Source organism: Pseudomonas sp. IT-P4 (genome assembly GCF_949767755.1).
GTDB classification, from domain to species: domain Bacteria; phylum Pseudomonadota; class Gammaproteobacteria; order Pseudomonadales; family Pseudomonadaceae; genus Aquipseudomonas; species Aquipseudomonas monachiensis.
In genome coordinates, this window is sequence record NZ_CATKPX010000045.1 from 110,512 (window position 1) to 168,182 (window position 57,671).

Annotated in this window: 53 protein-coding genes and 1 tRNA gene (2 of these 54 only partly in view); 43 read left to right on the plus strand and 11 right to left on the minus strand. The window is 59.9% G+C overall.

The features are described 5' to 3' along the window. Positions 1-1,157, minus strand: the 5' portion of a protein-coding gene (locus ACM6IT_RS18500) for an alkaline phosphatase D family protein (protein ID WP_414918479.1). 763 nt of this gene lie to the left of the window's left edge; the window shows 1,157 of its 1,920 coding nt (coding positions 1-1,157); its start codon is at positions 1,155-1,157; its stop codon lies beyond the left edge, outside the window. A 204-nt stretch (positions 1,158-1,361) separates the two neighbouring features. Here ACM6IT_RS18500 and ACM6IT_RS18505 point away from each other — a divergent pair, with 204 nt between their 5' ends. The 7 genes from ACM6IT_RS18505 to ACM6IT_RS18535 all read left to right on the plus strand — a co-directional run bounded on the left by ACM6IT_RS18505 (position 1,362) and on the right by ACM6IT_RS18535 (position 7,753). Further along, entirely contained in the window at positions 1,362-2,342 is a 981-nt protein-coding gene (locus ACM6IT_RS18505; RefSeq protein WP_414918480.1) for a quinone oxidoreductase family protein, read from the plus strand. 13 nt (positions 2,343-2,355) lie between these two features. Next, on the plus strand, positions 2,356-3,204 hold the full coding sequence (locus ACM6IT_RS18510) for a TauD/TfdA dioxygenase family protein (RefSeq protein WP_414918481.1): 849 nt from the start codon (positions 2,356-2,358) through the stop codon (positions 3,202-3,204). Between the two features lie 86 nt (positions 3,205-3,290). Then, positions 3,291-4,343: a 3-keto-5-aminohexanoate cleavage protein gene (locus ACM6IT_RS18515; protein WP_414918482.1), complete on the plus strand. Its 1,053-nt coding sequence runs from the start codon at positions 3,291-3,293 to the stop codon at positions 4,341-4,343. A 92-nt stretch (positions 4,344-4,435) separates the two neighbouring features. Continuing rightward, positions 4,436-5,764 carry an MFS transporter gene (locus ACM6IT_RS18520; protein ID WP_056728549.1) on the plus strand — a complete coding sequence of 443 codons (1,329 nt, stop codon included), beginning with the start codon at positions 4,436-4,438 and terminating at the stop codon, positions 5,762-5,764. After that, entirely contained in the window at positions 5,761-6,423 is a 663-nt protein-coding gene (locus ACM6IT_RS18525; protein ID WP_414913971.1) for a DsbA family oxidoreductase, read from the plus strand. Before ACM6IT_RS18520 ends, ACM6IT_RS18525 begins: the two co-directional genes overlap by 4 nt. Further along, positions 6,420-6,746, plus strand: a complete 327-nt coding sequence (locus ACM6IT_RS18530; RefSeq protein WP_056728553.1) for a Rieske (2Fe-2S) protein — start codon at positions 6,420-6,422, stop codon at positions 6,744-6,746. The genes ACM6IT_RS18525 and ACM6IT_RS18530 overlap by 4 nt, the downstream gene beginning before the upstream one ends. After that, a complete protein-coding gene (locus ACM6IT_RS18535; RefSeq protein ID WP_056728555.1) occupies positions 6,743-7,753 on the plus strand; it encodes a YeiH family protein in 1,011 nt (336 codons plus the stop codon). The genes ACM6IT_RS18530 and ACM6IT_RS18535 overlap by 4 nt, the downstream gene beginning before the upstream one ends. A 181-nt stretch (positions 7,754-7,934) precedes the next feature. Here the strand turns inward: ACM6IT_RS18535 and ACM6IT_RS18540 are convergent, their stop codons facing one another. After that, a complete protein-coding gene (locus tag ACM6IT_RS18540) occupies positions 7,935-8,951 on the minus strand; it encodes an AraC family transcriptional regulator (protein WP_056728557.1) in 1,017 nt (338 codons plus the stop codon). Between the two features lie 355 nt (positions 8,952-9,306). On the opposite strand from ACM6IT_RS18540, the gene ACM6IT_RS18545 reads away from it, so the two are divergent. The 8 genes from ACM6IT_RS18545 to ACM6IT_RS18580 all read left to right on the plus strand — a co-directional run bounded on the left by ACM6IT_RS18545 (position 9,307) and on the right by ACM6IT_RS18580 (position 21,195). Further along, entirely contained in the window at positions 9,307-9,873 is a 567-nt protein-coding gene (locus ACM6IT_RS18545; RefSeq protein ID WP_414918483.1) for an RBBP9/YdeN family alpha/beta hydrolase, read from the plus strand. A gap of 124 nt (positions 9,874-9,997) precedes the next feature. Further along, positions 9,998-12,001 carry a DUF1302 domain-containing protein gene (locus tag ACM6IT_RS18550; RefSeq protein ID WP_056728559.1) on the plus strand — a complete coding sequence of 668 codons (2,004 nt, stop codon included), beginning with the start codon at positions 9,998-10,000 and terminating at the stop codon, positions 11,999-12,001. 41 nt (positions 12,002-12,042) lie between these two features. Then, on the plus strand, positions 12,043-13,401 hold the full coding sequence (locus tag ACM6IT_RS18555) for a DUF1329 domain-containing protein (RefSeq protein WP_414918484.1): 1,359 nt from the start codon (positions 12,043-12,045) through the stop codon (positions 13,399-13,401). 155 nt (positions 13,402-13,556) lie between these two features. Continuing rightward, entirely contained in the window at positions 13,557-14,648 is a 1,092-nt protein-coding gene (locus tag ACM6IT_RS18560; RefSeq protein ID WP_414918485.1) for a WD40/YVTN/BNR-like repeat-containing protein, read from the plus strand. 16 nt (positions 14,649-14,664) lie between these two features. Continuing rightward, positions 14,665-17,184, plus strand: coding sequence for an efflux RND transporter permease subunit (locus ACM6IT_RS18565; RefSeq protein WP_056728565.1), 2,520 nt, complete (start codon positions 14,665-14,667; stop codon positions 17,182-17,184). 6 nt (positions 17,185-17,190) lie between these two features. Then, positions 17,191-18,969 (plus strand): acyl-CoA dehydrogenase C-terminal domain-containing protein, encoded by a 1,779-nt coding sequence (locus ACM6IT_RS18570; protein WP_414918486.1) that lies wholly within the window; start codon positions 17,191-17,193, stop codon positions 18,967-18,969. Positions 18,970-18,993: 24 nt separating this feature from the next. Then, positions 18,994-20,637, plus strand: coding sequence for a fatty acid--CoA ligase (locus ACM6IT_RS18575; RefSeq protein ID WP_414918487.1), 1,644 nt, complete (start codon positions 18,994-18,996; stop codon positions 20,635-20,637). 210 nt (positions 20,638-20,847) lie between these two features. Continuing rightward, positions 20,848-21,195, plus strand: coding sequence for a potassium channel family protein (locus ACM6IT_RS18580; protein WP_046040256.1), 348 nt, complete (start codon positions 20,848-20,850; stop codon positions 21,193-21,195). A gap of 45 nt (positions 21,196-21,240) precedes the next feature. On the opposite strand, the gene ACM6IT_RS18585 is transcribed toward ACM6IT_RS18580, so the two are convergent. The 6 genes from ACM6IT_RS18585 to ACM6IT_RS18610 all read right to left on the minus strand — a co-directional run bounded on the left by ACM6IT_RS18585 (position 21,241) and on the right by ACM6IT_RS18610 (position 28,668). Continuing rightward, positions 21,241-22,281: an EamA family transporter gene (locus tag ACM6IT_RS18585; RefSeq protein WP_414918488.1), complete on the minus strand. Its 1,041-nt coding sequence runs from the start codon at positions 22,279-22,281 to the stop codon at positions 21,241-21,243. A gap of 239 nt (positions 22,282-22,520) precedes the next feature. Beyond that, a complete protein-coding gene (locus tag ACM6IT_RS18590; protein WP_414918489.1) occupies positions 22,521-22,742 on the minus strand; it encodes a formate dehydrogenase subunit delta in 222 nt (73 codons plus the stop codon). Next, positions 22,739-25,621, minus strand: coding sequence for a formate dehydrogenase subunit alpha (fdhF, locus tag ACM6IT_RS18595; protein ID WP_414913961.1), 2,883 nt, complete (start codon positions 25,619-25,621; stop codon positions 22,739-22,741). The genes ACM6IT_RS18590 and fdhF overlap by 4 nt, the downstream gene beginning before the upstream one ends. After that, positions 25,618-27,177 (minus strand): formate dehydrogenase beta subunit, encoded by a 1,560-nt coding sequence (locus tag ACM6IT_RS18600; RefSeq protein WP_414918490.1) that lies wholly within the window; start codon positions 27,175-27,177, stop codon positions 25,618-25,620. The genes fdhF and ACM6IT_RS18600 overlap by 4 nt, the downstream gene beginning before the upstream one ends. After that, complete coding sequence (locus ACM6IT_RS18605; RefSeq protein WP_046040265.1) at positions 27,177-27,653, minus strand: formate dehydrogenase subunit gamma; 477 nt, start codon at positions 27,651-27,653, stop codon at positions 27,177-27,179. Before ACM6IT_RS18605 ends, ACM6IT_RS18600 begins: the two co-directional genes overlap by 1 nt. A 703-nt stretch (positions 27,654-28,356) precedes the next feature. Further along, a complete protein-coding gene (locus ACM6IT_RS18610; protein ID WP_414918491.1) occupies positions 28,357-28,668 on the minus strand; it encodes a DUF3077 domain-containing protein in 312 nt (103 codons plus the stop codon). 1,003 nt (positions 28,669-29,671) lie between these two features. Here ACM6IT_RS18610 and ACM6IT_RS18615 point away from each other — a divergent pair. After that, positions 29,672-30,934, plus strand: a complete 1,263-nt coding sequence (locus ACM6IT_RS18615) for an AAA family ATPase (RefSeq protein WP_414918492.1) — start codon at positions 29,672-29,674, stop codon at positions 30,932-30,934. Next, positions 30,931-31,812: a DUF4435 domain-containing protein gene (locus ACM6IT_RS18620; RefSeq protein WP_414918493.1), complete on the plus strand. Its 882-nt coding sequence runs from the start codon at positions 30,931-30,933 to the stop codon at positions 31,810-31,812. Before ACM6IT_RS18615 ends, ACM6IT_RS18620 begins: the two co-directional genes overlap by 4 nt. 319 nt (positions 31,813-32,131) lie before the next feature. On the opposite strand, the gene ACM6IT_RS18625 is transcribed toward ACM6IT_RS18620, so the two are convergent. Both ACM6IT_RS18625 and ACM6IT_RS18630 read right to left on the minus strand, forming a co-directional pair. Continuing rightward, a complete protein-coding gene (locus ACM6IT_RS18625; protein WP_414918494.1) occupies positions 32,132-32,461 on the minus strand; it encodes a hypothetical protein in 330 nt (109 codons plus the stop codon). A gap of 193 nt (positions 32,462-32,654) precedes the next feature. Then, positions 32,655-32,739, minus strand: a tRNA-Leu gene (locus tag ACM6IT_RS18630). 108 nt (positions 32,740-32,847) lie between these two features. Here ACM6IT_RS18630 and queA point away from each other — a divergent pair. The 6 genes from queA (at position 32,848) to ACM6IT_RS18660 (ending at position 38,954) form a co-directional block, all read left to right on the plus strand. Next, entirely contained in the window at positions 32,848-33,912 is a 1,065-nt protein-coding gene (gene queA / locus ACM6IT_RS18635; RefSeq protein WP_414918495.1) for a tRNA preQ1(34) S-adenosylmethionine ribosyltransferase-isomerase QueA, read from the plus strand. 14 nt (positions 33,913-33,926) lie between these two features. Continuing rightward, complete coding sequence (tgt, locus tag ACM6IT_RS18640) at positions 33,927-35,042, plus strand: tRNA guanosine(34) transglycosylase Tgt (RefSeq protein ID WP_162130301.1); 1,116 nt, start codon at positions 33,927-33,929, stop codon at positions 35,040-35,042. Between the two features lie 43 nt (positions 35,043-35,085). Next, positions 35,086-35,424 carry a preprotein translocase subunit YajC gene (yajC, locus tag ACM6IT_RS18645; protein WP_007916913.1) on the plus strand — a complete coding sequence of 113 codons (339 nt, stop codon included), beginning with the start codon at positions 35,086-35,088 and terminating at the stop codon, positions 35,422-35,424. 64 nt (positions 35,425-35,488) lie between these two features. Further along, entirely contained in the window at positions 35,489-37,357 is a 1,869-nt protein-coding gene (gene secD, locus ACM6IT_RS18650; RefSeq protein ID WP_056721279.1) for a protein translocase subunit SecD, read from the plus strand. A 9-nt stretch (positions 37,358-37,366) separates the two neighbouring features. Continuing rightward, a complete protein-coding gene (secF, locus tag ACM6IT_RS18655) occupies positions 37,367-38,281 on the plus strand; it encodes a protein translocase subunit SecF (protein ID WP_056721278.1) in 915 nt (304 codons plus the stop codon). A 121-nt stretch (positions 38,282-38,402) separates the two neighbouring features. Further along, the gene (locus tag ACM6IT_RS18660) at positions 38,403-38,954 is read left to right on the plus strand and encodes a glycine zipper 2TM domain-containing protein (protein WP_056721275.1); all 552 of its coding nucleotides are present in this window, start codon (positions 38,403-38,405) and stop codon (positions 38,952-38,954) included. 266 nt (positions 38,955-39,220) lie between these two features. Here ACM6IT_RS18660 and suhB read toward each other — a convergent pair whose 3' ends face one another. Then, positions 39,221-40,039 (minus strand): inositol-phosphate phosphatase, encoded by an 819-nt coding sequence (gene suhB, locus ACM6IT_RS18665; protein ID WP_008057724.1) that lies wholly within the window; start codon positions 40,037-40,039, stop codon positions 39,221-39,223. Positions 40,040-40,185: 146 nt separating this feature from the next. On the opposite strand from suhB, the gene trmJ reads away from it, so the two are divergent. The 20 genes from trmJ to ACM6IT_RS18765 all read left to right on the plus strand — a co-directional run. After that, entirely contained in the window at positions 40,186-40,956 is a 771-nt protein-coding gene (gene trmJ, locus ACM6IT_RS18670; RefSeq protein ID WP_414913940.1) for a tRNA (cytosine(32)/uridine(32)-2'-O)-methyltransferase TrmJ, read from the plus strand. Between the two features lie 2 nt (positions 40,957-40,958). Then, entirely contained in the window at positions 40,959-41,732 is a 774-nt protein-coding gene (cysE, locus tag ACM6IT_RS18675; RefSeq protein WP_056721270.1) for a serine O-acetyltransferase, read from the plus strand. A gap of 263 nt (positions 41,733-41,995) precedes the next feature. Continuing rightward, a complete protein-coding gene (gene iscR, locus ACM6IT_RS18680) occupies positions 41,996-42,487 on the plus strand; it encodes a Fe-S cluster assembly transcriptional regulator IscR (RefSeq protein WP_003227911.1) in 492 nt (163 codons plus the stop codon). Between the two features lie 50 nt (positions 42,488-42,537). Continuing rightward, the gene (locus tag ACM6IT_RS18685; protein ID WP_056721268.1) at positions 42,538-43,752 is read left to right on the plus strand and encodes an IscS subfamily cysteine desulfurase; all 1,215 of its coding nucleotides are present in this window, start codon (positions 42,538-42,540) and stop codon (positions 43,750-43,752) included. A gap of 82 nt (positions 43,753-43,834) precedes the next feature. Continuing rightward, positions 43,835-44,221, plus strand: coding sequence for a Fe-S cluster assembly scaffold IscU (gene iscU, locus ACM6IT_RS18690; protein ID WP_056721266.1), 387 nt, complete (start codon positions 43,835-43,837; stop codon positions 44,219-44,221). A gap of 34 nt (positions 44,222-44,255) precedes the next feature. Further along, the gene (gene iscA, locus ACM6IT_RS18695) at positions 44,256-44,579 is read left to right on the plus strand and encodes an iron-sulfur cluster assembly protein IscA (protein WP_003227904.1); all 324 of its coding nucleotides are present in this window, start codon (positions 44,256-44,258) and stop codon (positions 44,577-44,579) included. Positions 44,580-44,587: 8 nt separating this feature from the next. Then, positions 44,588-45,109, plus strand: a complete 522-nt coding sequence (gene hscB, locus ACM6IT_RS18700; RefSeq protein ID WP_046040913.1) for a co-chaperone HscB — start codon at positions 44,588-44,590, stop codon at positions 45,107-45,109. Positions 45,110-45,160: 51 nt separating this feature from the next. Further along, positions 45,161-47,023, plus strand: a complete 1,863-nt coding sequence (gene hscA / locus ACM6IT_RS18705; protein ID WP_056721263.1) for a Fe-S protein assembly chaperone HscA — start codon at positions 45,161-45,163, stop codon at positions 47,021-47,023. Between the two features lie 2 nt (positions 47,024-47,025). Then, the gene (gene fdx / locus ACM6IT_RS18710) at positions 47,026-47,367 is read left to right on the plus strand and encodes an ISC system 2Fe-2S type ferredoxin (protein WP_007998670.1); all 342 of its coding nucleotides are present in this window, start codon (positions 47,026-47,028) and stop codon (positions 47,365-47,367) included. Between the two features lie 14 nt (positions 47,368-47,381). Next, positions 47,382-47,582: a Fe-S cluster assembly protein IscX gene (gene iscX / locus ACM6IT_RS18715; RefSeq protein WP_056721260.1), complete on the plus strand. Its 201-nt coding sequence runs from the start codon at positions 47,382-47,384 to the stop codon at positions 47,580-47,582. 201 nt (positions 47,583-47,783) lie between these two features. Next, on the plus strand, positions 47,784-48,209 hold the full coding sequence (gene ndk / locus ACM6IT_RS18720) for a nucleoside-diphosphate kinase (protein ID WP_007903599.1): 426 nt from the start codon (positions 47,784-47,786) through the stop codon (positions 48,207-48,209). Between the two features lie 28 nt (positions 48,210-48,237). Next, complete coding sequence (gene rlmN / locus ACM6IT_RS18725) at positions 48,238-49,380, plus strand: 23S rRNA (adenine(2503)-C(2))-methyltransferase RlmN (protein ID WP_056721259.1); 1,143 nt, start codon at positions 48,238-48,240, stop codon at positions 49,378-49,380. A gap of 16 nt (positions 49,381-49,396) precedes the next feature. Next, positions 49,397-50,155, plus strand: a complete 759-nt coding sequence (pilW, locus tag ACM6IT_RS18730) for a type IV pilus biogenesis/stability protein PilW (RefSeq protein WP_056721257.1) — start codon at positions 49,397-49,399, stop codon at positions 50,153-50,155. Then, entirely contained in the window at positions 50,155-51,177 is a 1,023-nt protein-coding gene (locus ACM6IT_RS18735; protein WP_414913937.1) for a RodZ domain-containing protein, read from the plus strand. The genes pilW and ACM6IT_RS18735 overlap by 1 nt, the downstream gene beginning before the upstream one ends. Before the next feature lie 3 nt (positions 51,178-51,180). Beyond that, positions 51,181-52,290 (plus strand): flavodoxin-dependent (E)-4-hydroxy-3-methylbut-2-enyl-diphosphate synthase, encoded by a 1,110-nt coding sequence (gene ispG / locus ACM6IT_RS18740; RefSeq protein ID WP_003185136.1) that lies wholly within the window; start codon positions 51,181-51,183, stop codon positions 52,288-52,290. Between the two features lie 37 nt (positions 52,291-52,327). Continuing rightward, positions 52,328-53,617, plus strand: coding sequence for a histidine--tRNA ligase (gene hisS / locus ACM6IT_RS18745; RefSeq protein WP_008053247.1), 1,290 nt, complete (start codon positions 52,328-52,330; stop codon positions 53,615-53,617). A gap of 41 nt (positions 53,618-53,658) precedes the next feature. Next, on the plus strand, positions 53,659-54,300 hold the full coding sequence (locus ACM6IT_RS18750; RefSeq protein ID WP_008053246.1) for a tetratricopeptide repeat protein: 642 nt from the start codon (positions 53,659-53,661) through the stop codon (positions 54,298-54,300). Then, on the plus strand, positions 54,293-55,444 hold the full coding sequence (gene bamB / locus ACM6IT_RS18755; RefSeq protein WP_056721253.1) for an outer membrane protein assembly factor BamB: 1,152 nt from the start codon (positions 54,293-54,295) through the stop codon (positions 55,442-55,444). The genes ACM6IT_RS18750 and bamB overlap by 8 nt, the downstream gene beginning before the upstream one ends. A 136-nt stretch (positions 55,445-55,580) precedes the next feature. Then, a complete protein-coding gene (gene der / locus ACM6IT_RS18760) occupies positions 55,581-57,050 on the plus strand; it encodes a ribosome biogenesis GTPase Der (RefSeq protein ID WP_046040936.1) in 1,470 nt (489 codons plus the stop codon). A gap of 122 nt (positions 57,051-57,172) precedes the next feature. Continuing rightward, positions 57,173-57,671, plus strand: partial view of a pyridoxal phosphate-dependent aminotransferase gene (locus ACM6IT_RS18765; RefSeq protein ID WP_414918496.1) — the beginning only. 650 nt of this gene lie beyond the right edge of the window; 499 of the gene's 1,149 nt are visible here — the first part of the coding sequence; its start codon is at positions 57,173-57,175; the stop codon falls past the right edge of the window.

Consider the following 57,671-nt stretch of genomic DNA (forward strand, 5'->3'; position numbering starts at 1 on the left):
TGACGGTCGTGTGTGCTGGTGCTCAACGCTCCGGCCTTTTCCAGCACCGCAGTGAACGCATCCGGATTGTTGCCCCAGCCCTGGCACAACATATACGCCAGCAGCGCGTTGCCGATGATGCGCCGGGAGAACGGATGGCCGTAGGCCGTTTCCTCCCATTGCGCGCTAAGGTTCCAGTCATCAGTGATGTCGTGGTCGTCGAAAATCATCAGCGTCGGCAGATGCGCCAGCGCCCGCGCGACGTTGCCAAGGCCTGCCTTGAAGGCATCGATGTGAGTCTGTTCAAGGGCGTAGCGCTTGAGCCGTTCCGGCGTCAGCGTCGGTGCCTGGGGCGCGATCAGGGTCCAGGGCACTGGCGACCAGACCAGCACATACATGGCCATGACTTCGGCGAAGGTCACCAGGTGATTGTCGGCACTGCTGCTGGTGAAAATCGGCTTGCGCGCGCCACCGAAAAATCGCTCGCGCAGGGTTTCATTGCTTTGCAGTGCCGGCAGCAGATCAGCACGGTGGTAGTAACTGGCCGGATGCTCGTAGAGCCTGGCGCTGTCGCTGACCACGGCGCCTTCGAGATGTTCGCCGAACAGGCCCAAACGGTCGATCAAAGCATGAATCGCCCGCAACATCGGCCCCGCGACATCGTCGGCGTAGACCTGATCGCCCGTCATCATCAGCAGTGCCGGGCGCTCCCCGGCTGCGTGTTCCTGCGCCAGTAACTGGTCGACGCACAGCAAGCCGTCTGTCGCCGGGTGATGAGGCTTGCGGCAAGAGCCGTGCAGCAACTGGTCGACCCGAGCGCGCAGGACGAAGTTCGGGCAACGGGCATCGCCATACAGCAGGTGCGGCGCCCAGTCGGCGATGCCTTGTTCTGTGCCATCGATCAGCAGGTCATAGTCGATCGACTCGTCCCGGGGCAGGGCGCCATCGAGTTGTACATCGATCAAGTGCACAAAGGCATGGGCACCCACTGCAATCACCGTGCATTGACCGGCATCCAGGCGGATATCGCCGACGCCCTGCAAGCGCAAGGTCAGCGCCAGCGCCCGGGAACCCACCAGCCACAGCACCAGCCGCGTGGGCTCCAGGCGCCGCAACAGCGGGCCGGCCAGGACTGGGGGCAAGGCATGATCATCAGGCAGTGGCAGCGTTTCGGACATCCGGCTTCAAGACTCTTGGGGCGTGGAAGCGGGCGATGATAGCGCAGGTGGTGGCGGGACTGGCCAGACGATCCCGTTTCTGTCTGTCACCAAATGAAAAGCCATTGTCGTCTGATGAGAAGCGTCCCGACAGGCCTCGTCCTACAGTCCAATCAGCGCAATTCGATGCAACACGCCCATATTGCAGATTGGAGAATAAGAAAAATGGCCAAAGCCGTACGCTTCTACGAAACCGGTGGTCCCGAAGTTCTACGTTATGAGGACGTCGAAGTCGGCGAACCCGGTCCGGGTCAGGTTCGCCTTCGCCATGTGGCGGTTGGCCTGAACTATGCCGACACCTACTTCCGCAACGGCACCTACCCGATTCCGATGCCCAACGGCATGGGCGTCGAGGCCTCTGGCGTAGTCCAGGCCGTTGGTGAAGGGGTTACCAACGTCGAAGTCGGTGATCGCGTCACCTACACCGGTTTCCTCAACACCCTCGGCGCCTACAGCACCGAGCGCCTGATCGCGGCCGCGCCGCTGATCAAGCTGCCGGAAACCATCAGCTTCGAGACCGCTGCCGCGATGACCATGCGTGGCCTGACGTCCTCGTACCTGATGCGCCGCATCTATGACTTCAAGCCGGGCGACAGCATCCTGTTGCACGCCGCCGCTGGCGGTGTCGGCCTGATCGTTTCGCAGTGGGCCAAGTTGCTGGGCCTGAACGTGATCGGCACGGTGTCGACCGAGCAAAAGGCGGAAATCGCCCGGGCTCACGGTTGCGACCATGCGATCAATTACAGCCATGAAGACGTCGCCGCTCGCGTTCGCGAACTGACCGATGGCGTGGGCGTCAATGTGGTGTTCGACAGCGTCGGCAAGAACACCTTCATAGGTTCGCTGGATTCGTTGAAACCCCGTGGCCTGATGGTCTGCGTGGGTACTGCTTCCGGACCGATCCCGGCGTTCGACCCGGTGATGCTGGCGATGAAAGGTTCGCTGTACCTGACCCGTCCGGCCCTGGCCAACTACATCAGCGACCCGGCCGAAAAAGCCGCGCTGGCCGGTGAGTTGTTTGACCACGTCGGCAGCGGCCGGATCAAGATCGAGATCAACCAGCACTACGCCTTGCAGGACGCCGTGCAGGCCCATCGCGACCTTGAATTGCGCAAGACTACCGGCTCATCGATTTTCGTCGTTTAAGGAGCGGCCAGCCATGAAAGTCGAACAATTGACCTGCAGCATTGGCGCCGAACTGATCGGCGTGAACCTGGCTGACGCCGTGCACGACGACGGCCTGTTTGCCGAGATCCGCGCCCAGTTGCTCAAGCACCGCGTGGTGTTCCTGCGCGATCAGGACATCACCCGCGCCGAGCACGTAGCTTTTGCCCGGCGCTTCGGCGAGCTTGAAGATCACCCCGTCGCGGGCAGCGATCCGGAGCATCCGGGTCTGGTGCAAATCTACAAGCGTCCGGACCAGCCGGCAGACCGCTACGAAAACTCCTGGCACAGCGACGCCACCTGGCGTGATGCCCCGCCGATGGGCTGCGTATTGCGTTGCCTGGAGTGCCCGCCGGTGGGCGGTGACACCATGTGGGCCAACATGGTCGAGGCCTACGCACGTTTGCCCGAAGACGTGAAGGTCAAGATCGCCGACCTGCGTGCGCGCCACAGCATCGAAGCGAGCTTCGGCGCCGCCATGCCGATTGAAAAACGCCTGGCACTCAGGGAGCGGTTCCCGGATGCCGAGCACCCGGTGGTGCGCACTCACCCGGAAACCGGCGAGAAAGTGCTGTTCGTCAACGCCTTCGCCACTCACCTGAGCAACTACCACACCCCTGAGCGGGTGCGCTTCGGTCAGGACGCCAACCCGGGCGCAAGCGATTTGCTGCGCTACCTGATCAGCCAGGCGTACATCCCCGAGTATCAAGTGCGCTGGCGCTGGAAGCCCAACAGCATCGCCATCTGGGACAACCGCAGCACCCAGCATTACGCCGTCATGGATTACCCGCCTTGCCATCGCAAGATGGATCGCGCCGGGATCATCGGCGACAAGACTTACTGATCCACGCCTCTGCATTCGCTCTCGTAAACACGCCTGCCCGGCGCGACTCCGGGTGGGCGGGACAATCATAAGAACTGGAGTAACCCATGCAATTCTTCGACGATTCCCTGCACCCCGAAAACATGGAAAAGGTAGTCATCACCGTGGCCCCGTACGGCCCGGAATGGATGCCTGAAGATTTCCCGGAAGACATCCCGCTGACCATGGACGAGCAAGTCCAGAAAGCGGTCGATTGCTATGAAGCCGGCGCCACCGTGCTGCACCTGCATGTGCGCGAACTGGACGGCAAGGGTTCCAAGCGTCTGTCGAAGTTCAACGAGTTGATCGCGGGTGTGCGTGAAGCCGTGCCAGACATGATCATCCAGGTCGGCGGCTCGATTTCCTTCGCCCCGGAAAGCGACGGCGAAGCGGCCAAGTGGCTGTCCGACGACACCCGTCACATGCTGGCCGAACTGACGCCGAAACCGGATCAGGTCACGGTCGCGATCAACACCACGCAAATGAACATCATGGAGCTGTTGTACCCGGAGTACCTCAAAGGCACTTCCCTGGACAACCCGATGATCCACGCCGCCTACAGCGAAATGACCGTACCGGCGGGACCTGCCTGGGTTGCCGAACACCTCAAGCGCCTGATGGACAACGGCATCCAGCCGCACTTCCAGCTGACCGGCATGCACGCCCTGGAAACCCTCGAGCGCCTGGTGCGCCGTGGCGTCTACAAAGGCCCGCTGAACCTGACCTGGATCGGCATTGGCGGCGGCTTCGACGGCCCGAACCCATTCAACTTCTTCAACTTCATCCACCGCGCGCCGGACGGTTGCACCCTGACCTCCGAGTCGCTGCTGAAAAACGTCATGCCGTTCAACACCATGTCGATGGCCATGGGCATGCACCCGCGTGTGGGCAACGAAGACACTATCATTGACCACAAGGGTGACCGTTTCGGCTCCGTTGCCCAGATCCGGCAAACCGTGCGCATTGCCCATGAACTGGGCCGTGAAATCGCCACCGGTAAAGAAGCCCGCGAGATCTACCGCATCGGCGTGCAGTACGAAACCATCGAAGAAACCCTGTTGGCCAACGGCATGGCCCCCAACCGCAAGGCTGGGCAGAAAGGTACTCCGCAACGCGGTTGACCGTGGGTCGGGACGAGAGGCCGTGACCTCTCGTCCGCCTGACCGTTACACGCTTGATAACAAAAATAAAACAAAGCTATTGAGGAGGCTGCATGGCCTTTCACCCAATCGCCGCTGACGATGACGACTCCAGCGGAGTCGGCGTTGCGCGCCAATATGCCTGGATCGTCTTTGCCTTGACGTTCGGCCTGTTGATTTCCGATTACATGTCGCGTCAGGTGCTGAACGCGGTATTCCCGCTGCTCAAGAGTGAGTGGGCATTGAGCGACGGACAGCTGGGTCTGCTCAGCGGCATCGTTGCCCTGATGGTCGGCCTGCTGACGTTTCCCCTGTCGTTGATGGCCGACCGTTTCGGCCGGGTCAAGAGCCTGGCGCTGATGGCGTTCCTGTGGAGCGTGGCGACCCTGGGTTGCGCGCTGGCCCAGGACTACCAGCAGATGTTCATCGCGCGGTTCATGGTCGGCGTCGGCGAAGCGGCCTACGGCAGCGTGGGCATCGCGGTAGTGATTTCGGTGTTCCCCAAACACATGCGGGCCACCCTGGCCAGTGCCTTCATGGCCGGCGGGATGTTCGGTTCGGTGTTGGGCATGGCTTTGGGTGGTGCGATCGCCGCCAAGCTGGGCTGGCGCTGGTCGTTCGCCGGCATGTCGCTGTTTGGCCTGTTTCTGGCGGTGCTCTATCCGCTCATCGTCAAGGAAGCGCGCATTGCGCCCAAGCGTGCAGCTCAGTTGGCGAACAAGGTGGCAGCGGTCAAGCGTCCGTTGTCTACGTTGTGGTCCAGCCGTTCGGTGGTGGCGACCTACATCGGCAGCGGCTTGCAGTTGTTCGTCGGCGGTACGGTGATGGTGTGGATTCCCAGCTACCTCAACCGCTACTACGACATGCCCACCGACAAGGCCGGTGGCATGGCGGCGATCATCGTGTTGTGCAGCGGAGCGGGAATGATCCTGTGCGGCATGCTCAGCGACCGCCTGTGTCGCAACTCGCCGGAGCGCAAGGTCAGCCTGGCCATCGGCTTTTGCCTGGGCAGTTGCCTGCTGCTGTCGGCGGCCTTTGCCTTGCACGCAGGGCCGGTGCAACTGGCGCTGATCTGTCTGGGCATGGCGATTGCCACCGGCACCACCGGCCCCGCCGGCGCGATGGTTGCCAACCTGACCCATTACTCGGTCCACGGTACGGCGTTCGCCACGCTGACCCTGGCCAATAACCTGCTGGGGCTGGCACCCGGGCCGTTCCTGACTGGCCGTGTGTCGGACCTCATCGGCCTGCATGCCGCTTTCCAATTAGTGCCACTGGTCAGCCTCGCGGCGGCAGCGGTGTTCTTCTATGCCAAGTGTCATTACCAAAAAGATATCGCCCGGCTTGAGGGTCAGAGCTTGCCTGAGCCCGTCAGTGCCGCCGGGATAGAGGTGAAGTTGTGAGTCGTCGTTTACGTATTGATGTGTTTTTCGATTTTATCTGCCCCTGGTGCCTGATCGGCAAACGCCAACTGGAGCATGCGCAGGTGCAGTTTCGCAGTCGCCACCCGGATGTGCAGATCACCACGGTGTGGCACGGTGTGCAGTTGCTGCCGCAGATACCGGTGGAAGGTGAACCCTTCGCCGATTTCTACCGCAAGCGCCTGGGCAATGCCGACGCAATGACCATGCGCCAAAACCAGGTACAGCAGGCTGCCAGTGCAGTCGGACTGGCCATCGATCTCAGTCGTATCGAGACGATGCCCAACACCGCCGACGCCCATCGCTTGTTCGAGCGTGCCAGCGCACTGGGTAATGCCAGCCAGCGTGAAATGTTGCTCGAGCGACTGTTCGCCGCTTATTTCCAGAGGCGCGAAAACCTCGGTTGCCCTGAGACCTTGCTTGCCATCGCCCGCTCCTGCGGCGTGTCCCAGGACGGCTTGCTCGATTGCCTGAAGGGCGATGCCACGCCGTTTGAAGGCTCCCCTGGCGCGACCAGTGGTGTGCCGAGCTTCAAATTCGACAACCGCCTGACGGTGATCGGCGCACAACCTGTCCAGGCGCTGCTCGGGGCCATGACCGAAGCCCTCAAGGAAAGTGATCGCGAGCGGCAGCCAGCATGACCCGGCGCATTCCCGTGCCAGCCGGCAAGTACCCGCAGGCCGGTGGCCGGGCGCTGTTCGAATTCGAAGACAAAAGCCTGGCGCTGTTCAACGTCGACGGGCAGTTGTTTGCCATTGACGACAGCTGCCCGCACCAGGGTTCTTCGCTATGCGCAGGGCGTCTTGAGGGCCGGGTGATTCAATGCCTCGCCCATGGTTTGCGCTTCGATTTGCACAGCGGTTACCTGCTCAATTCCAGGCAGGTCAAAGTCACCAACTACCCGGTCGAGATCATCGACGGCCAGGCGTTTATCGTCATCGCAACCGAGGAGTCCGCGCCATGAGCGCCATTGCTCTCACCCGTATCCACACTCGCACGCGCGAACTGGCACCGGGGCTTATCGTCAGTCTGATTGTCGCGGCCGCCGCGTCGTTTCTGTCCGAGCACTACGGTGCGCCGGTCATGCTGTTTGCCTTGTTGCTGGGCATGGCCCTGAATTTTCTCGCCGATGACGGCCCCTGCAAGGCCGGTATCGAGTTCACCGCCCGCACCGTGCTGCGCATTGGCGTGGCGCTGCTGGGCATGCGCATCACCCTGGAGCAAATGGCGGCGTTGGGCTGGAAGCCGATAGCGCTGGTGGTGATCCTGGTGGTGGTGACCATCAGCGTGTCGGTGATCGCCGCCAAGGCCCTGGGCTTCCAGCGCCTGTTCGGCATGCTCACCGGCGGCGCGACGGCCATCTGCGGTGCCTCGGCGGCCCTGGCACTGGCAGCGGCGCTGCCGAACCATCCGCAGAAAGAGCGCGCCACACTGTTCACGGTCATCGGCGTTTCGGCGCTGTCGACGCTGGCAATGATCGTCTACCCGATGATCGCCAACTGGCTGGAGTTGTCACCGCAGGTGGCGGGGGTGTTCCTCGGCGCCACGATCCACGACGTGGCCCAGGTGGTCGGTGCCGGCTACAGCATGTCGACCGAGACCGGCGACACGGCCACGGTGGTCAAGCTGATGCGCGTTGCCATGCTGCTGCCGGTGATCGTCACCGCGGCGATGATCACCCGCATGCAAGGCGCCGATCCGACGGGCAAGCGCCCGCCGCTGTTGCCGTGGTTCGCCGTCGGCTTTCTGATTCTGGCCTGCATCAACAGCACCGGCTGGATAGCGCCTGCGGTGCAGGGATCGGTCAACGAACTGTCGCGCTGGTGCCTGGTGATTTCCATCAGTGCCCTGGGCATGAAGACCCGGCTCAAGGAGCTGGCGGCGGTCGGGATCAAACCGATTCTGCTGATGGTCGGGGAGACGGTGTTCCTGGTGGTGCTGGTGCTGTTGTTGCTGCGTTGGGGCCTCTAATTGGCAGGCTGACACAAAACCTGTGGGAGCGAGCTTGCTCGCGATAGCGGTTTCACATTCAACACTCATGGCGGCTGACACACCGCCATCGCGAGCAAGCTCGCTCCCACAGGGAATGGTGTTCCAACCTCGCGCTTTCGCGGCGACTGTACCAGCAGTCGCCGTTTTTTTTGCCGGGCTGTCAGGACGGTTTCGTCCCCGTCTGTTTTTGCGCGCGCCACGTCGCCGGCGGCATGCCGAACTGGCTGATGAACCAGCGGGTAAACGAACTTGCCATGGAATAGCCGAGCATGTCGGCAATGCGGCTGAGGGAGTAGTTCGGGTTGTCCAGGTAACGCAGCACCAGATCGCGACGCACATCATTGATCACGTCATTGAACGCGCAGCCGTCGTCCTTGAGGCGGCGTTGCAGGGTGCGCACGTTCATGCCCTGGCTCTGGGCCACCTGCTCGATGGTGGCGCGCCCCATGGGCAGCAGCAGGTAGATGGCCTTGCGCACCTCGAACAGCATCGAGGCGCCTTCGTGGTTCTGCAGCGAGTCGAGGTAGCCCTGGGCATAGCGGGCCATGGCCGGGTCGGCGTTGGGGTTGGTCATGTCGAGGCTGATGTCTGGGCAGACGATGCCGTTGAACTCGCTGCCGAACTCCAGGTTGCAGCCGAACAGGCGGCGGTGCAGGTGCAGGTTGTCCGGTGGCTGGTGCATGAAGTTGACGCTGTAGGGATGCCAGTGTGTGCCCAGCAGGGCCGAGCACAGCCGGAACATCACGCCAATGGCCAGCTCCGTGGCCTGGCGGCTGGGCATCGGCGATTCGGTGACCACCTCTTCGCGAATGATCACCATCTTGCCGGCCTCCTCGATGAAGATGGCCAGCGAGTCATTCATCAGGTGCCGGTAATCCACCACCACCTGCAAGGCATCGCGCAGGGTGCGCTGGTGGCTGAGCAGCAGGCTGACCACGCCGAAGTCCGAGAGCTGGCGCGACTCGGCCATGCTCAGGCCGAAGGTCTGGCAGCCGCTGGCGGTGGCCGAGTCTTCCAGCAAGCGCACGGCGGCATCGATATGGATACGGTGTTCAGGGGCTTGCAGTTGGGCCCTGCTCAGGCCGACAGCGGCCAGCACGTCGCGCGGGTTGAAACCCAGGTACTGGGTGACCTCCAGGTAGTTGGTCAAGACGGCGGCGCGAACAAGCTTGGTCATGCAAAGTCTTCCCTGGGCCGATGGCGATTGGCGTGAGCGTGGCGACTATATCCAGCGTATCAACAGTTGAACAGTTGTCATGTCGTTGATGGAATTCATGCTGGCCGGTCACCAGTCTTCTACGCTGCATGGAGCCACCGGCGCTCATCCGTTGATTACAGTGACCTTGCGCCGACCTGCGGGATTTTTCGACCGGTGGTCGCGCTGTCAAAGTGTCCGACAATTTGTCATCAAAAGAAAAGTGCATGACGTCCAATGTAAAGCGCTTCGGGTGGGCGCTCTTTAATGTCGACCCTACAAAAAGCCCCTGGCGAATACAGCCAGTCGAGTTATCGAGAAAGCGAAGGTGTTGACCGTGGACAAACTGCAAACTGCCGCCACCGTTCTGATCGTCCCAGGCCTGCGCGAGCATGTGGCCGAACATTGGCAAACACTGCTGGCCGCCAGGCTGAGCAACGTGCGCAGTGTGGCGCCGCTTACGACCGACAAGCTCGATTGCATGGCCCGTGTGCGGGCGATTCAACGCGAACTCGAACAAATCGACGGCCCGGTGATTCTGGTGGCCCACAGCGCAGGTGTGCTGATGGTCGCGCACTGGGCTGCGCACTACAGCCGTCCGATCAAGGGCGCCTTGCTGGCCGCGCCACCGGACCTCGATGCGGTCTGGCCGTCAAACTATCCATCGTCCGAGACCCTGCGTAACCAGGGCTGGAATCCTCTGCCACAAGGTCCGCTGCCATTTCGCAGCATCGTGGCCGGCAGCACCAACGATCACCTGGCCAGTCTTGCCGCGGTCACCCGCATGGCAGAAGGCTGGGGCGCCGAATTGCTCAATCTGGGCGAAGTCGGTCATCTCAATCCGGCCGCAGGATTTGGCCACTGGCAGCAAGCTGAAGCACTCATCCTGGAGCTGGATCGCTAGTACAAGGAGCTGGACTGGCAGTACGCCAACCGGCATTTGCCCTCATTCCTTAAACGCAAGCCCGAAGAGGTTTGTGCGAGGGCGGCTGCGCTTAAAACAAAGACAAAAAGGCGGAGACAACGCAATGCACAACAATAAGAGTCACGGCTTCACCGCGCCACGCTACACCTTGCTGGCCTCGGCCATTTTCGCGGCAACCGTACCGATGGCCCATGGGGTCGAGATCGAGACGGGGAATCCGGACTGGAACGTACGCGTGGATAACACCATCAAGTACAACTACGGCGTACGCACCGAAAGCGCCGACAAGCGCATGCTGGCAACGCCGAACAACAACGACGGCGACTACAACTTCCGCAAGGCCGGTACCAACATCACCAACCGTGTCGACCTGTTGACCGAAATGGACGTGGTCTACAAGAACGCCATGGGCTTTCGCGTCAGCGCCGCCAGCTGGTACGACAAGGCCTATGACAACACCGGTTCCAACTCCAACCCGTTCGTCAACGGCAACGATGCGCGATCGGGCCTGATCGCCAACGACCCGCGCCTGGCCGGGGTCACCCATGACAACGTCGGCAACGGCAGCCCGCACCTGAGCAACTATGCCCAGCGCTACTACAGCGGTCCTTCGGGCGAAATCCTCGATGCCTTCGTGTTCTACAGCACCGAAGTGGGCGAGGAGTCGATGTTCAGCGCCAAGGCCGGTCAGCACAACGTGTTCTGGGGCGAGACCATTCTCAACCCGGTGCACTCGGTCAGCTACGGCCAGTCCGGCCTCGACCTGGCCAAGCTCGCCGCTTCGCCGGGTACCGAAGCCAAGGAACTGTTCGTTCCGCGTAACCAGCTGTCGATGTCGTTCACCATCAATCCCGAGCTGACCGTGGGTGCCCAGTATTTCCTCAATTGGGATGCCGCGCGTCTGCCGGAAGCGGGCACCTACTACGGTGGTTCCGACCTGGTCGGCTTCGGCGCGCAATCGTTCCTGTTGGGCAACACCAACGGCGTGGTACCGGGCAGCCCGCTCGGTTGTGGCCTGGCGCCGTGCAACGCCTTGACCAATGTGCGTCGCGGCAAGGACCTGACCCCGCATGACAGCGGCGACTGGGGCGTCATGGCCAAATGGTCGCCGGCCTGGCTGGATGGCACCCTCGGCGTTTACTACCGCGAAACCTCGGAAATCCTGCCGCAAGCCTGGCTGGACGCCCGGGGCATTACCTCGGCCAACCCGAACGGCACCCGTCCGGCAGGGCAAGTGCCTGCGGTGATCAACACCCTCAACTCGCTGGACACCGCCACCTATCAACTGGCCTATGCCGACAACATCAAGATCCTTGGCCTGAGCCTGTCCAAGGACGTGGGTGGAATCAGCGTGGGTTCGGACCTGAACGTTCGTCACAACATGCCGCTGGCCAGTATCCCGGCGATCGTCAGTACCCGCAGCCCGCTGGGCCTGGGTCAAGGGCTTGGGCTGCTGCCTGCGCGTTCGGACGCCACCGGTGTGGTCTATGACACCCCGAGCCGTGGCGACAGCATGGCCGCCACCGGTGACACCCTGCACTGGACGCTCAACGGTCTGATGACCCTGCCGAAAACACCTGTGTTCGACCAGGCAACCGTGCTGGCCGAGCTGTACTACAGCAACCTGCTCAAGCTCGATAGCGAAAACGAGGCGCTCTACAAAGGCAAGAGCAGCTATCGCGGCATCGACGCGCCGACCCGTGACAACTGGGGTCTGGCCGTCAACTTCACACCGACCTGGTACCAGGTATTCCCGGGTGTCGATCTCAACGCGCCGATGTCGGTCAACGTCGGTCTCGATGGTGTGTCGCCGGTCTCCGGTGGCGGTGCCAAGGACACCGGCAACTATGCCGTGGGCGTGGGCGCCATTGTGTACAACAAATACTTTGTCGACCTGAAGTACGTGGACTCCTTTGGCGAAACCGACAAGTGCAACAAGAGCGGTGTAAGCACCGGCCCAACCGGTGGTGACGGCTCTACCCCGAACGCCTTTAGCGGCAACGAAAACTACGCCTGCTACGCCGGTGGCTACTCGTCCTTCTCCGGAGGTGGTGCCACGACTGAGGACCGTGGCGCCGTGTACCTGACGATGAAAACTACATTCTGATTCACCACTGATTTGCTTAACGCAAGCAGGAGAATAACAAGATGAAATTTGTAAAAACCGTGTTGGCCGCGTCCTTGGCCATGGTCTTCGCCGCTCAGGCACAGGCTGCTGTTTCACCTCAGGAAGCTGCCAGGCTTGGCACCAGCCTGACCCAGGTAGGGGCTGAAAAAGCCGGGAACGCTGATGGTTCCATTCCTGCCTACAACGGTGGCTTGACCACGCCGCCGGCCAGCTTCAAGGCCGGCGACAGCATGCGCCCGGATCCGTTTGCCAGTGAAAAGCCTGTGCTGGTGATCGACGGCAAGAACGTTGATCAGTACAAGGGCCTGCTCACCGCGACCACGGTAGAACTGGCCAAGCGTTTCCCGACGTTCCGTGTCGACGTGTTCCCGACGCACCGCACCGTTTCGTTGCCCCAGGCGATTCTGGACAACGGCGTGAAGAACGCCAGCGGCGCCAAGTCCCTGGAAGGTGGCCTGGCCATCGACAACGTCCTGCCTGGCATTCCATTCCCGATTCCGCAGTCGGGCAACGAAGCGATGTGGAACTTCCTGTTGCGCTACCAAGGCGTCAGCATCAGCTCCAAGTACGACTCCTGGAACGTTGACTCCGCGGGCGTTCCCAGCCTGGCGACCACCGGGCAAGCGAACATCTCCTACCCGATCTACGAAAACCTCGCGCAGCCGATCAGCAGTGCCGACGTGTACTACCAGATGAAGCTGGCGTACACCGGCCCTGCGCGCCGGGCCGGCGAGGCGATCATGCTCAAGGATGCCGCCAACCCGTTGCAGCAACCGCGTCGCGCCTGGCAGTACTTGCCGGGGCAGCGTCGAGTGAAACTGGCGCCGAGCCTGGCTTACGACACGCCAAACCCGGGGACCGCCGGTGCGGGCACCTACGATGACGTGTTCGTGTTCAACGGTGCGCTGGATCGCTACGACTGGAAACTGGTCGGCAAGCAGGAAATGATCGTGCCGTACAACACCTACAAACTGACCTACGTGCAGGATCCGAAGTCGCTGACCACCGCCAATCACCTGTCACCTGACTTCGTACGCTGGGAAAAACACCGTGTCTGGGTCGTTGAGGGCAACCTCAAGGCCGGTGCCCGTCACATCTACGCCAAGCGCCGCTTCTACCTCGACGAAGACAGCTGGACCGCTTTGGCCTCGGATCAATATGACGCCCGTGGTCAGCTCTATCGCGGTTCCTTCGCCTTCCTGAGCCAGAGCTACGACAAGCAGGTGCCGGACTCGACGCCGTTCATGATCTACGACCTGGTCGGCGGTTCCTACAACATCAACGGTGTAGTCGGCCCTTACGGCGGCATCAAGTACATCGAGCCGCTCTCCAAGGCCCAGTGGTCTTCGGAATCCCTGGCCGGCGCCGGTATTCGCTAAGCCAACCGCAAAAAAGCGCAAGTTCGGTCCACTGCCCACAAGACAGTGAGACCGTGCGGCGGTCGGTGCGTGCCGATCGTCACGAACGCAAGGTTTGAACGTCAGGCACACCGATGATGTGTGCCCCGACGCGGTTTTCCGAAGAGGGACGCAGTATGTGTTCGTATAAAAATAATATGTTGCAGCTAGCGTTTGGCGTTGTGCTCGGCCTGTCGCAGGGCATCGCCCAGGCGGCCGATTACGTCGATGTGCTGGACCTGCCCGCCAGGGTCAGTGCCTTGGCCATCAACAGCCCGTTGTCCGGTATGACTCGCGCCGGCGAGCGCGTGATTACCGTCGGCCAGCGTGGCCATATTCTGTTTTCCGATGATTCGGGAAACCACTGGCAACAGGCCGCCGTACCGGCCAGTGCCGACCTCACTGCGGTGAATTTTCCGACCGCCACCCAAGGCTGGGCGGTGGGCAATGACGGCGTGGTGCTGCACAGCAGCGACGCCGGCGCGACCTGGCAAAAGCAACTCGACGGGCGTCAGATCGGCGCCTTGCTGGTCAAGCATTACACGGCGCTGGCCAGCGCCGAACCGGGCAATGAGCAATGGCCGCTGCTGGTCGCCGAGGGCCAGAGGCTGGCCGATCAGGGCGCGGACAAACCGCTGCTCGGCGTCTGGTTCGCCAACGACAAGACCGGCTACGTGGTCGGCGTGTTCAACCTGATCCTGCGCACCGACGACGGTGGCCTGACCTGGACCCCGTTCCAGGACCGCACCGACAACCCCCAGGGTTTCCACCTCAACGCCATCGCCTCCACCGGCGACAGCCTGTACATCGCTGGCGAGCAGGGCCTGTTGCTCAAGTGGGACGACAGCGCCCAACGCTTCAATGCCGTGCCGACGCCTTATCAAGGCAGCTTCTTCGGTGTGCTCGGCAAGCCCGGCGAAGTGCTGATCTACGGCCTGCGCGGCAACGTGTTGCGCAGCACCGACGGCGGCCAGAGCTGGACCGCACTGGACACCGGCCTGCACGTCAGCATCACCGCGGGCCTGATCGATGCCCGTGGCAATTATCGCTTGTTCACCCAGGGCGGGCAGATGCTGGTCAGCCAAGGGACGGGCGCGCAGTTGCGTCTGAAGCAGCAACCGGCACCGACCCCGGTCGCCGGCGCCACCCAGTCCGCCGCCGGCGCCGTGGTGCTGGCCGGCAGCCGTGGTGCCCGGACGCTGTCCGCCGATCCAGCCCTCGAACCCTAAGAGCGAGAACCCAGACATGGGCAATATCAAACAAGACGCCATGCCGGTGATTCGCGATCTGCGTGATTTCGACCACCGCTCCGGCAACCTCCTCGAGCGGCTGGTGTTCAACTACCGCCCGCTGTTCATGCTGCTGATGGCGCTCGCCACCGTGGTGCTGGGCTTCATGGCCGTGACTCGCCTGGAGTTGCGCCCAAGCTTCGAAAAAATGATTCCCCAGAGCCAGCCCTACATCCAGAACTTCCTGGAAAACCGCGCTTCGCTGCGCGGCCTGGGCAACTCGGTGCGGGTGGTGGTCGAGAACACCCAGGGCGATATTTTCGACCCCGAATACCTCGACGTGCTCAAGCAGGTCAACGACCAGTTGTTCCTCACCGAAGGCGTCGACCGTGCGTGGATGAAGTCGCTGTGGAGCCCGGCGGTGCGCTGGACCGAAGTCACCGAGGACGGTTTCCAGGGTGGCCCGGTGATGCCCGACACCTATTCCGGGCAGCCTGAGCAGATCGAACAGTTGCGCCAGAACATCTCCCGCGCCGGTGTGGTGGGCAGCCTGGTGGCCAGCGACTTCAAGTCGACCATGCTGATCGTGCCACTGATGGACAAAGCTGCCGCTGGTGGTCAACGCATCAACTACCACGCGTTCTCGCAGATGCTCGAAGAGCAGTTGCGCGACAAGATCGAATACGCCGGCGACAGCGCTGCGCGTAAATCCGGCGTCGAAGGCACCGGCCATTACAAGGTGCGGGTGATCGGCTTCGCCAAACTGATGGGCGACCTGATCGACGGCCTGATCCAGGTGATGATGTTCTTCGGCCTGGCCGTGGTCACGTCGCTGATCATCATCTACGGCTACACCCGTTGCGTGCGCAGCACCCTGCTGGTGGTCGGCTGTTCGCTGATCGCGGTGGTCTGGCAACTGGGCATCGTCGCCTGGCTCGGCTACGCCATCGATCCGTACTCGGTGCTGGTGCCGTTTTTGATCTTCGCCATCGGCGTGTCCCATGCCGCGCAAAAGATGAACGGCATCATGCAGGACATCGCCCGTGGCACCCATAAACTGATCGCTGCGCGCTACACCTTCCGCCGTCTGTTCATCGCCGGTGTCACCGCGCTGTTGGCCGACGCCGTGGGCTTCGCCGTGTTGATGCTGATCGACATTCCAGTGATCCAGGATCTGGCGATCACTGCCAGCATCGGCGTCGCGGTGCTGATCTTCACCTCGCTGTTGCTGATGCCGGTGGCACTGTCCTACGTTGGTGTTGGCGCGAAAGCCGCCGAGCGCGCGTTGAAGATCGACAACCGCGCAGAGAAGCACAAAGGCTTCGGCAGACTGTGGGACGCGCTCGATCGCTTCACCACGGCCAAATGGGCCACGGGTGCCGTTCTGGTCGCGGTGTTGATGGGCATTGGCGGTTTCGTGGTCAGCCTGGACCTGAAGATCGGCGACCTGGAAAGCGGGGCGCCGGAGTTGCGCGCCGACTCGCGCTACAACCGCGACAACGCCTACATCACCCAGCATTACGCGCTGTCCAGCGACCTGTTCGCGGTGATGATCAAGACGGCGCCGGAAGGCTGCCTGAACTACAAGACTTTGGTCCTGGCCGACCGCCTGGCCTGGGAGCTGCAACAGTATCCGGGCGTGCAGGCGACGTCTTCGCTGGTCAACGCGGTGCGCCAGATCACCGCCGGCACCTACGAAGGCAACCCCAAGCTCAACAGCATCCAGCGCAACCAGGACGTGCTCAACTACGCCGCCCAGCAAGCCTCGGTCAACTCCCCGGAGCTGTTCAACACCGACTGCTCGCTGATGCCGGTGATCACCTTCCTCAAGGATCACAAGGCCGAAACCCTGGATGCCGTGGTGGCGATTGCCGACAAGTTCGCCAAGGAAAACAGCACCGAAGATCGCCAGTTCCTGCTCGCCGCCGGGACTGCCGGTATTGAAGCGGCGACCAACATCGTGGTGCGTGAAGCCAACCGCACCATGCTGCTGTACGTGTATGCGGCGGTGACGCTGTTCTGCCTGATCACCTTCCGCAGCTGGCGCGCGACGCTGGTGGCGCTGCTGCCGCTGGTGCTGACTTCGATCCTCTGCGAAGCCTTGATGGTGGCCATGGGTATCGGCGTGAAAGTCGCGACCTTGCCGGTGATCGCCCTCGGCGTGGGCATCGGCGTCGACTACGCCTTGTACTTGCTCAGCGTGCAACTGCACTTCCAGCGCCAGGGCCTGCCGCTGTCCGAGGCCTACCGCAACGCCGTGTCCTTCACCGGGCGCGTGGTCGGGCTGGTGGGCATCACCCTCGCCGCGGGCGTGGTGTGCTGGGTCTGGTCGCCGATCAAGTTCCAGGCCGACATGGGCATCCTGCTGACCTTCATGTTCCTGTGGAACATGCTCGGCGCGCTGATCCTCATTCCTGCGCTTTCGTACTTCCTGCTGCGCGAACGGGCCCCTCAGCCCGGTTCTGTCGCGGCAACCGAAACCACTGAATCCACTGAACGTCCCGGCATGCCGCATGCCGTGACCACTTCCGAGTAAGCCAAGATGTCTGATTACAAAGCTCCCCTGCGCGACATGCGCTTCGTACTCAACGAGGTTTTCCAGGTGTCCCGGCTGTGGGCGCAATTGCCCGGCCTGGCCGACGTGATCGATGAAGAGACCGCCGCCGCCATCCTCGAAGAGGCCGGCAAGATCAGCGGCGAAGTGATCGCGCCACTGAACCGCGCCAGCGACGAACAGGGCTGCACCTGGAACGACGGCGCGGTCACCGCCCCGGACGGTTTTGCCCAGGCCTATCAAGCCTTCGCCGAAGGCGGATGGGTGGGTGTCGGCGGTGATCCGCAGTACGGCGGCATGGGCATGCCCAAGGCGATTTCGGCGCAGGTCGAAGAGATGGTCAACTCGGCCAGCCTGTCGTTCGGCCTGTACCCGATGCTGACCGCCGGCGCCTGCCTGTCGATCAAGGCCCACGCCAGTGAAGAACTGAAAGCGGCTTACTTGCCGAACATGTACGCCGGCACCTGGACCGGTTCGATGTGCCTGACCGAAGCCCATTCCGGTACCGACCTGGGCCTGATCCGCACCAAGGCCGAACCCCAGGCCGACGGCAGCTACAAGGTCAGCGGCAGCAAGATTTTCATCACCGGCGGCGAGCACGACCTGACCGAGAACATTATCCATCTGGTGCTGGCGCGTCTGCCCGATGCACCGGCCGGGCCCAAAGGCATCTCGCTGTTCCTGGTGCCGAAAGTGCTGGTCAACGCCGACGGCTCGCTGGGTGAAAACAACGCGCTGTCCTGCGGCTCCATCGAACACAAGATGGGCATCAAGGCCTCCGCCACCTGCGTGATGAACTTCGACGGCGCCACCGGCTGGATCGTCGACGCACCGAACAAAGGCCTGGCGGCCATGTTCACCATGATGAACTACGAGCGCCTGGGCGTGGGCATCCAGGGCCTGGCGCAGGGTGAGCGTTCTTACCAGAACGCCGTCGCCTACGCCCGTGACCGCCTGCAAAGCCGCGCACCGACCGGCGCGCAGCACAAGGACAAAGCGGCCGACCCGATTATCGTGCACCCGGACGTGCGCCGCATGCTGCTGACCATGAAAGCCTTGAACGAAGGCGGTCGTGCGTTCTCCAGCTACGTGGCCCTGCAACTGGATATCGCCAAATACAGCGAAGACGCCCCGACACGCCAGCGCGCACAGGATCTGGTGTCGCTGCTGACCCCGGTGGCCAAGGCTTTCCTCACCGACATGGGCCTGGAAACCACCCTCCATGGCCAACAGGTCTTCGGCGGCCACGGCTACATCCGTGAATGGGGTCAGGAGCAACTGGTGCGCGATGTACGCATCACCCAGATCTACGAAGGCACCAACGGCATCCAGTCCCTGGACCTGGCCGGGCGCAAGATCGTCGGCAGCGGCGGGGCGCTGTACCGCTTGTTCGCTTCGGAAATCCGCGAATTCACCGCCAGCGCTGGCGCTAATCTCGGCGAGTTCACCCAGCCGCTGAACGCTGCCGTCGACACCCTCGACGACCTGACCGCGTGGCTGCTGGACCGGGCACAAAACAACCCGAACGAAATCGGCGCAGCCTCGGTCGAGTACCTGCACGTGTTCGGCTACACCGCGTATGCCTACATGTGGGCACGCATGGCCAAGGCCGTGATGAGCGGCGATGCCGAAGACGATTTCTACACCAGCAAACTGGCCACCGCGCGTTTCTACTTCGTCCGGTTGCTGCCGCGTATCCATTCGTTGAGCGCATCGGCCAAGGCCGGCAGCGACTGCCTCTACGAGCTGCAAGCCGATCAGTTCTGATCGAAAGGACAAGGAACCTTAAACATGATGGCGACAAAAATAATTCCACCCGCCGACGGCGCCTATGCCTATCCCTTGCTGATCAAGCAATTGCTGCTGTCCGGCGTGCGCTACCAGCCGGGCCGGGAAATCGTCTACGCCGACAAGCTGCGCTACAGCTACGAGACCCTCAACAAGCGTATTCGCCGACTGGCCAATGCGCTGACGGAGGCGGGGGTCAAGGCCGGTGACACCGTGGCCCTGCTCGACTGGGACAGCCACCGCTACCTGGAATGCTTCTTCGCCGTGCCGATGATCGGCGCGGTGCTGCACACCGTGAATATTCGCCTGTCGCCGGAGCAGGTGCTGTTCACCATGAACCACGCCGAGGATGACCTAGTGCTGGTGCATGACGATTTCCTGCCCCTGGTCGAGCAGATCCACGGACGGCTGGAAACCGTAAAAGGTTACCTGCAGCTCACCGATGACGAGGCGACCGCGACCTCGCTGCCGGTGCTGGGCGAGTACGAGCACCTGCTGTCCCTGGCCCCGGAGCAGTATGACTTCCCCGATTTCGACGAGAACTCGGTCGCCACGCTGTTCTACACCACTGGCACTACCGGCGACCCGAAAGGCGTGTACTTCACGCATCGCCAACTGGTGCTGCACACCCTGAATGCCGTCGGCACCCTGGGCGCCTATCAGGGCCAGCCGCTGTTGCGCTCCGACGACGTGTACATGCCGATCACACCGATGTTCCACGTGCATGCGTGGGGCGTGCCGTATGTCGCGACCCTGATGGGCATCAAGCAGGTCTACCCCGGCCGCTACGAACCCAACAGCCTGGTCAAGTTGTACCGCGAAGAGAAGGTGACCTTCTCCCACTGCGTGCCGACCATTTTGCAGATGATCCTCAACTGTGAAGAGGGCAAGGCGACCCGTTTCGACGGCTGGAAAATGCTCCTGGGCGGCAGCGCGCTGACCCTGGGCGTGGCCAGCGAAGCCCATGCCAAAGGCATGGTGGTGCACGCTGGCTACGGCATGTCCGAGACCTGCCCGTTGCTGTGCCTGACCTACCTGCGCGATGAAGACCTGCAGCTGTGCGCCGAAGCGCAACTGCCGATCCGCATCAAGACCGGCACGCCGGTGCCGATGGTCGACCTGAAGATCATCGACGCCGAGGGCAATGACGTGGCCCATGACGGCGAGTCGCTGGGCGAGATCGTGGTGCGCGCACCGTGGCTGACCCAGGGCTATCTGAAAGCCCCGGACCAAGGCGCGCAGCTGTGGCACAACGGCTGGCTGCACACCGGCGACATGGCCTCGATCGACAAGCTGGGCGGCGTGGAAATCAAGGATCGCATCAAGGACGTGATCAAGACCGGCGGCGAGTGGATCAGCTCACTGGAACTGGAGAGCCTGATCAGCGAACACCCGGCGGTCATGTCGGTCGCGGTGGTGGGTATCGTCGATGAGCAGTGGGGCGAACGCCCGATGGCCATGGTCGTTTGCGAACCGGGGCAATACCTCGACCGCAAGATTCTGGAGGTGCATTTGCAAGCCTTCGTCGACGGCGGGCGCATCAACAAATGGGCGATCCCCAAGCAGTTCAAGTTTGTGACCGAAATCCCCAAGACCAGCGTCGGCAAGATCAACAAGAAGCTGATTCGGGAAACTGAAGCGAACTGATGTTGTAGGAGCGAGCAGGATCGCTCCTACATAAATCCATCGGTGCCAGGCGGTTTCCGGATAGTTTGGGGGGCGTCATCTTTGTCATAGTCCTGGCCAAAGATAACGCCCCGTCGGTCGCGGTTTTCAGCGCTTGTGCCAAGCTGAACGGGGTATTGAACCGCCGTGCATTCAATTGCCGGTCAGGCAAACCCCACGGAAGCCCACGACATGAACTTCACCCGTGCATCCAACGTCCGCAAAGAGTTCTACAAAGCCGTCTGGTTCTATTTCAAAGTGGTGTGGCCGATCTTCTCGATACTGCTGTTAGTGATCGTTGCGATTGGCCTCATCATCGCCCAGCTGGAGGGGTGGAGCCCTGATGACGGTGTCTACTTTGCCTTCGTGACGGGCCTGACCATCGGCTATGGAGAGCTGGTGCCAAAACTGGGTGTGTCGCGAGTGCTGGCGATCCTGCTGGGTTTCAATGGCGTGCTCATGACCGCGACATTCGCGGCGATCAGTGTCCGGGCGATTGAAGTGACGGTGACGGCGTCACGGCAGAAGGACGTCGAGTAGGGCGGTGATGGCCACGGCCATTTAAATGGCCGCAGCCTCCGGGGCTCAATGCGAGTGCCGGTGATGGATGTCGGGAAAGTGCGGATGACTGTGGACGATCGGTGAGTGTTGGTGAACATGGCGGTGCGGTTGTACACCATCCCACTCAAAGGCATGTTCATGCTGATGATGCTCATCGTGGACATGCTTGTGGTCGTGGATTTGCGGTTCGTGCTGATGCTCGTGTGAGTGACTCTCGGTCAGATGAATCCAGACCCCAAGCCCCATCAGGCCGGCAGCGATCCAAAACACCCACGTCACGCCTTCACCGAAAAACAGGATCGCTATCGCGGCTCCCAGGAACGGCGCCGTGGAAAAGTACGCCCCGGTCCGCGCCGTACCAAGCCCCCGCAACGCCAGGACGAACAGCACCAGACTGACGCCATACCCCAAAAAGCCCACCAGCAGGGTTGGCCCAAGAAGCGACCACTCTGGCAAGTGCATACCCAGCGCGATCCCCAGCGCGCAATTGACGGCCCCTGCCACCAGCCCTTTGGTGCCAGCAATAAACAACGCATCCGACGCAGACACCTTACGTGTGAGGTTGTTATCAATGGCCCAACAAAAACAGGCCACCGCCACCGCGACAGGCCCCAACCAGCCATGAACCTCTGCCGAAGTGCGAGGCCACGCCAACAACACGCCCCCGGCAACAATGGCCACCATCCCCGCAACAATGCGCCGGTCAGCGTTCTCCCTGAAGACCACCCACGCCATCAGTGCGGTCAACACGGCTTCCAGGTTCAGCAACAGTGATGCGGTGGTGCCGGAGGTGAGGGTGAGTCCAAACATCAATGAAACCGGGCCCAGTACGCCACCGAACACAATGGCCCCGATGAACCACGGCCATTCAGGGGCTGTCAGGCCTGTCGGCTGCCAGCCACGATCACGGATCAGGCGGGTTAGCGTCAGCCCGACGCCGCTGCCCAGGTAGAGCAGGCCGGCGAGGAGGATGGGGGATACGTTCAAGCCTAGCCACTTGGCCAAGGGCGTGCTGGCGCCGAACAAGGCAGCAGCGCCCAAGGCGTAGAGAATGCTTTTGGTCATTGTGGTTCCGGGGCTCAGGGGAGGCAATCTTGAACAGGATACGCCGCGAATGAGCGCCTGTGGCCTGTCCACACAACACAACCCCCTGTGGGAGCCTAATGCTGTTCACTTAAGGACGAACACTGTATCTGTGGCGAGGGAGCTTGCTCCCGCTGGGGCGCGAAGCGGCCCTAAAATGGGACTGCTGCGCAGTCCAGCGGGAGCAAGCTCCCTCGCCACAGTTTTTTGTAGTCAGCAGGCTAAGCCTCCCAACCCGCCCCAGTCACCGCCGCCTGCACCAGCGGGTGCAAGTCTGCCCCCTGGTGATCCGTCTGCCAGGCCAGCAACTCCTTGCGCATGCTCGGCGCCCAGTACAACTGCATATGATTGCGCACGCTGAGCACCGCCTGTTGCTGGTCCGGCTGGCTGGCGAAGTACTCGGCGATCTGGTTAGCCATCTTGATCAGGTTGTCCGTGCTCATCGGCGTACCTCCGCTTTCGCGCCACGGGCCTGACGACGTTCATCGAGCAAACGTTGCTGTTCCTCGCTGAACTCCTGGAAGCGCTTCTGCCATTCCGAAGGGTGATAAACCCGGCTGACTTCCACGGCGGTGACCTTGTACTCGGGACAGTTGGTAGCCCAGTCCGAGTTGTCGGTGGTGATCACGTTGGCCCCCGATTCCGGGAAGTGGAAGGTGGTGTACACCACGCCCGGGGCAACCCGTTCGGTAATCCGCGCCCGCAGCACGGTCTGCCCGGCGCGGCTGCCGATGCCGACCCAGTCACCTTCGCTGATGCCACGGCTCTCGGCGTCGGTTGGGTGGATTTCCAGGCGATCTTCGTCATGCCAGGCGACGTTTTCGGTGCGCCGGGTCTGGGCGCCGACGTTGTACTGGCTGAGGATACGCCCGGTGGTCAGCAGCAGCGGATAACGACTGTTGACCTTTTCTTCGGTCGGCACGTAGCCGGTGAGCATGAAGCGTCCCTTGCCGCGCACAAACTCTTCGATGTGCATGGTCGGCGTGCCGTCCGGTGCCTCGGCGTTGCACGGCCATTGCAGGCTGCCGTGGCGCTCAAGTTCGGCGTAGCTGACGTTGGTGAAGGTCGGCGTCAGGCTGGCGATTTCATCCATGATTTGCGATGGATGCTGGTAATTCATCGGGTAGCCCAAGGCATTGGCCAGGGCCACCGTGCCTTCCCAGTCGGCCTTGCCGCCCAGCGGGTCCATGACCTTGCGCACCCGGGAGATGCGTCGCTCGGCGTTGGTGAAGGTGCCGTCTTTTTCCAGGAACGAGCAGCCCGGCAAGAACACATGGGCGAACTTGGCGGTTTCGTTGAGGAAAATGTCCTGCACCACTATGCATTCCATGGCCGACAGAGCCGCGGTGACATGCTGGGTATTGGGGTCGCTCTGGGCGATGTCTTCGCCCTGGCAATACAGGCCCTTGAAGCTGCCGCCCAAGGCTGCCTCGAACATGTTGGGGATGCGCAGGCCCGGGTCGGGTTGCAGGGTGACGTTCCAGGCCTGTTCGAACTGCGCCCGCACCACCTCATTGGAGATGTGCCGGTAACCGGGCAGCTCATGGGGGAAAGAGCCCATGTCACAGGAGCCCTGAACGTTGTTCTGCCCGCGCAGCGGGTTCACGCCCACGCCTTCGCGACCGATGTTGCCGGTGGCCATGGCGAGGTTGGCGATGCCCATCACCGAAGTACTGCCCTGACTGTGTTCGGTGACGCCCAGGCCGTAGTAAATCGCCGCGTTGCCGCCGGTGGCATACAGACGCGCAGCGGCACGGATATCGGCAGCGGCAACACCGCAGACCGGGCCAAGGGCTTCCGGCGAGTTTTCCGCACGGCTGACGAACTCACTCCAGATCGCGAAATCGCTGCCCTCGCAACGGGCGTCGATAAAGGCCTGGTTGAGCAGTCCTTCAGTGACAATCACATGAGCCAAGGCGTTGAGCATGGCGACGTTGGTACCGGGGCGCAGGGCCAGGTGATACTCGGCGCGGGCATGCACCGTATCCACCAGATCAATGCGTCGTGGGTCGATGACGATCAGCCGCGCGCCTTCACGCAGGCGGCGTTTGAGTTGGGAAGCGAACACCGGGTGGGCATCGCTGGGGTTGGCGCCCATCACCAGGATCACGTCGGCCTGCATCACCGAGTCGAAACTCTGGGTGCCGGCGGACTCGCCCAACGTCTGCTTCAAGCCATAGCCGGTGGGCGAGTGGCAGACCCGCGCACAGGTGTCGACGTTGTTGTTGCCGAAGGCGGCGCGCACCAGTTTTTGCACCAGGTAGGTTTCTTCGTTGGTGCAGCGGCTGGAAGTGATGCCACCAATGGAGTCGCGGCCATATTTTTGCTGCAACCGACGGAACTCGCTGGCGGCGTAAGTCACCGCTTCATCCCAGCTGACTTCCTGCCACGGATCGTTGATGTGCTTGCGGATCATCGGCTTGGTGATGCGATCCGGGTGGGTCGCATAGCCCCAGGCAAAGCGCCCTTTGACGCAGGAGTGGCCGTGGTTGGCCTGGCCGTTCTTGTCCGGAACCATGCGCACCAGTTGGTCGCCTTTCATCTCGGCGCGGAACGAGCAGCCCACGCCGCAATAGGCACAAGTGGTGATCACGCTGCGTTCCGGCTGGCCCAGCTCGACCACGCTTTTTTCCATCAGGGTCGCGGTGGGGCAGGCTTGCACACAGGCGCCACAGGACACGCATTCCGAATCGAGGAAGTTGTCGCCACCGGCAGCGGCCACCCGGGATTCAAAACCGCGCCCGGTAATGGTCAGGGCGAAAGTACCCTGTGTTTCTTCACAGGCACGCACGCAGCGGTTGCAGACGATGCACTTGCTCGGGTCGTAGTCGAAATAGGGGTTGGAGGTGTCTTTCACGTCCTCCAGATGGTTCTCGCCTTCATAGCCATAACGCACTTCCCGCAGGCCAACCTGGCCGGCCACGGTTTGCAGCTCGCAGTTGCCGTTGGCCGAGCAGGTCAGGCAGTCCAGCGGGTGATCGGAAATGTACAGCTCCATGACGTTGCGCCGCAGGGTCGCGAGCTTGGGCGTCTGAGTGTGCACGCTCATGCCTTCGCTGACCGGCGTGGTGCAGGACGCCGGATAACCGCGCATGCCGTCGATCTCCACCAGGCACATGCGGCAGGAGCCGAAGGCTTCCAGGCTGTCGGTGGCACAGAGTTTTGGAATGGTGGTGCCCAGCAGCGCGGCGGCGCGCATCACCGAGGTGCCTTCGGGCACGCTGATGCTGCGGCCGTCGATATTCAGGGTGACTTGCACCTGGCTGTCGCGGGCTGGCGTGCCGAGGTCGATATCGGTTTTCGGATCGAAGAGAGTGATCATTGTTCGGCCTCCGAGGCTTGCAGACCGAAGTCGGCGGGGAAGTGCTTGAGGGCGCTGGCCACGGGATAAGACGTCATGCCGCCCAACGCGCACAGCGAACCGTATTGCAGGGTGTCGCACAGATCCTTGAGGATGATCACCTGCTCATCGCGACTGTTCTGGTCAGGCGCGGCCAACAGACGGTCGATCACCTCGACGCCACGGGTCGAGCCGATACGGCACGGGGTGCATTTGCCACAGGACTCCTCGGCGCAGAACTGCATGGCGAAACGCGCCATGCGGGCCATGTCCAGGGTGTCGTCAGCCACCACCACACCACCGTGACCGAGCATCGCGCCGATGGCCATAAAGGCTTCGTAATCCAGCGGCGTGTCGAATTGCGAAGGCGGCACCCAGGCGCCAAGCGGGCCACCCACCTGTGCGGCTTTCAGCGGCCGACCACTGGCGGTACCGCCGCCGTAGTCTTCCACCAGCTCCCGCAAGGTCAGGCCAAAAGCCCGTTCCACCAGCCCGCCGTGACGAATATTGCCCGCCAGTTGAAACGGCATAGTGCCCAGGGAGCGGCCCATGCCGTAGTCGCGATAGAACTGCGCACCCTTGGCCAGAATCAGCGGCACCGAGGCCAGGGTCAGCACGTTGTGCACCAGCGTCGGCAGGCCGAACAAGCCCTGCAACGCAGGAATCGGCGGCTTGGCGCGGACGATCCCGCGCTTGCCTTCGAGGGAGTCCAGCAGCGCGGTTTCTTCACCGCAGATATAAGCACCGGCCCCGACCCGCACTTCCATATCGAAAGCCAGGCCACTGCCGCCAACATCGGCGCCCAGGTAACCGGCATCTCGGGCGATGTTCAACGCTGCACGCAGCATGGCCACGGCATCCGGATATTCCGAGCGCACATAGATGTAGCCGTAAGTGGCGCCGACGGTAATGCCGGCAATGGCCATGCCTTCGATCAGCAGGAAGGGGTCGCCTTCCATCAACATGCGGTCGGCAAAAGTGCCGGAGTCGCCTTCGTCGGCGTTGCATACGATGTACTTCTGCGCAGCCTGAGTGCCGCGCACCGTGCGCCATTTGATCCCGGCCGGGAACGCCGCACCGCCACGGCCACGCAGGCCCGAATCGAACACCGCCGTCGCGGTCTGCTCGCCGCCAATGGCGATGGCCTGGGTCAAACCCTCGAAACCGCCGTGGGCCCGGTAATCCTCCAGCGACAGCGGCCGGGTAATGCCGGCGCGGGCGAACAGCAGACGTTGTTGAGACTTGAGATATGGCAACTCCTCCACCAGGCCCAAGGCCAACGGATGAGCGGACGGCTCGCCTTGCAGCGCATCAAGCACCGACGGCACATCGGCCACCGTCAACGGCCCAAAGCCGATCCGACCTTGCGGGCTGCTCACTTCCAGCAGCGGTTCCAGCCAATACAGGCCGCGCGAACTGGTGCGCTGCAATTCCAGCGGCAAATTACGTTCCCGGGCCTGAGTGATCAGAGCCACCGAAACCTCATCGGCACCCACGGCACGGGCAAGGGAATCACAAGGCAGATAAAGAGTCGGCATCACGCGTCCTCCCGGCAAGCGTCAAGCAACGCATCCAGCCGCTCGGCACTGAGCCGCGCATGCACCCGGCCATCCAGCTCCAGCGCGGGCGAACAGGCACAGGCGCCCAGGCAATACACCGGACGCAAACTGATGCTGCCATCAGCACTGCTGCCGTGATCGTCCAGTTGCAGACGCTCGCGCAACTGCGCGGCAAGCTGCTCGGCACCACGGCTCTGGCACGACTCGGCCCGGCACAGACGCAGGATATGCCGCGCAGGCGGCGCGGTACGGAAGTCATGGTAAAAACTGATCACCCCACGAACCTCGGCCTGGCTCAGGTTGAGGGCATGGGCAATCTCGGGGACGGCGACATCGGGGATGTAACCGATACGCTCCTGAATATCATGAAGAATGGGCAACAGCGCACCCGGAGTACCCTTGTGGCGCTCCAGCAGACTGTTGACCACAGGCAGGTGCAACATCTCATCAGGCATTCAGCAATCCTCACGGTCACGGACAAACCAGGTGGTTGTCGGTTGTCCGAAAGTGTCGGCTGCGGCATTCACACCACGTCACGGTATCGTGGCATCTACAGACCGTCGGCCAGGGCACCCTGAGTGGGCATCTTGTTGTGCCCGACGCGGTCTTCGCCGCATCTCTACTGGGCATAAAGGGCAGCTTGCCACGCTGCTGTTGATCGACCTGCACCAAAGCGACGTGCTCGGTTCTGCCTACGACTATCCATTAAGTCTAGATGAGTGCCGCAAGGGGCGTTCACACACTGGCCTAATGCCCGGAGGGCTTGTCGATGGCTGATGTATAGCAAGCATTACAGGTGAGAAGAAGCATCAGAACCAAGGGCAATTCTACGGAGCAGATCCGCCGATCCATTCCGCTACAAACCGAAAGCCTTTCACTCTGACCCAAATACGAAAAAGCCCCGAAAACCTCGAGGCCAACCCCAAATCCCAGCCACCACACAAACCCCCTGTGGGAGCCAGCCTGCTGGCGATAGCGCCAACCCAACCACCACCAATCCCGAAGATGCACCCCAAACCCCTGTAGGAGCGAGCCTGCTCGCGAAAAACGCAAGGCATCCACGTGTCCCGCTGAATACCCCGGCCACCGCAATCAAGCCCGCTCTCACAGCGTCACGCCTGACTTTTGAACCCAAAAACTATCCTGGCGCTTCGCCCACTACCCCTCAGCCTTAGCCCCCGTCCGCTTAGACGCCAGCTCATTATCCCGATCCCGAGTAAGCACCTTCACCGCATCATCCACCAACGCCTTACTCATCGAAGTCAGATAGTGCGCCGCCCAGGCGTGACGGTCGGTGTCTTTGGCATAAGCGGCATCTTCAGTGAGCGTCTTGGCCAGGAACAGAAAATCGGAAGCCATGGACAACGCATCGCCGAGAGGAACGCCGCGAGTGACATGGAACAGCGCTTGATCCGCGCAGTAGATCGCGGGCGTCAGGCCGATGGTTTTGAGTTCAGATAGTTCAGTCATTGGCCACCTCCGAGGATGGAGAGGCAATGGGGGAGGGTGTTACGTGATTGGGACTTGCGTAGAGGGGAAAGCCAAATTTCTAACGGATTGATACTGCGCATTATCCAACTCCTTGATATGAGGAGCTGCCACGTTCGTTTCCACACGAATGGGTGACAGCTGTGCGCAGGGTGGAAAACCGGGAATCAAGGAAACCGGCACGCCCGAAGACGTCCCACGCACAGCCGCCATAACTCACGCCGCAGGCATTAAAAAAGCGCCGGCAGACGTGAAGGGGGCGCTGTTGCGCCTTGAATTACACGGGTTTCCACACCCGGTCGCTGAATTGGCAGCGACGGGTGGGAGGGTATCGTGAGGGCTGCTTTCCTGCAACTAGTCCCAACAGAACCACATTTTTGCATGTGGCTATTTCTAGTCAGAAACGCCTCCTCGACGCTGCTGCATGCTTTATGACATGCCAAATGACGAAGGCTACGAATACGTGACCCTCTCAAATTATTAAAGGCTTTAGTCGAATCTACTTTTGTTTCAATCATGAAGGCTGGACGCGGTGATGCCAAAATAGTAGCGTTCCTTCCAATGGCTCTTCGTTCGTATCGCGGGAGCTGACCAAATCCTCAGGTCCTCAGGTCCTCAGGTCCTCAGGTCCTGAGGATTGCCGGATGTCAGCGTTTGGTCTTTGAGCACCTTCCGGTAACACAGTCAGGGATGAGCCATGCTTACTGAGCCTCTAAGCCTCTCCGGAAAAAAACGCCTCTACGTGTTAGAGGAATTTCAACAACCGCCAAACAGACGCAGTGCAATGGTAAAAATCTTTGCATATGACCTCTCCCGATTTACTGATTTGTGGAGGAAGAGGGGCGTGTTGCCTGAGTGTAGTGTGTTTGTTTGTCTTGAAAGTCGATAGTTGGTCTGTTGCGATTATGCAGGATTTTAACCAGCTTCTGATGTGATGATTTTTATAATTTAAATGCTGTCTTTATAGGGAATGCTAGGCGGATTTATGAATATAATTGAAAGTATTTATATTAAAGGCTTTTGGGGGGATCATGAGGTTTCCATAAAGGCGAATGAATCTTATAATTTTATAATTGGGCCGAATGGCTCTGGTAAATCTACAGCTCTCAAGCTTATTGCTGGGGTGTTGTTTGCTGATAGAAGTTATTTGGCTTCTTTGGATTTTGAATATATAAAAATAGTTTTGAAGGAGCCGGGCTCTAGGAAAAAACCTTACATAGAGGTCTCTAAGAGCAGGGATGTACCTTTTTTTCACTGTGATTATAAAATATTTGAAACATCTTCTGATAAACCTTACGCATACGTATTGAGTGAGGCAGATGGCTATGATACTGCGCTTAGAACTAATTATTTTCTTCGGATGCAGTTGGCTGGAAAGACTGCAGCAGGTAAGTCGTTAGTTTCCCATTTAAGGGAAATGGTTTCGCTAACTTGGTTGTCAGTGCAACGTATAAATAAGATTGAAGGTGAGAGTTCGTCCGATCCATTGGATGTCAGATTGGAAGACTTCTCTAATAGATTGGTTCGCTATCTCTCTGCATTGAGCAAAAAAGTAAATCTTCTGCATGAGAACTTTCAAGAACAGGTTTTTCTATCTCTACTTGTTAAGGATGAAGATAAAAAGTTACCGATACCAGTTGAGAGCAGGCTCGAAAGCGAAAAGTCAGCGTTGGTGCAAATTTTTTCTGAATTTCATGTGGATAAGAAGAATTATGTCAAAAAGGTCCAGACACATTTTGGGATATTAGAGCGATTAAGAAAGAAAATGGAGGCGAGTGAGGCACTAACTAGTACTGAGATAATGGCTTTATTTTCCCTGCATCGAATAGAGAGTACTGTTGATTTTTGGGAGAATATTACTTCTAATAAGAGGTCGCTGCTTGCGCCTAGAGATCGTTTTTTAGAGTTGCTTAATACTCTCATGCAGCGGAAGACTCTACATATAAATGAAAGAAATGAAATTGTAATTACAACCTTGTCGGGGAAGGTGCTGAAGCCTAGTCAGCTATCTTCCGGTGAGAAGCAGGTTTTAATTATTCTTGGTGAGGCACTGCTCCAAGAAGGTAAGACTTTCATCTATATGGCAGATGAGCCAGAAATTTCTCTGCATGTTGCGTGGCAAGAGTCGCTTGCGAAAAATATAAAAAGTCTAAATCCGTCTGCTCAGATAATTTTTGCTACGCATTCTCCTGATGTGGTTGGTGAACACCAGACAAGCTTGATCAACATGGAGCGTTGTATAAAATGAGCTTCGTAAGAACCAATTCAGGACTTTCAAACTTTCACGCTTTTTGTGATGTTGAATACATGGTTTACACTGAGGGAGGAGACGTATCTAAGGCGCTTCCTGAAGATGAGGCAGATGTTTGGTCTATAGATTCTGTTTTTTGGAGAAGTGCATTTCGTCGTTTTTTGCCAGATGTGAAAATACGGATAAAGTCTCTTGGCTCTAAAGAGTGCGTACGGCCCTATGCTGAGAAGATTCTATCTGACTCAATCTCTAACTCGATCGCCGTATTTGATAGAGATTACGATGTGTATAGAGGGGAATTGATGGATCATCCTCGCATTTTTTATACTCACGGTTATAGTTGGGAGAATGATGTTTGTCGGCCTGAGCTTGTAATATCTATTTTGGGAGGGGTGCATCCTAGTGGTAAATTACCAAGCGCCGATGTAGTCGAAATTAAATCGAGATACGCTAACTTCTTGAAAAGCATAGGTCGTGTTGTTTTTGTTGATCTGCTTTGCGGGATGGTAAAAATTCAAGGCGTGGATAGGGAGAAGTATTGGGCTCTCATTGATACCTCAAATTGTCATGAGTACAAGGTAAAGCGCGATAAGTTCAAAAAACTAATTATTGATATTAAAATGAGACGAACCACTCCCCTCCGATATTTAGGAAAGGCTCGTATAGCTTCAGATTCAGACTGCTACGGTAAAATGGTTGCTATGTTCTGCTATTCTATGTTTTGCGAATACTATCGAAATATCACTGGTTGTAAAAACGTGCCGAGACATTTTGCAGATAAGATTTTTGCAGAGTCAATATTGACGGCTGATATTAATCATGTTCCACATGTGAGGGACCATTACGAGCGTATGATGGCTCGACTTTCTGCGTGAGGCGTCTCAAGGATGCAGGCTAGGATGATGGTTCAGAAAGCAGTAATGATTTTGGTTGTGAATTTTGCGGGTCTTGGCTTTCAATGAGGTATTGAAAGCTTATTTAAGAGACTAGGTTGCCTTATTAGAGAAAAATACTGGCGCTTAAACAGCATGCGTAAAAAATAGAGCTGCTTTTTTGTACGAAAATTCCGATTTCGGCCTCGCGACTGCTAGTTATTCTAGCGAGGTACATTTTTAAGAGGCAACTTTGTCTTTCTGAAAGCGGGATGACTTTTGATTGCAAAGTTCACCACGCAGCCATGCTTGCTCCGAATTTTTACTGTATATCTCGTAGGTAATTCTTGAGCGCAATGAGTGGAGGATTAAGTCGCTCCATTGACTGCTCTGCGCTGAGGGCAGCCGCCAACCTATGCAACTCTCGACCCAAAACTGTACCGACACCCCCAACAGCCTCCAACGCCAACCCCACACACTCATCCACCTTCACCTGAATCGCCTCAACATCCCCCCGACGCACCAGCAACTCAAACACATCCCGCTGGTAGTCACCCATCACCAAATCATCCCGCAAAATCGGGCTCGAACCTTCCGATTCATAAGCCAGTTTGAGGGAGAAGAGGGCGACGGTTTCCAGGTGCAATTCCATGGGGGGGAGTCCTTGTGAAATGTTCTTCCGGCGAGAAGGGCAGAAGAGAAGCAAGATCAAAAGATCGCAGCCTTCGGCAGCTCCTACAGGTCAGCGCGTTGTCAGGGCGTTGTCAGGGCGTTGTCGGTGGGGTGTCAGGTGCTTTTCTGCAGACGAAAAAAAAGGCCTTGCAAAGCAAGACCTTTCTTAATTTTGGTGCCCCGAGGGAGACTCGAACTCCCACTCCTTTCGAAAACGGATTTTGAATCCGCCGCGTCTACCAATTCCGCCATCAGGGCTCAATGGCGGCGAAGTATAGAGATGAGATAACCGCTGGTCAATCAGGTACATGGAGAATTTTTGATATTTCCGCTAGACTTCCCGGCCCTGCTAGACGACACCCCATCATGCGCGTTGCTGACTTTACTTTCGAGCTCCCTGATTCGCTGATCGCCCGCCATCCGCTGGCCGAGCGGCGCAATAGTCGCCTGTTGACCCTGGATGGGGTCAGCGGCGCCCTGGCACACCGTCAATTCACTGATTTGCTGGAGCATTTGCGCCCCGGCGATTTGATGGTGTTCAACAATACCCGGGTGATTCCGGCGCGGCTGTTTGGCCAGAAGGCTTCCGGCGGCAAGTTGGAAATCCTGGTGGAGCGGGTGCTCGACAGTCATCGTGTGCTAGCCCATGTGCGTTCCAGCAAGTCGCCCAAGCCGGGGTCGAAGATCCTCATCGACGGCGGTGGCGAGGGCGAGATGCTGGCGCGTCATGACGCGCTTTTCGAGCTGGGGTTCGCTGAAGAGGTGTTGCCGCTGCTCGACCGCGTCGGGCACGTGCCGCTGCCTCCTTATATAGACCGCCCGGATGAAGGCGCCGACCGCGAGCGTTACCAGACTGTCTACGCCGAGCGTTTGGGCGCGGTGGCGGCGCCGACGGCGGGGCTGCATTTCGATCAGGTGCTGATGGAGGCGATTGCCGCCAAGGGCGTCGAGACGGCGTTCGTGACCCTGCACGTTGGTGCTGGCACGTTCCAGCCGGTGCGCGTAGAGAAGCTTGAAGACCATCACATGCACAGCGAATGGCTTGAAGTCGGCCAGGACGTGGTCGATGCCGTTGCCGCCTGCCGCGCTCGCGGTGGTCGTGTAGTGGCGGTGGGGACCACCAGTGTGCGTTCCCTGGAAAGCGCCGCCCGCGATGGCGTGCTCAAGCCGTTCAGCGGCGATACAGACATTTTCATTTATCCTGGCCGGCCGTTTCATGTGGTCGATGCCCTGGTCACCAATTTCCATTTGCCCGAATCCACGTTGTTGATGCTGGTTTCGGCGTTCGCCGGTTATCCCGAAACCATGGCCGCCTACAAGGCCGCCGTGGACAACGGTTACCGCTTTTTCAGCTACGGTGATGCGATGTTCATCACGCGTAATCCTGCGCCGACTGCCCCTAAAGAATCGGGCCCAGAGGAAACAGTATGAGTCGCACCTGTCGTATGTCTTTCGAGCTGCTGGCCACTGATGGCAAGGCTCGTCGCGGTCGTTTGACCTTCCCGCGCGGTACCGTCGAGACCCCGGCCTTCATGCCGGTGGGCACCTACGGCACGGTCAAGGGCATGCTGCCACGGGATATCGAGGCGACTGGCGCTGAAATCATTCTGGGCAACACTTTCCACCTGTGGCTGCGCCCAGGCACGGAAGTGATCAAGAAGCACGGCGACCTGCACGATTTCATGCAGTGGAAAGGCCCGATCCTGACCGACTCCGGTGGTTTCCAGGTGTTCAGCCTGGGCGCCATGCGCAAGATCAAGGAGGAGGGCGTGACCTTCGCTTCCCCGGTCGACGGCGCCAAGGTGTTCATGGGCCCGGAAGAGTCGATGCAGGTCCAGCGTGACCTGGGCTCGGACATCGTGATGATTTTCGACGAGTGCACGCCGTACCCGGCTGATGAAGACGTCGCCCGTATCTCCATGGAATTGTCCCTGCGTTGGGCCAAGCGTTCCAAAGAAGCCCATGGCGACAACACGGCGGCGCTGTTCGGTATCGTGCAGGGTGGTATGCACCAGGACTTGCGCATGCGCTCCCTGGAGGGTCTCGACAAGATCGGCTTTGACGGCCTGGCCATCGGCGGTCTGTCGGTGGGCGAGCCGAAGCACGAGATGATCAAGGTGCTGGATTACCTGCCGGGCATGATGCCGGCTGACAAACCTCGTTACCTTATGGGCGTTGGCAAACCGGAAGACTTGGTTGAGGGTGTGCGCCGCGGTGTGGACATGTTCGATTGCGTGATGCCAACCCGTAATGCCCGCAATGGGCATCTGTTCATTGATACCGGCGTGCTGAAGATCCGTAACGCGTTCCATCGCCATGATGATTCGCCGCTCGATCCGACCTGCGATTGCTATACCTGCCAGAACTTCTCCCGCGCTTATCTGCATCACCTGGACAAGTGTGGCGAAATGCTGGGAAGCATGCTCAATACCATCCATAACTTGCGTCATTATCAAGTGCTTATGGCTGGTTTGCGCGAGGCTATTCAACAGGGTACATTGGCCGCCTTTGTCGATGCCTTCTACGCCAAACGCGGGTTACCTGTTCCGCCTTTGGACTGAGTTTTCTGACCCCAAGATTCAACATTTGCAACTGGAGTGCTAAATGAGCTTTTTTATCTCTAATGCCATGGCTGACGCCGCTGCACCTGCTGCTGCCGGCCCAATGGGCGGCGGTTTCGAGTGGATTTTCCTGGTCGGTTTCCTGGTCATCTTCTACCTGATGATCTGGCGTCCACAGGCCAAGCGCGCCAAAGAGCAGAAGAATCTGCTGAGCAGCCTGCAGAAAGGCGACGAAGTTGTGACCACCGGCGGCATCGCCGGCAAGATCACTAAAGTTGCAGACGATTTCGTTGTTCTGGAAGTTTCCGACACCGTCGAAATGAAATTCCAGAAGGGCGCCATCGCTGCCACGCTGCCAAAAGGCACGCTCAAAGCGATCTAAGTTTCAACTTCATATTCAATCGACGGGGCGCGCAAGGCGCCCCGCGTCATAAACGGGCGGCGTGATGCTGAACAAATATCCTCTGTGGAAATACATTCTGATCCTGGCGGTGCTGGCGGTCGGTCTGATTTATTCCGCTCCCAATCTTTATCCTGATGACCCGGCCATTCAGGTCAGCGGTGCAAGCACTGCACTGCAGGTCAATCAGGCTGATCTGGATCGTGTGAGCGCTGCGCTCAAGGAATCCGGGATCAACGTCAAGGCTGCCACCCTGGCTGCCAACGGCAAGGGCGGCCTGATTCGCCTGACCAAGGCTGAAGACCAGCTGCCGGCCAAGGACGTTGTCCGCAAGGCGTTGGGTGATGACTACGTCGTTGCATTGAACCTGGCACAAACCACCCCGCAATGGCTGCGCAGCCTCGCCGCGCACCCGATGAAGCTGGGTCTGGACTTGTCCGGTGGTGTGCACTTCCTGCTGGAAGTGGACATGGACAAAGCCCTCGACGCACGCCTGAAAGTCTACGAAGGCGACGTCAAGAGCCTGCTGCGCAAAGAAAAACTGCGTTATCGCAGCCTGCCGCAACTCGATGGTGCCATTCAGCTGGGCTTCTCTGATGAAGCGACCCGCGAACAGGCCCGTTCGATCATTCGCAAGAACTTCAACGATTTCGACATTGTTCCGGCCGACCTCAATGGTCAACCGGTGCTGCGTCTGGCGATGACCCCGGCCAAGCTGGCGGAAATCCGCGAATACTCCATCAAGCAGAACTTGACCACGGTACGTAACCGCGTCAACGAGCTGGGTGTTGCCGAGCCGATCGTCCAGCGTCAGGGCGCCAACCGCATCGTGGTTGAGCTGCCAGGCGTGCAGGACACTGCCGAAGCCAAGCGTATCCTCGGCAAGACGGCCAACCTCGAGTTCCGCCTGGCCGCTGAGCCTGGCGCTTCGAAAGCCACTTCCGAATCCTTCGAGTTCCGCGAGGGCAACCGTCCTCCTGCGCTGATCGAGCGTGGCCTGATCATCACCGGTGACCAGGTCACCGACGCCAAGGCTGGCTTCGGCGAGCACGGCACCCCGGAAGTGAACATTCGTCTGGACGGTCACGGCGGCGAGCTGATGAGCCGTGCGACCCGTTCGAACGTCGGTCGCAGCATGGCGGTGATCTTCATCGAGCAGCGTCCGGTTACCACCTACACCAAGCAGATGGTCAACGGCGTCGAGAAAGACGTGGCGGTCCAGAGCTTCAAGGAAGAGAAGAAGATCATCAGCCTGGCGACCATCCAGTCGCCGCTGGGTGCTCAGTTCCGCATCACTGGCCTGAACGGCCAGGGCGAGTCGTCCGAACTGGCGCTGCTGCTGCGTGCCGGTGGTCTGGCTGCACCGATGTACTTCGCTGAAGAACGCACCATTGGTCCAAGCCTGGGTGCCGACAACATCACCAAGGGTATCGATGCATCGCTGTGGGGCATGCTGTTCGTCTCGCTGTTCATCATGGCCATCTACCGCTTCTTCGGCCTCATCGCCACCGTCGCACTGGCGGTGAACATGGTGATGCTGCTGGCCCTGATGTCGCTGCTGGGTGCAACGCTGACCCTGCCGGGTATCGCCGGTATCGTGTTGACCATGGGTATGGCGGTCGACGCCAACGTGCTGATCTTCTCGCGGATCCGTGAAGAGATCGCCGCCGGCATGACCGTGCAGCGCGCAATCAACGAAGGCTTCGGCCGGGCATTCACCGCGATTCTCGACGCCAACCTGACAACACTGTTGGTCGGCGGCATCCTCTTTGCCATGGGCACAGGTCCCGTCAAGGGCTTCGCAGTGACCATGTCCCTCGGGATCTTTACCTCGATGTTCACGGCCATCATGGTGACCCGCGCGATGGTCAACCTGATCTTCGGCGGTCGTGACTTCAAGAAGTTGTGGATTTAAGGGGCTGCCATGTTACGTACAATCAACTTCATGGGCGTTCGCAACTTTGCGTTCGGCGTCACATTGTTCCTTACCGCACTGGCGTTGTTCAGTGTTGCCACCAAGGGCATGAATTGGGGCCTGGACTTCACCGGCGGTACGCTCATCGAGCTGACCTACGAGCGTCCGGCTGACGTCACCCAGGTGCGTGAGCAGCTGGTGAAATCGGGTTATCACGAAGCCATCGTGCAGAACTTCGGTGCAACCACCGACCTGCTGGTGCGCATGCCTGGTGAAGACCCGCAACTGGGTCACCAGGTAGCCGAGGCCTTGCAGAAGGTCGGTGGCGAGAACCCGGCGACGGTCAAGCGCGTCGAGTTCGTCGGCCCGCAGGTGGGTGAAGAGCTGCGCGACCAGGGTGGCCTCGGCATGCTGATGGCGCTGGGCGGCATCCTGATCTACCTGGCTTTCCGCTTTCAGTGGAAGTTTGCGGTCGGTGCGATCGTTTCCCTGATCCATGACGTGATCGTGACCATCGGTATCCTGTCGTTCTTCCAGATCACCTTCGACCTGACGGTGCTGGCGGCGGTACTGGCGATCATCGGTTACTCGCTCAACGACACCATTGTGGTATTCGACCGGGTTCGCGAGAACTTCCGTGTACTGCGCAAGGCCAGCCTGATCGAGAACATCAACATCTCGACCACGCAAACCCTGCTGCGGACCATGGCGACTTCGATCTCCACCCTGCTGGCGATCGCGGCCCTGCTGTTCTTTGGTGGCGACAACCTGTTCGGCTTCTCCATCGCCCTGTTCATCGGTGTTCTGGCGGGTACTTACTCGTCGATCTACATCGCCAACGTGGTGTTGATCTGGCTGAACCTGAGCACGGAAGACCTGATTCCTCCGGCCAATACCGAGAAGGAAGTCGACGACCGTCCTTGAAGGCAAAGTCTTCAAGCGATGTAGTCCAAAAAAGGCGCGAGTTGAACTCGCGCCTTTTTTTGTGCTCCAAGGCTGGGAGAAGCGCGGACACGTTCCGCATGTGATGGTCCAGGAGGTTCATGTGAACAAGTCGATGCTGGTTGGTGCTGTACTGGGTGCTGTCGGTGTAACTGCCGGGGGTGCTGTGGCCACCTACAGCCTGGTTAAACAAAGCGGTCCTGAGTTTGCTCAGGTTCTAGCCGTTGAACCGGTCAAGACACAAATCAAGACTCCACGTGAAGTGTGCAAGGATGTAGCGGTCACCCGGCAGGCGCCGGTGAAAGATCAACACCAGATCGCCGGTACGGTGGTCGGTGCATTGGCAGGTGGTTTGCTGGGTAACCAGATCGGTGGCGGCAGCGGTAAGAAGATCGCCACGGTCGCGGGTGCTGTCGGTGGTGGTTACGCCGGCAACAAGGTGCAGGAAGGCATGCAAGAGCGTGACACCTACACCACGACCCAGACCCGTTGTAATACGGTGAATGACATCAGCGACAAGGTCGTGGGTTACGACGTGCGCTATTCGCTGGACGGCAAGGAAGGCAAGGTGCGCATGGATCGTGATCCAGGCAACCAGATTCCGGTGGATAAGGAAGGCAAGTTGATCCTGTCTGAGAATCAGGCGGCTCAGTGATCTGCTGATGCCGGATTAAAAAGAAGCACCCTGCGGGGTGCTTTTTTTGTGCCCACGATTTAAACATCACCGCCAATCCCCTGTGGGAGCGGGCTTACTCGCGAAGAGGGAGTGTCAGCCAGCATTTTTGTAGAATGACACACCGCTTTCGTCGGAGCGCCGCCCGGAGCAAGCCCGCTCCCACATTGGGTTTGTGGTGTTTTGAAGGGCAAATTCCAGGCATAAAAAAAAGCACCCCGCAGGGTGCTTTCTCTATCGCCGGAAGCTTAGCGCTTCAGCGAGGCCGGCAGGTGCGGCTGGATCGCCGTCAGCACTGCCTTGAAGCACTTGGTGTTACCGGCAACGACGTGGCCTTTCTCAAGGAAGTCGTGACCGCCGGTGAAGTCGCTCACCAAACCGCCAGCTTCCTGGATCAGCAGGGCGCCTGCAGCCATGTCCCATTCGGACAGGCCCGATTCCCAGAAGGCGTCGAAACGGCCGGCAGCCACGTAGGCCAGGTCCAGGCTCGCGGAACCGGCGCGGCGGATGCCGGCGGTCTGGCCAACCAGGGCGCGGAACATGCCCAGGTAGTTGTCGAGGTTGTCCATCTGGTCGTCACGGAACGGGAAGCCGGTACCCAGCAGGGCGCCGTCCAGGCTGGTGCGACCGCTGACGCGCAGGCGACGACCGTTCAGTTGGGCGCCGCGACCACGGCTGGCGGTGAATTCTTCCTGGCGAACCGGGTCCAGGACAACAGCGTGTTCCAGGCGACCGCGGTATTTGCAGGCGATGCTGACAGCGAAGTGAGGGATGCCGCGCAGGAAGTTGGTGGTGCCGTCCAGTGGATCGATGATCCACAGGTACTCTTCGCCTTCGATGCCGGAGCCGGCGTGCATACCGGTCTCTTCACCCAGGATCGAGTGATTAGGGTAGGCCTTGCGCAGGGCGTCGATGATTTTCTGTTCGGCGGCGCGATCCACCTCGGATACGTAATCCTTGGCGTCTTTTTCGTCGACCTTGATGGTATCCAGGCGCTCGATGGAGCGGAAGATCAATTCACTGGCGCTGCGGGCGGCGCGCAGCGCGATATTCAGCATGGGCTGCATGGATGTGTCACCTAAGGTTGTTAAAGAAAGCCGGGCATTCTATCAGAAAGTTTCTACAGGAGAAGGACGACGTTCGCTTTCATGGCTTAACGGTAGCTAGCGCTGTAAGATTCGGCTCCCGATTATTGTGTTCGAGAGCGCCTCCCTTGCTGCAAAACATTCGTGTCGTCCTGGTCAATACCAGCCATCCGGGCAATATCGGCGGGGCTGCGCGTGCCATGAAGAACATGGGGCTGTCGCGGCTGGTGCTGGTCGAGCCTCGTCAGTTCCCGCATCACGAGGCCGATGCTCGTGCTTCCGGTGCCGGGGACATCCTTGAAAACGCGCAAGTCGTCGCCACCTTGGAAGATGCCTTGGTCGGCTGCAATCTGGTGCTTGGCACCAGTGCCCGCGACCGGCGCATTCCCTGGCCGCTGCTCGATCCCCGCGAATGCGGCACGAAAGTGGTCGAGGAAGCCGGGCAGGGCGCCCAAATCGCCTTGGTGTTCGGTCGTGAAGATTCCGGCCTGACCAACGAAGAGCTGCAGCGATGTCATTATCACGTGCACATCCCATCAGACCCTGAGTTCAGTTCGCTGAACCTTGGGGCGGCGGTGCAGGTGTTGGGTTATGAAGTGCGCATGTCCTGGCTGGCGGCCCAGGGTCAGCCGAGCAAGGTCGAGAAGGAAGAAGTGGCTTCGGTCAAAAGCGCGGAGCTGGCGACCATGGACGAACTGGAACGATTCTATGAGCACCTGGAGCAGACCCTGGTGGCCATCGAATTCCTCGATCCGGAAAAGCCACGGCACTTGATGGCGCGCCTGCGCCGGTTGTACGGACGCAGCTCGGTCAGCCGGGCGGAAATGAATATTTTGCGTGGCATCCTCACGGAAACCCAGAAAGCGGCCCGTGGTGAGCTCCTTAAGCGGAAGGATTAATGATGTTCGAGCGTTTGCGTGAAGATATCCAGAGCGTATTCCACCGAGACCCGGCGGCGCGTAACGCTTTTGAAGTCCTGACTTGCTACCCCGGCATGCATGCCATCTGGATTCACCGTTTGTCGGCGATGCTGTGGCGCGCTGACCTGAAATGGCTGGCGCGGCTGGTGTCGAACTTCGGTCGCTGGTTGACCGGGATCGAGATCCATCCGGGTGCCAAAGTCGGTCGTCGCTTCTTCATTGACCATGGCATGGGCATCGTCATCGGTGAAACCGCCGAGATCGGCGATGACGTGACTATTTACCAGGGCGTGACCCTGGGCGGCACCAGCTGGAACAAGGGCAAGCGTCACCCGACCCTGGGTGATGGCGTCGTGGTCGGGGCGGGCGCGAAGGTGCTCGGTCCGTTCACTGTCGGTGCCGGGGCCAAGGTCGGTTCCAATGCGGTCGTGACCAAGGAAGTACCGCCGGGTGCCACTGTAGTGGGGATTCCGGGGCGGATCATCGTCAAGCCCGACGAAGAGCAGGACGCCAAGCGCAAGGCCATGGCCGAGAAAATCGGCTTCGATGCCTACGGCGTGACTGAAGACATGCCCGACCCGGTGGCTCGCGCCATCAACCAATTGCTCGATCACTTGCAGGCGGTCGATGGTCGTCTGGAGGGGATGTGCGGGGCGTTGAAGGATCTGGGCAGCAATTACTGTGCGAAAGATCTGCCTGAACTGCGCGAAGAAGACTTTGCCTGTGTGAAGGACAAGGGTCAGCAGACTGGCTGATGCCTTTGTGTAGGAGCTGCCGAAGGCTGCGATCTTTTGATCTTAGAGGGCAAGATCAAAAGATCGCAGCCTTCGGCAGCTCCTACGCAGGTCGCATTTAGACAATGGCAGAGCGCCGACCGGTGTGCCATTACGCCACAGACCCTGCTATGATGCGCCCGCTCTTTTGCGGGTAATCCCGACTAAAGTACTAGGTCTAATAGTTGACTTAAATACTCGGGAATTGCATACTCGCCTCATTCCGAACTCCGTGGTAATTGTCCATGCGACTGACTACAAAAGGCCGATACGCCGTGACCGCCATGCTTGACCTGGCGTTACACGCGCAGCACGGGCCCGTGTCCCTGGCCGATATCTCCGAGCGCCAAGGCATCTCCCTGTCCTACCTCGAACAGCTTTTCGCCAAGCTGCGCCGCAGCAACCTGGTGTCCAGCGTTCGCGGTCCGGGCGGTGGCTACCAATTGTCCCGCGACATGCAGGGCATCCAGGTCGCCCAGGTGATCGATGCGGTGAACGAATCGGTCGATGCAACCAAATGCCAGGGCCAGGGTGATTGCCACTCCGGTGACACTTGCCTGACTCACCACTTGTGGTGTGACCTGAGCCTGCAGATCCACGAATTTCTGAGCGGTATCAGCTTGGCTGACCTTGTGACTCGCCGTGAGGTGCAAGAAGTAGCCCAGCGCCAGGACCAACGCCGTTGCAACAGCAAGGCGCCACGCCTGGACAAGATTGAAGCGTCCGCCGTCGAATGACTGCCAGAGAGCTAGCGGCACGCCAGCCAGCCTGATTTAGGAGATAGTCCATGAAATTGCCGATTTACCTTGATTACTCTGCGACTACCCCGGTTGATCCGCGTGTCGCGCAAAAGATGAGTGAATGCCTGCTGGTCGACGGAAACTTCGGTAACCCGGCGTCCCGTTCCCATGTGTTCGGCTGGAAAGCCGAAGAGTCCGTCGAAAACGCCCGTCGTCAGGTGGCTGATCTGGTCAACGCCGACCCGCGTGAAATCGTCTGGACCTCCGGTGCTACCGAGTCCGACAACCTGGCAATCAAGGGTGCGGCACATTTCTATGCCACCAAAGGCAAGCACCTGATCACCACCAAGATTGAGCACAAGGCTGTCCTGGACACCATGCGCCAACTGGAGCGTGAAGGTTTTGAAGTGACCTACATCGAGCCTCGTACCGACGGCTTGGTAACTCCTGAGATGATCGAAGCCGAACTGCGCGACGACACCATCCTGGTTTCGGTCATGCACGTGAACAACGAAATCGGCACCATCAACGACATCGCAGCGATCGGCGAACTGCTCCGCTCCAAGGGCATCCTGTTCCACGTCGACGCCGCCCAGTCCACCGGCAAGGTCGAGATCGACCTTTCGAAGCTGAAAGTCGACATGATGTCGTTCTCCGCCCACAAGACCTACGGTCCTAAAGGCATCGGCGCCCTGTATGTAAGCCGCAAGCCGCGCGTACGTATTGAAGCGACCATGCACGGTGGCGGCCACGAGCGCGGCATGCGTTCCGGCACCCTGGCGACCCACCAGATCGTCGGCATGGGTGAAGCTTTCCGCGTAGCCAAGGAAGACATGGCTGCCGAGAACGCACGCATCAAGGCGTTGAGCGACCGCTTCTACAAGCAGGTCGAGCACCTGGAAGAGCTGTACGTCAACGGCAGCCTGACCGCCCGCGTTCCGCACAACCTGAACCTGAGCTTCAACTACGTTGAAGGCGAGTCGCTGATCATGGCGCTCAAGGATCTGGCGGTTTCGTCCGGTTCGGCCTGCACCTCGGCGTCCCTGGAGCCTTCGTACGTACTGCGCGCCCTGGGCCGCAACGACGAACTGGCACACAGCTCGATCCGCTTCACCTTCGGCCGTTTCACCACCGAAGAAGAAATCGACTACGCCGCGCAGAAAGTCTGCGAGGCCGTTACCAAGCTGCGCGCTCTGTCGCCGCTGTGGGACATGTACAAAGACGGTGTCGACATTTCGAAAATCGAGTGGGCGGCACACTGATTTCAAGTCGCCGCAATCAGCCCTGTAAACTCAGGTTTCAGGGCTTCAAGAGCGACTCTCTGATGAGTGAGGATTAAGAATCATGGCTTACAGCGAAAAGGTCATCGACCACTACGAAAACCCGCGCAACGTCGGCAAGATGGATGCGCAAGATCCTGATGTCGGCACCGGCATGGTCGGCGCTCCGGCGTGCGGCGACGTGATGCGCCTGCAGATCAAGGTCAACGACGCCGGTATCATCGAAGATGCCAAGTTCAAGACCTACGGCTGCGGTTCGGCTATCGCTTCCAGCTCCCTCGCCACCGAGTGGATGAAGGGCAAGACCCTGGACGAAGCGGAAACCATCAAGAACACCCAGCTGGCTGAAGAACTGGCCCTGCCGCCAGTGAAAATCCACTGCTCGGTACTCGCTGAAGACGCCATCAAGGCGGCCGTTCGCGATTACAAGCAGAAGAAAGGCTTGATCTGATTTTCGAGTTTTGGCGACGAGTAAGGAGTCACCGATGGCTATCAGCATGACAGAAGCGGCTGCTCGACACGTGCGGCGCTCCCTCGACGGGCGCGGCAAAGGTGAAGGGATTCGTCTGGGTGTTCGCACCACGGGCTGTTCCGGCCTTGCCTACGTGCTGGAGTTTGTCGACGAGGTGGTTGCAGAGGACCAGGTGTTCGAAAGTCACGGCGAAAAAGTGATCATCGACCCGAAAAGCCTCGCTTACCTGGACGGCACCGAGCTCGATTTCGTCAAGGAAGGGTTGAACGAAGGCTTCAAGTTCAACAACCCCAACGTACGCGGTGAATGTGGCTGCGGCGAAAGCTTCAACATCTGAGGCTTGTCGTGGGTACTCCTTGTCATTTCGCTTTATTTGAGCTGCAACCGAGTTTCGATCTGGACCTCGATCAGCTGGCTACGCGCTACCGTGAGTTGGCGCGCAGTGTTCATCCGGACCGCTTTGCCGACGCTTCCGAGCGTGAGCAGCGGTTGGCGCTGGAGCAATCCGCGAGCCTCAACGAGGCCTACCAGACGCTCAAGAGTCCACCCAAGCGCGCGCGTTACCTGCTCGCCTTGAATGGTGGCGAGCTGCCGCTGGAGGTCACGGTGCATGATCCGGAGTTCCTTCTGCAGCAGATGGAGCTGCGTGAAGAGCTCGAAGACCTGCAGGACAGCGCCGACCTCAATGGCGTTGCCGTCTTCAAGCGTCGCTTGAAGGCTGCCCAGGATGAACTGAACCAAAGCTTCGCAGCTTGCTGGAACGATGCCGCGCACCGTGAACAGGCCGAACGCCTGATGCGGCGCATGCAGTTCCTCGACAAGCTCACCTACGAAGTGCGCCAGCTGGAAGAGCGCCTCGACGATTAACCCAGTGCCGCTCCGGTCGCACGCCTGATATACAGATAAGTCCTGATAACGATGGCCCTACTGCAGATCGCCGAACCCGGCCAAAGTCCTCAACCGCACCAGCGTCGTCTGGCTGTGGGGATCGACTTGGGCACTACCAATTCGCTGGTCGCTGCATTGCGCAGTGGTCTTTCCGAGCCGCTTGCCGACGCAGAAGGGCAGGTCATCCTGCCGTCTGCCGTGCGCTACCACGCCGATCGCGTCGAGGTGGGCGAATCCGCCAAGCTGGCTGCCGCTACCGATCCCTTGAACACTGTGCTGTCGGTCAAGCGCTTGATGGGTCGTGGTCTGTCCGACGTCAAGCAGCTTGGTGATCAGTTGCCGTACCGCTTTGTCGGTGGCGAGTCGCACATGCCGTTCATCGACACGATCCAGGGCCCGAAAAGCCCGGTGGAAGTCTCCGCCGACATCCTCAAGGTGCTGCGCCAACGCGCTGAAGCGACCCTGGGTGGTGAGCTGGTGGGCGCGGTGATCACCGTTCCGGCCTATTTCGACGACGCCCAGCGTCAAGCCACCAAGGACGCGGCCAAGCTGGCCGGTCTGAACGTGCTGCGTTTGCTCAATGAGCCGACCGCTGCCGCCGTGGCTTATGGTCTGGACCAGCACGCTGAAGGCCTGGTCGCGATCTACGACCTGGGTGGCGGCACCTTCGATATTTCGATTCTGCGCCTGACCGGCGGTGTCTTCGAAGTTTTGGCCACCGGTGGCGACAGCGCCCTGGGTGGCGATGACTTCGACCACGCGATCGCCGGCTGGATCATCGAGAGCGCCGGTCTGTCCGCCGACCTCGATCCGGGTGCGCAACGCAATTTGCTGCAAACCGCCTGTGCGGCCAAGGAAGCCCTGACCAATGCTGCGGCCGTTGAGGTTGCCCATGGCGACTGGAAAGCCGAGCTGACCCGCGAAGCCTTCAATGCGCTGATCGAGCCAATGGTCGCTCGCAGCCTGAAAGCCTGCCGCCGCGCTGTTCGTGATTCCGGTATTGAACTGGAAGACGTGCACGCCGTAGTCATGGTCGGTGGTTCGACTCGCGTGCCTCGCGTTCGCGAAGCCGTCGCCGAAGCCTTTGGTCGCCAGCCGCTGACTGAAATCGACCCGGATCAAGTGGTAGCCATCGGTGCTGCGATCCAGGCCGATACCTTGGCGGGCAACAAGCGCGATGGCGGCGAACTGTTGCTGCTGGACGTGATTCCGTTGTCCCTGGGGCTGGAAACCATGGGCGGCCTGATGGAGAAGGTGATTCCGCGCAACACCACCATCCCCGTCGCCCGCGCCCAGGACTTCACCACTTATAAAGACGGCCAGTCGGCCATGGCCATCCACGTATTGCAGGGCGAGCGCGAGCTGATCAGCGACTGCCGCTCCCTGGCGCGCTTCGAGCTGCGCGGCATTCCGGCGATGGTGGCTGGCGCGGCGAAGATCCGCGTGACCTTCCAGGTCGACGCCGACGGTCTGCTCAGCGTTTCCGCCCGTGAGCTGGGTTCGGGAGTTGAGGCCAGCATCCAGGTCAAACCGTCCTACGGTCTGACCGACGGCGAAATCGCCAGGATGCTCAAGGACTCGTTCCAGCACGCCAATGACGACAAGGTTGCCCGCGTACTGCGCGAGCAGCAGGTCGACGCCCAGCGCCTGATCGAAGCGGTGCAGGCTGCCCTGGAGGCCGATGGCGAGCGCTTGCTCGACGCCGAAGAGCGCCTGGTCATCGACATGCAGGTGCAGGAACTGACCGAACTGATGAAAGGTACCGATGGTTACGCCATCGAGCAGCAGACCAAGCGTCTGTCGCAAGTGACCGACGCCTTTGCTGCCCGCCGCCTGGACTCGACGGTGAAAGCCGCGCTGGCGGGGCGCAACCTGAATGAGATTGAGGAATAACGATGCCGCAGGTCATTTTTCTGCCACACGAGAAGTTTTGCCCCGAAGGCATGGTTGTTGAGGCTGAAACAGGTATTTCCATCCTCGAGCTGGCCCATGAGCACCACATCGAGATGGAAAGCGCTTGCGGCGGCGTCTGCGCCTGCACCACCTGCCACTGCATCATCCGCGAGGGTTTCGACTCGCTGGAAGAGGCTGACGAGCTGGAAGAGGACTACCTTGATAAGGCCTGGGGTCTTGAGCGCGAGTCCCGTCTGGGGTGCCAGGCCAAGGTCGGTACCGAAGACCTGACCGTCGAGATTCCGAAGTACTCGCTCAACCACGCAGCCGAAGCACCGCACTGATTCAAGGAATTGTCATGAAACTCAAGTGGACTGATGTGCTGGAGATCGCGATCCAGCTGGCTGAAAGCAAGCCCGACGTGGACCCTATGTCGGTCAACTTCGTCGATCTGCGTAAATGGGTGATGGAACTGCCCGATTTCGACGACATGCCTGAGCATTGTGGCGAAAAGATCCTGGAGGCCATTCAGGCCCACTGGATCGAAGAACGCGAGTAGGAGCTGACTCGCGAAGCGAGGCTGCGATCTTTTCCATCCGCTTGAGTTTCAAGCACGGGATCGGGATCAAAGGATCGCAGCCTTCGGCAGCTCCTACAGTAGGTAGGCGTCGCGACCGTCACTCAGTTAGGCAATACCCGAGAACCCGCGTATAATTCGCGGGTTTAATTTTTCGTAAATTACCGTTTCTGGAGTTACACCATGGCTGTTCAACGTACTTTCTCCATCATCAAGCCTGACGCCGTTGCTAAAAACGTGATCGGCGAGATCACCACTCGTTTCGAAAAAGCTGGCCTGCGCGTTGTAGCTTCGAAACTGAAGCAACTGTCCAAAGCCGAAGCCGAAGGCTTCTACGCTGAGCACAGCGCTCGTGGTTTCTTCAACGACCTGGTTGCTTTCATGATCTCCGGTCCGGTTGTCGTTCAGGTTCTGGAAGGCGAAAACGCTATCGCTCTGAACCGTGAGCTGATGGGCGCTACCAACCCTAAAGAAGCTGCTGCCGGCACCATCCGTGCTGACTTCGCTGACTCCATCGACGCCAACGCTGTACACGGTTCGGACTCCGAAGCCGCTGCCGCTCGCGAAATCTCGTACTTCTTCGCAGCTACTGAAGTAACCACTCGCTAAGCATTGGCTTAAGAGTGAAGGTGAATCCATGACTACATCGACTGTAAAAACTAACCTGCTGGGTCTGACTCAGCTGGAAATGGAAAAATTCTTCGACTCAATCGGGGAGAAGCGTTTCCGTGCCGGTCAGGTAATGAAATGGATTCACCACTTTGGTGTCGATGATTTCGATGCCATGACGAACGTCAGCAAGGCCTTGCGCGAAAAGCTCAAGACTGTTGCCGAGGTCCGTGGTCCGGAAGTGGTCAGCGAGGACATCTCCAGCGACGGCACCCGCAAGTGGGTGGTGCGCGTGGCGTCCGGCAGCTGCGTCGAGACCGTATACATTCCCCAGGGCAAGCGCGGTACCTTGTGCGTTTCGTCCCAGGCAGGCTGTGCCCTGGATTGCAGTTTCTGCTCCACCGGCAAGCAAGGCTTCAACAGCAACCTCACCGCCGCCGAAGTCATCGGCCAGGTGTGGATTGCCAACAAATCCTTTGGTAGCGTCCCGGCAACCGTCGACCGTGCCATCACCAACGTGGTGATGATGGGCATGGGTGAGCCGCTGCTGAACTTCGACAACGTCGTCGCGGCCATGCATCTGATGATGGACGACCTGGGCTACGGCATTTCCAAGCGCCGTGTGACCCTGTCGACCTCCGGCGTGGTGCCGATGATCGATGAGCTGTCCAAGCACATCGACGTCTCCCTGGCGTTGTCCCTGCACGCACCGAATGACGCATTGCGTAACCAATTGGTGCCGATCAACAAGAAGTATCCGCTTAAGATGCTGCTCGAGTCGTGCCAGCGCTACATGTCGAACCTCGGCGAAAAGCGCGTGCTGACCATCGAATACACCTTGCTCAAGGACATCAATGACAAGGTCGAGCACGCCGTGGAGATGATCGAGCTGCTCAAGAACATCCCGTGCAAGATCAACCTGATCCCGTTCAACCCGTTCCCGCACTCCGGTTACGAGCGCCCGAGCAACAACGCCATCCGGCGTTTCCAGGATCAGCTGCATCATGCCGGCTTCAACGTCACCGTCCGCACCACCCGTGGTGAAGACATCGACGCGGCCTGTGGTCAATTGGTAGGGCAGGTGCTGGATCGCACCCGTCGCAGCGAACGTTATATCGCCGTGCGTGAACTCAACGCCGAGAACGATGTAGCGCAAGACGCCGCGAAATAACCGAGAGAGGATCTCTATGTCCCTGCGCTTTGCGCTGCTTTTGCTGTTGGCCAGCCTGTGTGCTGGCTGCGTGCTTTCGGGCGACTACAACCCGATGAAGACCAGCAAGGGCCGTGATGAGGCGCGTGAGGCGTACGTGCAACTTGGTATCGGGTATTTGCAACAAGGCATGACCGAACGCGCCAAGGTTCCGCTGAAGAAAGCGCTGGAGCTCGATGGCTCCGACCCTGATGCCAACGCGGCGCTGGGGCTGGTGTTCCAGGCCGAGATGGAACCGGAACTTGCCGACGAGCATTTTCGCAAGGCGCTGGCTTCCCGTCCCGCCGATGCACGAATCCTCAATAACTACGGCAGTTTTCTGTTCGAGCAGAAACGTTACAACGAAGCCTACGAGCGCTTCGAGCAAGCCGCTGCCGATACCCTGTATCCTGAGCGTTCGCGGGTGTTCGAGAACCTGGGCATGACCGCTGCAATGCTCGGTCAGCGCGATCTGGCCCAACAGCAACTGGAAAAAGCCCTGCGCCTGAACCACCAACAACCACGTGCATTGCTGGAAATGGCTGAGTTGTCTTACGAAGACAGGCATTATGTGCCCGCGCGTGACTATTACGACCGTTTTAGCCAGCTCTCCGAACAAAATGCACGTAGTCTATTGCTCGGCGTTCGGCTGGCAAAAGTGTTCGAAGACCGCGACAAGGCCGCAAGCAAAGGCCTGCAACTAAAAAGACTCTATCCCGGTACGCCGGAATATCAGCAATACCTGTCGGAGCAATGATGAAAGCGGCGCATCCCGAAGTTGTAGCAGCGAATCGCGTAAACCCCGGTGAGACTTTACGCCAGGCCCGCGAAAGCAATGGCTGGTCGCTGGCCGAAGTGGCCCTCAAGCTCAACCTCACCACCACTTCCCTGAGCAATCTGGAAGCCGGCGCCTTCGACAAGCTGCCCGGGCATACGTTTGCTCGCGGTTACATTCGCGCCTATGCCAAATTGCTCGGCATGGACCAGGCCGTTCTGGTCCAGCAATTCGATCAATCCACCGGTACCGACTCCCAGGGCAGCAATGTTCACAGCCTGGGTCGTATTGAAGAGCCGGTGCGGGTTTCCCACACCATTTTGCGAATCGTCAGCCTGCTGTTGCTGGTCGCGGTGATCGGTGGCGGTTTCGTCTGGTGGCAGGATCAGACCTCGATGCGCACCAAGGACCTGATCGGTCTGGCACCAGAACACGTTGAAGTCGAAGGCGCCGACGGTACGACACAGATTCATCCGCTGGACGAGCCGGAAGACCAGGCCGTCGCGGAAGGTCAATCCGACGGCGGAACCGCCCTCGCGCTGCCACAGGCCGACGCTGCGGCCGAAGCACCAGAACAGGCTCAAGTGACTGCGCCAGCCGCCCCGGCAGCGCCGACCGCGCCAGCCGCACCTGCCCATACCACCGCGCCTGTTGTCGCAGCACCGGTGACCCCGGCAGCTCCGGCTCCGGCAGCTCCAGTCGTTCCGGCCCCGGTGGCGACTGCACCGGTAATCGCTCCTGCTCAAGCCGCGCCAGTGGCCGGTGAAGGCCAGGTCCAGGTGCAGTTCACCTCCGATTGCTGGACACAAGTGACCGATGGTAGCGGCAAGGTGCTGTTCAGCGGTCTCAAACGCAAAGGCGACAGCCTGGCAGTCAATGGCAAGCCTCCGTTTGCCGTGCGTCTGGGCTTTGCCCGCGGCGCTCAGGTCAGCTACAACGGCCAGCCGGTCGATGTCGCTCCGTTCACCAGTGGCGAGACTGCTCGCCTGAAGTTGGGTCAATAAGTCATGCACGGCGAATCTCCAATCAAACGTCGCGAATCCCGCAAGATCTGGGTCGGTAACGTGCCTGTTGGCGGCGATGCGCCTATCGCTGTGCAGAGCATGACCAACAGCGACACCAACGATGTCGCGGCCACGGTCGCGCAAATCAATCGTCTGGAAGCGGCCGGCGTCGATATCGTGCGGGTCTCCGTACCGGACATGGACGCCGCCGAAGCCTTCGGCAAGATCAAGCAGCTGGTCAAGGTGCCTCTGGTTGCCGACATTCACTTCGACTACCGGATCGCTCTGCGCGTCGCCGAACTGGGTGTCGATTGCCTGCGGATCAACCCGGGCAACATCGGGCGCGAAGACCGCGTGCGTGCAGTGGTGGACGCCGCCCGTGACCGCGGGATCCCGATCCGTATCGGCGTGAACGCCGGTTCCCTGGAAAAAGACCTGCAAAAGAAATACGGCGAGCCGACCCCGGCGGCGCTGGTCGAGTCGGCCTTGCGCCACGTCGAGCACCTTGAACGCCTGAACTTCCAGGACTTCAAGGTCAGCGTGAAAGCCTCCGACGTGTTCATGGCCGTCGAAGCCTACCGCTTGCTGGCCAAGGAAATCGTCCAGCCGCTGCACCTGGGCATCACCGAAGCCGGTGGTTTGCGTTCCGGCACGGTGAAATCTGCCGTGGGCCTCGGTATGCTGCTCGCCGAAGGGATTGGCGATACTATCCGCATCTCGTTGGCGGCCGACCCGGTCGAGGAAGTGAAAGTCGGCTACGACATTCTCAAGTCCCTGCACCTGCGTTCCCGTGGCATCAACTTCATCGCCTGCCCGAGCTGCTCGCGGCAGAACTTCGATGTGGTCAAGACCATGAACGAGCTGGAAGGGCGTCTCGAAGATTTGCTGGTGCCGCTGGATGTCGCGGTGATCGGTTGCGTGGTCAACGGCCCTGGCGAAGCCAAGGAAGCCCATATCGGCTTGACCGGCGGCACGCCGAACCTGATTTACATCGACGGCAAGCCGTCGCAGAAACTGACGAATGACAATCTGGTGGATGAGCTTGAACGCTTGATCCGCCAGAAAGCGGCCGAAAAGGTCGAAGCTGACGCTGCCGTTATTGCGCGCGGCTGAACCTGACTGAAGAGCCGAACGAATTTAAGGATTTAAAGTGAGCAAGTCATTGCAAGCCATTCGTGGCATGAACGACATCCTGCCCGAACAGACCCCCCTGTGGCGTCATTTCGAAGGCACCGTTTCGCGCCTGCTGGATAACTACGGTTACAAGCAGATCCGCATGCCGATCGTCGAGTTCACCGAGCTGTTCAAGCGTTCCATCGGTGAAGTGACCGACATCGTCGAAAAAGAGATGTACACCTTCGACGACCGCAACGGCGACTCCCTGACCCTGCGCCCTGAAGGCACGGCGGCCTGTGTGCGCGCGGTGCTGGAACACGGCATCACCGGCGGCGGCCAGGTTCAGAAACTCTGGTACATCGGCCCGATGTTCCGCCACGAGCGTCCACAGAAAGGCCGTTATCGCCAGTTCCACCAGATCGGTGTGGAGGTGTTCAACCTCGACGGTCCGGACATCGACGCCGAGCTGATCGTGCTGACGTGGCGCCTGTGGGGCGAACTGGGCATCCGCGATGCGGTCAAGCTCGAGCTCAACAGCCTGGGCACCAGCGAATCCCGTGGTCGTTATCGCGAGGCACTGGTGGAGTTCCTGTCCCGGCATCTGGACAAGCTGGACGAAGACAGCCAGCGCCGCCTGAAGACCAACCCGTTGCGCGTCCTGGACACCAAGAACGCCGAGACACAGGCGATTCTGGTCGATGCGCCGAAAATGGCCGACTACCTCGACGAAGAATCCCGCGTGCACTTCGAGGGCCTCAAGGCTCGCCTGGACGCCGCCGGCATTCCTTACGTGATCAACCCGAAGCTGGTTCGCGGGCTGGATTACTACAGCAAGACCGTTTTCGAATGGGTCACCGACAAACTCGGCGCCCAGGGCACCGTGTGTGCTGGTGGTCGTTACGACGGCCTGGTCGAGCAGATGGGCGGCAAGCCGACCGCCGGCGTTGGCTTTGCGATGGGCATCGAACGCCTGGTGCTGTTGCTCGAAACCCTGGAGCAGATCCCGCAAGAGATCTCCCGTCAGGTCGACGTCTACCTCTGCGCTTTCGGTGAAGCCGCCGAACTGGCTGGCCTGACCCTGGCGGAGCGGGTTCGTGACCAGTTGCCCAACCTGCGCCTGCAAGTGAATGCCGGCGCCGGCAGTTTCAAAAGCCAGTTCAAGAAGGCCGACAAGAGCGGTGCGCTGTACGCGCTGATCCTCGGTGACGACGAAATGGCCCAGCAAGTGGTAGGTTTCAAACCCCTGCGTGGCCAGGGCGAACAACAAAGCATTGCCTGGGATGCGCTTGCAGCGCACCTGGCCACCTGCGTCGTGCAGGGTTGAAGCTGTCTAAACAGCCGAATTAGCGATTAAGGAGTATTGGGGTGTCGAGTACCGAAGACGAACATTTGATGGAATTGAAGGAATGGTGGTCACGCAACGGTAAGCCCCTGGTCACTGGCGGCCTGTTGGCGCTGGTCATCGTGTTCGGCTGGCAGGCGTTCCACAAGTATCAGAGCAATCAGTCGCAAGGCGCCTCGATTCTCTATCAGCAATTGCTCGAAACCACGCTGACGCCTGACGGCAAGCCTGACGCGGCCCGTGTTTCGGACCTGGCCGGCAAGCTCAACAGCGAGTTTGGCGGCAGCGCCTACGCGCAGTACGGCAGCCTGTTCGTGGCCAAGGTAGCGGTCGACAGCGGCAAGCTGGACGACGCGGCCAGCGAGCTCAAAGCCATTGTCGCCAAGCCGGCCAACCCGGCGCTGGGCGAAATCGCCCGTCAGCGTCTGGCCCAGGTACTCGGCGCGCAGAACAAGGCCGACGAAGCACTGAAGCTGCTCGAAGGCGATGCTGACAAGGCATTCCTGGCCACTCGCGAAGAACTCAAGGGTGACCTGCTGGTGCAGCTGGGTCGTACCGACGAGGCGAGCGCTGCGTATCAAAAAGCCAAGGCGGCACTGTCGGATGAAGCGGCGGTCGGTGGCCTGCAAATCAAGCTGGACGACCTGGCCAAAGGGGATGCGTGACGTGATTCGTTGGAAACATGCAGCATTGCTGGCCCTGGCCATTTTGGCCGCGGGTTGCAGCAGCAACAGCAAAAAAGAACTGCCTCCGGCCGAGCTGGTCGACTTCAAGGAAGAAGTGGTTCTGCACAAGCAGTGGAGTCGTTCGATCGGTGACGGTCAGGGCGAAACCTACAACATGCTGGTTCCGGCCATCGATGGCGATACCATCTATGCCGCCGACGTCACTGGCGTGTTGATGGCGATGGACCGCAACACCGGCGACGTCAAATGGAAGAAAGACCTCGAACTGCCTGTCTCCGGCGCCGTGGGTGTTGGTTACGGACTGGTCACCATTGGTACGATCAAGGGTGAAATCGTTGCCCTGGACGCGATCAACGGTGAAGAAAAGTGGCGCGCTCGCGTGTCCAGCGAAGTACTGGCGCCGCCAGCCAACAACGGCGACGTCGTGGTGGTCCAGACCCAGGACGATCGTCTGATCGGTCTGGACGCCTCCACCGGTGACCGTCGCTGGATCTATGACAGTACGCCTGCGGTACTGACCCTGCGCGGTACCAGTGCGCCGATCGTGACCAACCGCCTCGCGGTGGCTGGCCTGTCGACCGGTAAAGTGGTTGCCGTGGACATCACCAACGGCGTACCAGTGTGGGAACAGCGCGTAGCGATCCCGCAAGGCCGTTCGGAACTGGAGCGCGTGGTCGACATCGACGGTGGCTTGCTGCTGTCGGGCGAGACGCTGTATGTCGCCAGCTATCAGGGGCGCGTTGCCGCTCTGGACCTGCAAAGCGGCCGTCAGCTCTGGCAGCGTGATGCTTCCAGCTATGCCGGTGTCGCCCAGGGTTTCGGTACCGTTTATGTGAGCCTGTCTTCGGGCACCGTTGAAGGCGTCGATGAGCGTTCCACCACAGCCTTGTGGAGCAACGACTCGCTGGCCCGCCGTCAACTGTCGGCTCCGGAAGTGTTCTCCAGCTACGTTGCAGTCGGTGACCTGGAAGGTTACCTGCACCTGCTGAGTCAGGTGGACGGTCGTTTCGTCGGCCGCGAGCGCATCGACAGCGACGGCCTGCGTGCCCGTCCGCTGGTGGTGGGTGACACGATTTATGTGTATGGCAACAGCGGCAAACTGGAAGCCCTGACCATCAAGTAACGACTATGCTTGGGGTTTAACCCCCAAGCGGCCCCGGTTTACCGGGGTTTGCAGCGCTTTCAAGCGTTGCCCCGAGCACCAGCCGCTGCCTCGCAGCGGCTTTTGTATTTTCTGAAATAACGAAGTGGAGAGCCGCATGGTTCCCGTAATCGCCCTGGTGGGCCGACCGAACGTCGGCAAGTCCACCTTGTTCAACCGCCTGACCAGGACTCGTGACGCCATCGTCGGCGACTTGTCCGGTCTGACCCGTGATCGCCAGTACGGTGAGGCCAAGTGGCAAGGGCGTTCCTACATTCTGATCGACACCGGCGGTATCTCCGGTGACGAACACGGTATGGACGAAAAGATGGCCGAGCAGTCGCTGCTGGCCATCGAAGAAGCGGATGTCGTTCTGTTCCTGGTAGATGCCAAGGCCGGTTTCACCGCCGCCGACCAGATGATCGCCGAGCATTTGCGCAAACGTAACAAGCGTTCCTACGTGGTTGCCAACAAGGTCGACAACATCGACCCGGAAATGGCCCGCGCCGAATTCGCTCCATTGGGCATGGGCCACGCGATTCCAATCGCTGGTGCTCACGGTCGTGGCATCACCCAGATGCTGGAAATCGCCTTGAGTGACTTCCCGAAAGACGATGACGAGCTGGAAGAAGGCGAGGAAGAAGACGTCGCCGAAGGCGAGGAAGCCAAGCGCATTCCTGGCCCGAGCGAAAAAGACGGGATCAAGATCGCCATCATCGGCCGTCCGAACGTCGGCAAGTCGACCCTGGTCAACCGCATGCTCGGCGAAGACCGGGTAATCGTCTACGACCAACCCGGCACCACCCGCGACAGTATCTACATCCCGTTCGAGCGTAACGACGAGAAGTACACGCTGATCGACACCGCCGGTGTGCGCAAGCGCGGCAAGATCCACGAAGAAGTCGAAAAGTTCTCCGTGGTCAAAACCCTGCAAGCGATCAAAGACGCCAACGTGGTGATCTTCGTGATGGACGCCCGCGAAGGCGTGGTGGACCACGACCTCAACCTGCTGGGCTTTGCCCTCGAGGCCGGTCGTGCGTTGGTCATCGCGATCAACAAGTGGGACGGCATGACGCCGAGCGAGCGCGACTTCGTCAAGATCGAGTTGCAGCGTCGCCTGTTCTTCGTCGAGTTTGCCGATATTCACTTTATCTCGGCACTGCACGGCACCGGCGTGGGCAACCTCTACGCCTCGGTACAGAACTCGTTCAAGTCCGCGGTTACCCGCTGGCCGACCAGCCGCCTGACCCAGATTCTGGAAGACGCGGTCAGCGAGCACCAGCCGCCGATGGTCAACAGCCGCCGGATCAAGCTGCGTTATGCCCACCTGGGTGGCGCGAACCCGCCGATCATCGTGATCCACGGTAACCAGATCGAGAAGGTGCCGAAGTCCTACGTGCGTTACCTGGAAAACACGTATCGCCGTGTGCTGAAGCTGGTCGGTACGCCGATCCGCATCGAGTTCAAGGGTGGCGAGAACCCGTACGAAGGCAACAAGAACACGCTCACCGACCGTCAGGTCAACAAGAAGCGTCGCTTGATGTCGCACCACAAGAAGGCCGACAAGAAGCGTCGCGACAAGCGCTGATCGAGGTTTTTCCCGTGGGATGGAAAGGGCGCCAATGGCGCCCTTTTTCATGCCTGCCGTTTGGGCTATCCTCGGACTCCCCCGCGCCGCCGTAGAGCCGGGTGTAGAGCAGGGAACCACCGATGATCACCAGCAAGCTGCCGAATGTCGGCATCACTATCTTCACTCAGATGTCTCAGCTCGCGGCACAGACCGGCGCGCTCAATCTGTCCCAGGGCTTTCCCGATTTCGCGGCCCCGCAGGCCCTGTGCGATGCGGTCGGCCGGCATATCGCCAGCGGCCATAATCAATATTCGCCAATGACCGGGCTGCCGGTGTTGCGTCAGCAGATCGCGGCGAAGATCGCCCGCAGTTATGGCGCACAGGTGGATGTAGATACTGAAGTGACGGTTACCCCCGGTGCGACCGAGGCGATTTTCTGTGCCATTCAGGCGGTTATCCACAGCGGTGACGAAGTCATCGTGTTTGATCCGGCATACGACAGCTACGAGCCTTCGGTGGAGTTGGCCGGCGGTCGTTGCGTGCATGTGCAACTGGGCCTGAACGACTTCAGTATCGACTTCGAGAAGCTTGCCCTGGCACTCAGCCCGCGTACGCGAATGATCATCCTCAACACCCCGC

Excerpts from the sequence above, each read along its gene's own strand:
- ACM6IT_RS18505 (WP_414918480.1), top strand. The coding sequence starts at position 1,362 with ATGGCCAAAGCCGTACGCTTCTACGAAACCGGTGGTCCCGAAGTTCTA.
- ACM6IT_RS18510 (WP_414918481.1), top strand. The coding sequence starts at position 2,356 with ATGAAAGTCGAACAATTGACCTGCAGCATTGGCGCCGAACTGATCGGC.
- ACM6IT_RS18515 (WP_414918482.1), top strand. The coding sequence starts at position 3,291 with ATGCAATTCTTCGACGATTCCCTGCACCCCGAAAACATGGAAAAGGTA.
- ACM6IT_RS18520 (WP_056728549.1), top strand. The coding sequence starts at position 4,436 with ATGGCCTTTCACCCAATCGCCGCTGACGATGACGACTCCAGCGGAGTC.
- ACM6IT_RS18530 (WP_056728553.1), top strand. The coding sequence starts at position 6,420 with ATGACCCGGCGCATTCCCGTGCCAGCCGGCAAGTACCCGCAGGCCGGT.
- ACM6IT_RS18535 (WP_056728555.1), top strand. The coding sequence starts at position 6,743 with ATGAGCGCCATTGCTCTCACCCGTATCCACACTCGCACGCGCGAACTG.
- ACM6IT_RS18540 (WP_056728557.1), bottom strand. The coding sequence starts at position 8,951 with ATGACCAAGCTTGTTCGCGCCGCCGTCTTGACCAACTACCTGGAGGTC.
- ACM6IT_RS18550 (WP_056728559.1), top strand. The coding sequence starts at position 9,998 with ATGCACAACAATAAGAGTCACGGCTTCACCGCGCCACGCTACACCTTG.
- ACM6IT_RS18555 (WP_414918484.1), top strand. The coding sequence starts at position 12,043 with ATGAAATTTGTAAAAACCGTGTTGGCCGCGTCCTTGGCCATGGTCTTC.
- ACM6IT_RS18560 (WP_414918485.1), top strand. The coding sequence starts at position 13,557 with ATGTGTTCGTATAAAAATAATATGTTGCAGCTAGCGTTTGGCGTTGTG.
- ACM6IT_RS18565 (WP_056728565.1), top strand. The coding sequence starts at position 14,665 with ATGGGCAATATCAAACAAGACGCCATGCCGGTGATTCGCGATCTGCGT.
- ACM6IT_RS18570 (WP_414918486.1), top strand. The coding sequence starts at position 17,191 with ATGTCTGATTACAAAGCTCCCCTGCGCGACATGCGCTTCGTACTCAAC.
- ACM6IT_RS18575 (WP_414918487.1), top strand. The coding sequence starts at position 18,994 with ATGATGGCGACAAAAATAATTCCACCCGCCGACGGCGCCTATGCCTAT.
- ACM6IT_RS18580 (WP_046040256.1), top strand. The coding sequence starts at position 20,848 with ATGAACTTCACCCGTGCATCCAACGTCCGCAAAGAGTTCTACAAAGCC.
- ACM6IT_RS18585 (WP_414918488.1), bottom strand. The coding sequence starts at position 22,281 with ATGACCAAAAGCATTCTCTACGCCTTGGGCGCTGCTGCCTTGTTCGGC.
- ACM6IT_RS18590 (WP_414918489.1), bottom strand. The coding sequence starts at position 22,742 with ATGAGCACGGACAACCTGATCAAGATGGCTAACCAGATCGCCGAGTAC.
- fdhF (WP_414913961.1), bottom strand. The coding sequence starts at position 25,621 with ATGATCACTCTCTTCGATCCGAAAACCGATATCGACCTCGGCACGCCA.
- ACM6IT_RS18600 (WP_414918490.1), bottom strand. The coding sequence starts at position 27,177 with ATGCCGACTCTTTATCTGCCTTGTGATTCCCTTGCCCGTGCCGTGGGT.
- ACM6IT_RS18605 (WP_046040265.1), bottom strand. The coding sequence starts at position 27,653 with ATGCCTGATGAGATGTTGCACCTGCCTGTGGTCAACAGTCTGCTGGAG.
- ACM6IT_RS18610 (WP_414918491.1), bottom strand. The coding sequence starts at position 28,668 with ATGACTGAACTATCTGAACTCAAAACCATCGGCCTGACGCCCGCGATC.
- ACM6IT_RS18615 (WP_414918492.1), top strand. The coding sequence starts at position 29,672 with ATGAATATAATTGAAAGTATTTATATTAAAGGCTTTTGGGGGGATCAT.
- ACM6IT_RS18620 (WP_414918493.1), top strand. The coding sequence starts at position 30,931 with ATGAGCTTCGTAAGAACCAATTCAGGACTTTCAAACTTTCACGCTTTT.
- ACM6IT_RS18625 (WP_414918494.1), bottom strand. The coding sequence starts at position 32,461 with ATGGAATTGCACCTGGAAACCGTCGCCCTCTTCTCCCTCAAACTGGCT.
- queA (WP_414918495.1), top strand. The coding sequence starts at position 32,848 with ATGCGCGTTGCTGACTTTACTTTCGAGCTCCCTGATTCGCTGATCGCC.
- tgt (WP_162130301.1), top strand. The coding sequence starts at position 33,927 with ATGTCTTTCGAGCTGCTGGCCACTGATGGCAAGGCTCGTCGCGGTCGT.
- yajC (WP_007916913.1), top strand. The coding sequence starts at position 35,086 with ATGAGCTTTTTTATCTCTAATGCCATGGCTGACGCCGCTGCACCTGCT.
- secD (WP_056721279.1), top strand. The coding sequence starts at position 35,489 with ATGCTGAACAAATATCCTCTGTGGAAATACATTCTGATCCTGGCGGTG.
- secF (WP_056721278.1), top strand. The coding sequence starts at position 37,367 with ATGTTACGTACAATCAACTTCATGGGCGTTCGCAACTTTGCGTTCGGC.
- suhB (WP_008057724.1), bottom strand. The coding sequence starts at position 40,039 with ATGCAGCCCATGCTGAATATCGCGCTGCGCGCCGCCCGCAGCGCCAGT.
- cysE (WP_056721270.1), top strand. The coding sequence starts at position 40,959 with ATGTTCGAGCGTTTGCGTGAAGATATCCAGAGCGTATTCCACCGAGAC.
- iscR (WP_003227911.1), top strand. The coding sequence starts at position 41,996 with ATGCGACTGACTACAAAAGGCCGATACGCCGTGACCGCCATGCTTGAC.
- ACM6IT_RS18685 (WP_056721268.1), top strand. The coding sequence starts at position 42,538 with ATGAAATTGCCGATTTACCTTGATTACTCTGCGACTACCCCGGTTGAT.
- iscU (WP_056721266.1), top strand. The coding sequence starts at position 43,835 with ATGGCTTACAGCGAAAAGGTCATCGACCACTACGAAAACCCGCGCAAC.
- iscA (WP_003227904.1), top strand. The coding sequence starts at position 44,256 with ATGGCTATCAGCATGACAGAAGCGGCTGCTCGACACGTGCGGCGCTCC.
- hscA (WP_056721263.1), top strand. The coding sequence starts at position 45,161 with ATGGCCCTACTGCAGATCGCCGAACCCGGCCAAAGTCCTCAACCGCAC.
- fdx (WP_007998670.1), top strand. The coding sequence starts at position 47,026 with ATGCCGCAGGTCATTTTTCTGCCACACGAGAAGTTTTGCCCCGAAGGC.
- iscX (WP_056721260.1), top strand. The coding sequence starts at position 47,382 with ATGAAACTCAAGTGGACTGATGTGCTGGAGATCGCGATCCAGCTGGCT.
- ndk (WP_007903599.1), top strand. The coding sequence starts at position 47,784 with ATGGCTGTTCAACGTACTTTCTCCATCATCAAGCCTGACGCCGTTGCT.
- rlmN (WP_056721259.1), top strand. The coding sequence starts at position 48,238 with ATGACTACATCGACTGTAAAAACTAACCTGCTGGGTCTGACTCAGCTG.
- pilW (WP_056721257.1), top strand. The coding sequence starts at position 49,397 with ATGTCCCTGCGCTTTGCGCTGCTTTTGCTGTTGGCCAGCCTGTGTGCT.
- ACM6IT_RS18735 (WP_414913937.1), top strand. The coding sequence starts at position 50,155 with ATGAAAGCGGCGCATCCCGAAGTTGTAGCAGCGAATCGCGTAAACCCC.
- ispG (WP_003185136.1), top strand. The coding sequence starts at position 51,181 with ATGCACGGCGAATCTCCAATCAAACGTCGCGAATCCCGCAAGATCTGG.
- bamB (WP_056721253.1), top strand. The coding sequence starts at position 54,293 with ATGCGTGACGTGATTCGTTGGAAACATGCAGCATTGCTGGCCCTGGCC.
- der (WP_046040936.1), top strand. The coding sequence starts at position 55,581 with ATGGTTCCCGTAATCGCCCTGGTGGGCCGACCGAACGTCGGCAAGTCC.